The sequence below is a fragment of the Lawsonibacter faecis genome (assembly GCF_014287675.1).
Classification (GTDB): domain Bacteria; phylum Bacillota; class Clostridia; order Oscillospirales; family Oscillospiraceae; genus Pseudoflavonifractor; species Pseudoflavonifractor faecis.
This window is the reverse complement of record NZ_JACOPQ010000005.1, coordinates 115,343-171,272: the sequence shown is the minus strand read 5'-3', so window position 1 is coordinate 171,272 and position 55,930 is coordinate 115,343. Positions and strand designations below refer to the sequence as shown.

The following is a 55,930-nucleotide window of genomic DNA, read 5'->3' as shown; positions in this document are numbered from 1 at the left end:
GATGAGAAGGCCCAGCCAGCGCCATTTTTTCTGCTTATCCGCCCCCGAGCGGCAGGCGGCCACCGCCGACGCGTCCGCGCTGGCCCTGCGCCACGCCTCGTCGGCGGAGAGGCCGGGGAAGAGGGGATCCACTGCGTCGGCCCGGGCCTTGTCGGCTTTGGCCCGGGCCTCCTCCACCTGGCCCTCGGCCAGCTTCAGGTTGGCGTTCACAGTCTTCAGGTAGGCCAGGTCCTCCTGGGCCTGGCGCAGGGTCTCCCGGTCGGGGGGCGCGCCGTGCTTGGTGAGGTCGGCGGTAATGGCGTCCACCGCGGCCTGGGCGGCCTCCAAATCAGCCTGGGCGGCCTCGTACTGCCGGATACGCGCCTGGTTGGCCTGGCTGCGCCAGGCGCTCAGGGCGGCGGCCAGGGCGTCCCGCCGGGCGGTGAGGGCGGCGATTTCCCGCTGGGCGTCCTCAGCTTGATTCCTGGCCTGGGCCTGCCGGGCCAGGGTGTCGTTCAGAACGGCAAGCTCATTTTCCAGCTTGGGGATGAGGCCGCTCTTGTTGTGCCTGCGGCGGCGCAGCCACTCCCGGAGACGGGCGTCCACCTCGCTGTAAGATACATCCTCCTCTCCGGAGGAGACCAGTGCGGCGATGCGCCGCTCCAGCTCGGCGCTCTCGCCGATGGACGCGCCCCCCTGGCCCACAAAGGCGGAGCGCTCGAAGACCTCACGGGAGACCCCCAGAAGCGTCTCACCGCAGTTCTCGGCGGTGAGGCCGGCCACGGCCTCGCCGGTGTCGGTATAGACGGCGGAAAAGCTGCCGAAAGGGGTGCTCCCCTTGGGCCCCCGGCGCAGGGTGATATGCTTCCCCTGCCAGCTCAGCTCCATGGCGCCCTCCATGGCTCCGCCGGACCAGGGCTGGTAACGGTTTTTTTCGGCGATGCTGGTTTTGGTGTCCCGCTCACGGGTGGGGATGCCGTAGAGCATGGCACGGATAAAGGCGCACCAGGTGGACTTGCCCCCCTCGTTGGGGGCCTCAATGAGGTTGAGGCCGGGGGAGAGCTCCAGCGCGGCATTTTGCAGACGCCCGAAGCTGGCGGTCATTCGGATGATTCTCATGGGCAGCAGTCCTCCCCGTTTTCCAGCGCGGCCAGACCGAAGCGGACGGCCTTCTCTACCAGGGCGCGGTCCCCGCCGTTCTCCGGAGCGTCCAGGTTAGCGCGCATCCGGCGGAGAAAGAGGCCGGTAAGCGTATCCTCGTCGGCCCGGCTCCACAGGTCACGGCGGACCCTGGTCTGGTCCCGGAGGGTCACGCTGTAAAAGCGGGGGGCGGCCACTGCCTCCAGCGCGTCCAGGTCCAGGCCGTCAATGCCGCTCTCGCCGGTGAGGAGGATGCGGTAGATATCACGGCGGGCGTCCCCGGGGAGGGCGGCCTCCAGCGCGGCCTGGGGGGTGGCCCCCCGGGATACGTCCACAGTCAGAATTTCATAGCGGCGGGAGCACAGGGGCACAAAGTCCATCAGGGCCGCGCCCGGCTCCACGCCGCCGGACAGCACGCCCTTGTCCCCCAGCTCGTCAAAGCCCCGGCCCTCGGGACAGCCGGGGTAGGCCCAGTAGGTATCTCCGGCCTTCTGGAGGCCTGAGCAGGTGTGGATATGGCCCAGGGCCAGGTAGCTAAGGCCGCTCGCGGCGATGTCGGAGGAGGTGATGGAGCCGTACCTCCCGTTTCCGTCCACGTCCCCATGGAGAACCATCAGGTGGACGGCGCCGTCGTCGGGGGCGCGGAAACCCCTGAGGGGGGGCTGGTCGCAGTAGGGCGCAGTGAAGGCCGCACCGTGGACCACACAGCCCAGGCCGGGCAACTCCACCGACTCAATTTCAGCGCTTGAAAAGATATGTACGTTCTCCGGCCAGGCCAGGGAGGCCCAGGCTGAGCGGGGAGAATAGAAGTCGTGGTTGCCGGGGGCGATGAAGACGCGGGCCTTCATGGCGCCCAGCGTCCGGGCCAGGGCCTGGGTGGTCTCGTAATAGGGGCGGTCGCTGTCGAAGAGGTCGCCGGAGAGGAGCACGAGGTCGGCCTGGGTCCGCTCACACAGGTCGGCCAGCCGCTCCAGCAGGGACCGCTGCTCCTCCCGCCGCTCCGAACCGCGCTCCGTGGAGAGGGCGGCAAAGGGGGCGTCCAGGTGGAGGTCGGCGGCGTGGATGAGTCGTATCATAAGTGCCTCCGAGAAAGTAGAGTAAAGGAAAACATAAAGGCAAGCCGGCGGCTGTCTTGAGCTCCGCTGCTGGCGGACTGCCCGGGAAGCGCGGAGAAAATGGAGAGGAGCAGCTTAAATGCGTGCTCCCACGGACCTCTGTCTATCCGTTTTCATTGATATCAAGCCGTTCTGCGGCCACGCATTTCTTCGCTGCCGTGTCGATGGAGAAGAGGACGCTCTCCAGCTTTCGGGGACCTTTGGCGGCGTCGTACCGGGCGGGCAGGCCGCCCAGGAAGCGGTTGATGGACTGCTGCGGCGGGATGCCCAGCACCCCCTGGGCCGGGCCGGTCATACCCAGGTCCGTGACGAAGCCGGTGCCCTTGGGGAGAATCTGTACGTCGGCGGTGGGGACGTGGGTGTGGGTGCCCCACACGGCCTGGACCCTGCCGTCCAGATAGTAACCCATGGCTCCCTTTTCGCTGGTGGCCTCGGCGTGGAAGTCCACCAGGACGATATCCGCGTCGGACCCGGCCAAAATGCCGTCGGCCACGGTAAAGGGGTTGTCGAAATTGGGGTCCATCTCGCACCGGCCGATGAGATTCAGCACGCCGATGCGCATTCCCCGGGGGCCGTCGTACACCCCCCAGCCCTTGCCAGGCACCCGGGAGGTATAGTTGGCGGGGCGGAGGATATAAGGGCATTCGTCCAGGTAGGGGGCGATTTGGATACGGTTCCAGGTGTGGTTGCCCAGGGTGATAACGTCGGCCCCGGCGGCAAAGATATCCTCCGCCTGGCGGGGCAGAATACCCACCCCTGAGGCGTTTTCTCCGTTGACCACCGTAAAGTGGACGTCCTTAAGCTTTTTCAGGGCCCGGAGATGGCCGGTCAGAAAGTCGAGCCCCGCGTCGGCCACCACATCGCCCACGGCCAGAATGTTTATAATCATGGCGTATCCTCCAGAATGACCAGCTCGTCATAGCCGGTATCCTCGTCATATTCCGCATCAAAGCGGACGCCGTCAAGCTCCAGCAGCACGATTTCCGCCGTGGTGTTCACAATGCATCCCTCCCTGAGGTGGCCGCCCACGGTGGAGAGGTCCTCCCTGGAGAAGGAGATGTGCAGATGGGTCCGCGCTTCGGAGAGGGTGCCCATGAGGGAGACGATCTCCAGCGGCTCACATAGTGCGCGGATATTCACGCCCGAGGCGTCCCGCACCACGGCGGCGCTGACGCAGCCCACCGCGCAGACCACGGACGCGGCCTTCAGATGCTGGGTTTTGGAATAATCCTCCAGGCTGGTGAGCAGGTCGGCCCCCCGGCGAAGGCGAAAGCAGTGGGTTTTCACAAGGCATGTCCCCCTTTTTTTCACAGGACTTATTATATGTGATTTCACGCAAAAGGGCAAAGAAATTTTCTGGACGGAGAGGCGGCGCTTCAGCCTGTCGAAGAACCCTCCGCAGAGCAAGCCCCGCAGGGCTGCGTCGTCCGCAGACGACGGAATAAAGTTTAAATCCGTCATTTCCGGGGACACGGGCCTCAGAAATGACACCGCTCATGACGGAGCGGGCGACTATTTCTCAAGAAATCGAGTCCTATCCGTCATGCAGCCTTCTGTCAAAAAAGACCCGAGGGGCATCTTTGACAAGCTGAAGAGCCGCCGGCGCCCGGCGGGCGCTGGCGGCTCTTTTTAGACCTTACTTCGCGTACTCGATGACCTTGGTCTCACGGAGCATATTGATTTTAATCTGTCCGGGGTACTCCAGCTCGTCCTCGATCTTCTTTGCGATCTCCCGGGCGAGGAGAACCATCTGGTCCTCGCTGACCTTGTCGGGGGCGACCATGATGCGGACCTCGCGGCCGGCCTGGATGGCAAAGGACTTCTCCACGCCGGGGAAGGAGGAGGTGACCTCCTCCAGCTTCTCCAGGCGTTTGATATAGTTCTCCAGATTCTCGCGCCTTGCGCCGGGGCGGGCGGCGGAGATGGCGTCGGCCGCCTGGACGAGGCAGGCCACGATGGTGCGGGGCTCCACGTCGTTGTGATGGGCCTCGATGGCGTGGACGATCTCCTCGTTCTCCTTGTACTTCCGGGCCAGCTCCACGCCGATCTGGACGTGGGAACCCTCGACCTCGTGGTCGATGGACTTGCCCAGGTCATGGAGCAGGCCGGCACGCTTGGCCTGGGTCACGTCGGCGCCGATCTCGGCGGCCAGCAGGCCCGCCAGGTGAGAGACCTCGATGGAGTGGTTGAGGACATTCTGCCCGTAGCTGGTGCGGTATTTCATGCGGCCCAGGAGCTTGATAAGCTCGGGGTGCAGGCCGTGGACATTGGTCTCAAAGACGGCGCGCTCGCCCTCGGCCTTAATGGTGGCGTCCACCTCGCGCTTGGCCTTCTCCACCATCTCCTCAATGCGGGCGGGGTGGATGCGGCCGTCCTGAATCAGCTTCTCCAGGGCGATGCGGGCGATCTCCCGGCGGACGGGGTCGAAGCAGGAGACCGTGATGGCCTCCGGGGTGTCGTCAATAATGAGATCCACGCCCGTCATGGTCTCCAGGGTGCGGATGTTGCGGCCCTCGCGGCCGATGATGCGGCCCTTCATCTCGTCATTGGGCAGGGGAACCACAGAGACGGTGGCTTCGGCCACATGGTCGGCGGCGCAGCGCTGGATGGCGAGAGAGAGGATCTCCTTGGCCTTGGTGTCCGCCTCGTCCTTAAACTGGGCCTCGATCTCGCGGATCTTCATTGCGGACTCGTGGGTGACCTCCACCTCAAGCTGATTGATGAGATAGGCCTTGGCCTCCTCGGCGGTAAAGCCGGAGATCCGCTCCAGAACCTCCATCTGGGTCTTCTTCACCGTGGAGACCTCCTCGCGGGCCTCCTCCAGCTCATTGAGCTTCCTCTGGAGATTCTCTTCCTTCTTCTCGATGTTCTCGGTCTTTTTGTCCAGGTTCTCTTCCTTTTGCTGGAGCCGGCGCTCCTGCTTCTGCAGGTCGGAGCGATGCTCCTTCATCTCGCGTTCGAAATCGTTGCGGGCTTTGAGAATCTCTTCCTTCGCCTCCACCAGGGCCTCGCGCTTCTTGCTCTCGGCGCTCTTGATGGACTCGTTGATGATACGCTTGGCTTCCTCTTCTGCGCTGGTAATCTCTTTTTCGGCGGTCTGCTTGCGGACCTGAATGCCTACTGGTATACCAATCAGCAGGATGCCCACCAACAGGCAGATGATGCCTGTAAGAATATACGGTAGCATGAGCTCTGAACACACCTCCATCTTTCTTAGATTTTCAAGTTTCATATTAGTCGGTACGCACAAAAATGAAAAGCAACCCCTCTTGCTTTTCAAAAACTATACCTAATCTATTTTAAGTCTACGGCGCTTTTCTGTCAAGAACATTCGCATTCGATAGAAAACGAGGCGGGGAGTACTCCCCGCCTCGCGGCCCAATGCATTAAAGAATATGCGCGTCCGCCTCCCGGAGCGCGGCTGCGGCACTGGGGTGCCGGGCGCTGTCGAAAACCGCCCAGCCTGTCGTCAGGCCGATGCCCAGCTCCTGAAAACGCTGGGGCAGCGCGTCGGAAAAGTCCGCCTCCAGCTTGCGGGCCAGAGCGGGAAGAGATTTGGCCCCGCCGTCGGCGGACAGCAGAACAAAGCGGGCCCCGGAGGCGCGGAAGGCCGAATCCGCAGGGAGAAGGGCGGCTGTCAGGGCCAGCAGCTCGTCCCCTGCCCGATAGCCCAGGGTGCCGTTAACCTGATTCAGCCCCGCGACGCGGACCAGCAGGACCCCCGCGCCCGGCGCCAGCGACGCCAGCGCGGCCTGCAGGGTCTCCCGGTTGCCCAGGCCGGTCAACCAGTCCCGCCCTGCCGCAGTTTGCTGCTCCATCCCGTCACCCCCCTCTTATCAAATCCTGATGGTGTTAATTATAGTTTCATTTTGTCTCCTAGTCAATAATTTATTGTAGTTGAGGATACAATAAAGAGACGTTTTGAAACGTACACTGTTTATTGAACGGGCCACCCGTTATAATTTCAGCAAAGGCAAGGGGGTGGAGAGTTTGCTCTGTCATCGGCTGAAGGAACTGAGAATTTCTCATGGGAAGACCCAGCAGGACGTGGCTGCAGTGCTGAATATCTCGCGCTCAGCCTACGCGCTCTATGAGACGGGCAAGCGGGAGCTCAACTACGGCTCTCTGGCCGCCCTGGCCGAATTCTATGGCGTCAGCCTGGACTACCTCTTCTGCCGGAGCGAGGTGCCCGAGCCGCTGGGCAGCTTCAGCCCCGAGGAGCGGCTGCTGCTGGAGCGCTACAGGGAGATGGACCCCCGGGGCAGACGGCTTCTCTCGGCCATGGCCGATCTGGAGTGCGAGCTGGAGTCGGACCGGCACTGAGCGGTGATTGAAACATTAAAAAAGCCCCCTAGGGGGCTTTTTTGACAGAGAGCTGCATGACGGATATTCATTTGAGCGCGTCGCCTGCGGACGGCGGAACTCTTTGAGGCTTCCCCTGCGAGGGCTTGCGTCTCAGGCCTGTTCGGGCGCCGGCGGGTCGGCGGGGAGGGAGTCGTCGTCCCGAATCCAGTCCTCCACGTGGACCACGGAGAACTCGCTCTTGCTGTTGCGGATGACCACCCGGGCGATGCCCGCGTTGATGATGAGCCTGCGGCACATGGCGCAGGAGGTGGAGCCGGGGATCAGCGCGCCGGTGGAGGGGTCCACGCAGGCCATGTAGAGGGTGGAGCCGATGGTCTCGCTACGGGCGGCGGAGATGATGGCGTTGGCCTCCGCGTGGACGCTGCGACAAAGCTCATACCGCTGGCCGGAAGGAATTTTCAGTGCCGCCCGGGTGCAGTGGTTCAGGTCCACACAGTTTTTCCGGCCGCGGGGCGCGCCGTTGTAGCCGGTGGCGATGATCTCGTCGTTACGGACGATGATGGCCCCGTAGCAGCGGCGCAGGCAGGTGGCCCGTTCCGCCACGGTCTCCGCAATGTCGAGATAGTAGTTTTCCTTGTCGATTCGATTCATAATGGGGCACCTCCGGCGTTTTTTCACAGTATAACGGCTTTTTGGCCCCAACGCAAGGCAAAAATGTCCGTACACCGGGGATTATTCACATATTGTTTACGACTGGTCCCTTGACGGAAAACCTTCAAAACGCTATCATAAGCAGTAGTTAAGAAAATATTAAGTTCCTACCGTGCGGGCCCGTTCAGGGCCCGGCGATTTTTTCAGCAGAAGGAGACGCGACCTTTGATGAATTGGCTAAGAAAGGTTATGTACGGCCGATACGGAGTCGATCAGTTCTCCCTGTTCTTGATGGGCCTTTACCTGGTCCTCTATTTGGCCGCCAATATCTCCCGGCTCGGGGTGCTGGGCTGGCTGGCCATGCTGCCCGCCATTTTTGCCATCTTCCGCATGTTTTCCAGGAATCTGGCCAAGCGGCGGGCGGAAAACGCCAAATTTATGGAGCTGGCCGGCCCCCTCATCCGCTGGGTGCGGATGCGCCGGACCATCCATCGGGACAAGGACCACTGCTACTTCAAGTGCCCCAACTGCGGACAGCACCTGCGGGTGCCCAAGGGGAAGGGGAAAATTACCGTCACCTGCCGCAACTGCGGCGTGAGCTTTGAGGAAAAAAGCTGAGACAAAAGTGCCTGGACTGCAAAGTCCAGGCACTTTCATATTGTTGGGCGGGCCATAAATACTTTGCGTCATGCGGCGTTGCCTGGACAGAACCCTGTCCAGGCAACGTCTCTTTTTGCCGTCCGCTTACTTGCCGTAGTAGGCGCGCAGGTACAGCTCCTTGATCTCGCTCATCAGGGGATAGCGGGGATTGGCGGCGGTACACTGGTCGTCGAAGGCCTGCTCCACCATGGCGTCCAGGGTGTCCAGGAATTGCTTCTCGTCCACGCCATAGTCCGCGATGGTCTTCTTGATGCCCACGGCGGCTTTCAGGTCCTCGATCTTGGCAATCAGCTTCTGGACGGCCTCGGCGTCGTCCCCGGCCTGGATGCCGCAGAACCGGGCGCACTCGGCGTACCGGGCCATGGTGTGGGGGTACTGGTACTGGGGGAAGGTGCCCATCTTGGGAGGACACTCGGCGGAGTTATAGTCCACCACCAGGCTGATAAGCAGCGCGTTTGCCACGCCGTGGGGCAGGTGGTGGAAGGCGCCCAGCTTGTGGGCCATGGAGTGGCAGACGCCCAGGAAGGCGTTGGCGAAGGCCATGCCCGCCATACAGGATGCGTCGGCCATCTTGCTGCGGGCCTCCGCATTGGTGCCGTCGGCGTAGGCCGCGGGGAGGTAGTCGAAGACATTCTTCATGGCCTTGAGGGCCAGGCCGTCGGTGTAGTCGGTGGCCATCAGCGAGGCGTAGGCCTCCAGCGCGTGGGTCAGCACATCCACGCCGGAGGCGCTGGTGAGGCCCTTGGGCTGGCTCATCATATTGTCCGTGTCGATGATGGCCATGTTGGGCATGAGCTGGTAGTCGGCCAGGGGGTACTTCACGCCGGTGTCCTGATCGGTGATAACAGCGAAGGGGGTCACCTCGCTGCCGGTACCGGAGGAGGTGGGGACGGCCACGAAGTAGGCTTTCTCCCCCATCTTGGGAAAGGTGTAAACCCGCTTGCGGATGTCCATGAAGCGCATGGCCAGGTCCTGGAAGTCCACCTCCGGGTGCTCGTACATGACCCACATGATTTTGCCCGCGTCCATGGCGGAGCCGCCGCCCAGTGCGATGATGCAGTCGGGCTGGAAGGCCGTCATGGCCGCCGCGCCCTCCTGAGCGTTTTTCAGGGTGGGGTCGGGCTGGACGTTGGAGAAGACGGTGTAGACGATGCCCATCTCATTGAGCTTGTCGGTGATGGGTTTGGTGTAGCCGTTCTGATAGAGGAAGGAATCGGTGACGAGGAAGGCCCGCTTCTTGTCCATCACGTGGCGCAGCTCATCCAGGGCCACGCTCAGGCAGCCCTTCTTGAAGTAGACCTTTTCCGGTGCCCGGAACCAGAGCATATTCTCACGCCTCTCCGCCACAGTCTTAATATTGAGCAAGTGCTTCACCCCCACGTTTTCCGATACCGAGTTGCCGCCCCAGGAGCCGCACCCCAGGGTCAGGGAGGGGGTCATTTTGAAGTTGTAGAGGTCGCCGATGCCGCCCTGGGAGGCGGGGGTGTTGACCAGGATGCGGCAGGTCTTCATCACGTCGGCGTGGCGGGCCATCTTCTCCTTCTCCCTGAGGTCGATGTAGAGGGAGGAGGTGTGGCCGTATCCGCCGTCAGCCACCAGCCGCTCCGCCTTTCGGAGGGCCTCGTCGAAATCGGCGGCCTTGTACATGGACAGGACCGTGGAGAGCTTCTCGTGGGCGAAGGGCTCGGAGGGGTCGGTGCTCTCGATCTCGCCGATAAGCACCTTGGCCTCCACGGGGACCTCCACGCCGGCCAGGGCGGCGATGGTATGGGCGCTCTGACCCACAATCTTGGCGTTCAGCGCGCCGTTTAAGAGAATAATGCCCCGCACTTTGTCCAGCTCGTCGCCCTTGAGGAAATAGGCCCCTCTGGCCGCAAACTCCTCCTTTACCGCGTCGTAGATGGGGGCGAGGACGGTGACGGACTGCTCGCTGGCACAGATCATGCCGTTGTCAAAGGTCTTAGAGTGGAGGATGGAGCTGACCGCCATTTTGATGTCGGCGGAGGTGTCGATGATGACGGGGGTGTTGCCGGGGCCGACGCCCAGGGCGGGCTTGCCGGAGGAGTAGGCCGCCTTGACCATTCCGGGGCCGCCGGTGGCCAGAATCAGATCGGCATTCTGCATGACGGCGTTGGTCAGCTCCAGGCTGGGGGCGTCAATCCACCCGATGATCCCCTCCGGCGCACCGGCAGCCACGGCGGCGTCCAGGACGATTTTCGCCGCCGCGACGGTACAGCCCTTGGCCCGGGGGTGGGGGGAGATTATAATGGCGTTGCGGGTCTTCAGGGCCAGCAGGGTCTTGAAGATGGCGGTGGAGGTGGGGTTGGTGGTGGGGATGACGGCGGCGATAAGGCCCACCGGCTCGGCAATCCTCTTGATGCCGAAGGCCGTGTCCTCCTCAATGACGCCGCAGGTCCTGGTGTACTTATAGGCGTTGTAGATGTACTCGGCGGCATAGTGATTTTTGATGACCTTGTCCTCCACCACGCCCATGCCGGTCTCCTGGACCGCCATTTTCGCCAGGGGGATTCGGGCCTGGTTGGCGGCGGTGGCTGCCGCCAGGAAGATGGCGTCCACCTGCTCCTGGGTGTAGGCGGCAAATATCTTCTGGGCCTTTCGCATCGCTTCCATTTTCGCGAGCAGGGCCTCGGATGTATCAATGTATTCGGCGGTCTGTGTCTTCTTGGCCATTTGGATAACCTCCTAAATAGATAAGCATCGTCAAGATGGGAACTGTAATTGATAAAGTTTTAACAATGTGCATTATAATTATTTGTTAAAAGATTGTCAATGTATAATTTGCACCATCTTTTTTGCTTAAGCAGGAAAAAAGGAGTTTGTCCCAGAAGGACAGTCAAGATTGATCACAATTTTAACGTAAATTTTCAATATCGTTAAAAGTTTATCAAACTGAGGCGACAATTTTTCATTTGTCTTTTTGACGAATGGGGAGGGGGGAACGGAGTCCGGCGCCGCCGCATAGAAGCGGCAGCCCCCGGAGAGACCGGCGCCCGTATCGGGCCGGTGCATGGAAAGGCGGAGCAGTATCCGCTGACCCGCCTCGGTCATTCGTCATCGGGATTCCGGATGCAGATATCAAAATGAAAACACCGTACACGCCTCTATGGGCGCGTACGGTGTTTTGAATCAAGCATTATTTCCCCACGCAAAACCGCTCAAAGATGCGGCTGGTCACATCCTCACAGACGGAGCGGCCGGTAAGCTCGCCCAGAGCCGCCATGGCGGCCTCCACGTCGGAGAGCACTGCGTCGGCGGGCATACCGCCCAGCAGGGCGGCACAGGCGGCCTCCACGGCCTCCAGCGCCCGGCCCGCCGCCTCGGCCTGGCGGGCGTTTGTAAGCATATCGGTCTCCTCGGCCCCCTGGGGAAAGAGTTTGGACACGGCGTCGGCCAGCGCGTCCAGCCCCTGGCCGGTCTTGGCGCTGACGGACACCAGGGGCGGGGGATTCTCGCCGTGGAGAGCCACGGCAGCGCCGCCCCCCCCGGCCAAATCGGCCTTGGTGAGCACCAGGATGACGCGGCCCGCCTTCTCCTCGGCCTCCCGCAGGATATAGGCGTCCTCCTCGTCGGCCCCGGCCCGGGGGTCCACCAGCACCAGGGCCAGCTCAGCCTCCTCCAGGGCGGCGCGGCTGCGCGCCACGCCCAGCCGCTCCACTGTATCGTCGGTCTCCCGCAGGCCCGCCGTGTCGATGAGCCGCAGGAGCACGCCGCCCAGCTCCACCTTCTCCTCAATGGTGTCCCGGGTGGTGCCGGGGATCTCGGTGACGATGGCCCGCTCGTACCCCAGCAGGGCGTTCAGCAGGGAGGATTTGCCCGCGTTGGGCCGCCCCACGATGGCGCAGGGCACGCCCCGCACCAGCCCGCGGCCCCGCCGGTAGGTATCCAGCAGGGCGCGGAGAGCGGAGCGGGCCTCATCCAGGGTGCGCTCCATGGTCTCCGCACGGAAAGGGTCCAGGTCCTCGTCCGGGTAGTCCAGTACGGCGCAGAAGTGGGCTGTCAGGTCGGCCAGAAGGGAATAGACCGCCTCCACCCGGCGGGAGAGGGCCCCGGAGAGCTGGAGCGCCGCCACCCGGGCGGCTGCGGGAGTCTCCGCGTCGATGAGGTCGGCCACCGCTTCGGCCTGGGTCAGGTCCAGCTTTCCGTTGAGAAAAGCTCTGCGGGTGAACTCTCCCGGCCCGGCCTGCCGCGCGCCCTGGGCGAAGAGGGCCTCCAGCCCCAGGGCCAGCACCGCCGGGGAGCCGTGGCACTGGAGCTCCGCCGTGTCCTCGCCGGTATAGCTGTCCGGCGCGCGGGAGAAGGTGGCGAGAGCCTGGTCGATGGGCCTGCCGGCCGCGTCGAAGAGGGTGCCGTATACCAGGCGGTGAGGGCCGCAGCCCGCGAGGGGCCTGCCGTTTTTGGGCTGAAACACCGCCGAGACGGCCTCCACCGCCCCCGGCCCGGACAGCCGCAGAATGCCGATGGCGCTGCGGGCCATGGGGGTGGCGGCGGCGGCGATGGTGTCGTTTAAAAAGCCGCTCATATCAGGCCAGCTCTTTGTACATGGCCGGGGCGTCGTTTTTCCTGACCTGCTCGGAGACCGAGAGGACCTCCACCCGGACGGCCCTTTCGCCGAAGCGGATTTCCAGCACGTCGCCCTCCTTCACTTCGTAGGAGGCCTTGACTGCCCGTCCGTTGGCGGTCACGCGGGCGTTGTCGCAGGCCTCGTTGGCCACCGTCCGGCGCTTGATGAGCCGGGAGACCTTGAGCCATTTGTCTAAGCGCATATTGTTACTGTCCTTTCATGGGTGATGTGTGCGGCAAGACGGCGGGCGGAGAAATGCAGGGCGCGCCGTTCGCAGGCCACGCGGCGCCGGCGCCTGGGGGGAAAGGCGAGGCCGCCGAATCAAAAGGCGGCCCCGGTTGCCCCGGAGCCGCCTTTCAGCGCAAACTTACTTCGCCACCGCGTCCTTCAGGGCCTTGCCGGGCTTAAAGACGGGCACCTTGGAGGCGGGGATTTCGATGCTCTCCTTCGTCTTGGGGTTGCGGCCGATGCGGGCGGCGCGGCTCTTGACCTCGAAAGCGCCGAAGCCCACCAGCTGGACCTTGTCGCCGTCGGCGAGGCACTCGGAGATGGCCTCCAAGGCGGCGTTGAGGACGCTCTCGGTGTCCTTCTTGGAGAGACCGGCCTTCTCGGCGGCGGCATTGACGAGCTCTGCTTTATTCATTTTAGTACTCCTCCTGCATTCTTCATTTGTTTCGGCGGCGGTTGTCCTTCCGCGCGTCTATCACTTAAAGCAGCGGCCTGCTTTTAAGTTCTCTTTGCCTCGTCCCAGAGCTTGTCCAGCGCGGGAAGGTCCATCCCGGTCATGTCCAGGCCCTTCTCGGCGGCCAGGGCCTCCACCTTGCGGAAGCGGGCGATAAACTTGTCGGTGGCCTTCTGGAGGGCCTCCTCCGGGTCCGCCTTCACAAAGCGGGCGGCGTTGACGGCGGAGAAAAGCAGATCGCCCAGCTCCTCCTCCACGTTGGTGCCCTCCCGGACGGCGGCCTGGAATTCGTCCAGCTCTTCGTGGAGCTTGTCCAACGCGCCGGAGATATCCGGCCAGTCGAACCCCGCTTTTTTTGCCTTTTTCTGGACCTTTTCAGCCCGCCAGAGGGCGGGGAGGGAGCGGGCCACGGCGCTGAGCGCGTCGGTGTGGGTGGCCTGGTGCTTCTCCTCACGCTTGAGGTCCTCCCAGTTGGAGAGGACCTCGCCCGTGCCGGACACCTTCACGTCCCCAAAGACGTGGGGGTGGCGGAAAATGAGCTTCTTACAGATGCCGTCTGCCACGCCGTCCAGATCGAAGGAGCCGTTTTCCTCCTCCATCCGGGCGTGGAGGCACACCTGGAGGAGCACGTCGCCCAGTTCCTCTTTCAGGTGGTCCGGGCTTTTCTCGTCGATGGCCTCCACAGCCTCGTAGGCCTCCTCCAGGAAGTTGCGGCGGATGCTTTCGTGGGTCTGCTCCGCGTCCCAGGGACAGCCGCCGGGCGCCCGGAGGATACGGACGATCTCCTCCAGATCCTGTACGCCATAAAATTCCTTATACTCAAAATCTATCATAATCTCAGGCCCCTCGCAAGCGCTTTTTATCAGGTAATTATCGAATATGCAGGATTTTCGCAATTTTGTCCCCCTTGGGCATGAGGGCGAGATCCTCCTTGGAGATGACCCGCAGAGCCAGCACCAGGACGACGTAGACCACGCCGCCCACGCAGATGGCGCCGATGGTGGCCAGGGTGTTGCCCAGGTGCAGGAAGTTGGTCAGCAGACCGTAGGCCCCCCAGGCCGCGCCGCCCATGAGTGCAGAGGCGATCAGGGGCTTGAGGAAGACCTTGGAGTAGCTGGGAGGCGCGGGGATCACGCGGTAAATGATGATAAGGTCCATTACGGCCACAATGGCGAAACAGCAGAGGGTACCGACGGGAGCGCCGAAAATCATGATGTCGGTGTTGCCCACCAGCGTCCAGTTGACAATCAGCTTTACAATCCCGCCCACCACAACTGTGAGGATGGGCAGGTTCACCATGCCGTGGGCTTGGAGAATGGAGTTGCAGATCAGCATGACGCAGACGAAAATGGCGGCCAGACCCAGCGTGGAGAGGAGAGGCCCGGCGATAGAGGCGTCCAAATCGCGGAACAGGAGCTTGACGATGGGAGTGCCCAGAGAGAAGAGACCGACGCCCATGGGCAGGCAGAGCAGCGTACCCACCCGCAGCGCAGACTCGGAGATGCGGCTGGCGCCCAGCCGGTCATGCCGCGCCCGGCAGCCGGAAACCGCCGGAATGACGCTGGCGGTGATGGGTACCATCAAGGCGGAGGGCAGATTGTAGACCGTCATGGTGGAGCTGTAAGTGCCGTACAGGTTCCGCGCCGCGTTTTCAATCACGTCGATAACGGCGGTGGGGTCCTTCAGCAGAGTCTCCTGGGCGGTCTGCTGGGCCGCGTGGAAGATGTCCACAGACTGGGCCAGAATCCCGCTGCCGCCGACGGCGGTCAGCGTGCCCGCGTCAATCTGGCTGAAGATGTTCTTGAGCTGGGACATGACCAGATTGGTATCGATCAGCGTGACGATGGAGACGGCGGCTGATCCGAGGGTAATGGGGATGCCCAGCTTCAGCAGCCGGATCAGGATATCTCTGGTATCGTCCGGCTCGTCTGCGGTGCGGTGTATTTTACCGCGCCGCGCGCGGATGTACTGAAAGATGAGGTAGAGAAGGGCGACGATGGTGCCGACCGAGACGCCTGCCGCGGCGCCCGCGGCGGCGATGTTCCGGGGCAGAACCAGATAGACCAGCAGAGTGGCCAGCCCCAGGCCCACGACCAGCTTGAGGAAGGACTCGATGATCTGGGAGACGGTGGTGGGCACCATGTTGGAGTGGCCCTGGGCATATCCCCGGAAAGCCGACATAACGCACACGCAGAAAACTGCTGGGGAGAGGGCCATCACACAATAGACCGCGCTGGAGTTGTTGATGATGATGTTGGACATGGGGCCCGCCAGCACGGACATACACAGGAAACTGACCGTGCCCAGGACCAGGAAGGTAATCAGAGCCACGCGCAGAATCTTCTGCACTTGATTCCGGCGGTCCAGGGCGCTGGCCTCAGAGATCATCTTGGAGAGGGCCACCGGCAGCCCCGCGGTGGAGATGGTCAGAAAGAAATTGTATACATTATAGGCGGCGTTGAAGTCGCCGTAGGCGGACTCACCCAGAATGTTGACCAGCGGAATTTTGTAGAGGGCGCCGATAATCTTGACCAAAATCGTGCCGACCGTCAAAATGGCCACGCCGCCAAAGAAGGTGTTCTTTTTCTTTGCACTAGACAAAAGCTACAGTCCTTTCAGGATGGGGCCGCCGGAGCGGACGGCCAAACGGTGTTGATCGGAGGGGCCGGAGCGCCCCGGCCGGTCAGCCGAACAGCAGGGGCAGGGCGTAGTCGGCGACCTCCCGCTTCACCCGCTCAATGTCGATGGTGAGGAAGTCCCCATTCCTGTATATGACCTTGCCGCGGCACATATTCATTACCACGTCGCAGCCGTGGGCCGCGTAGACCAGATTGGACACCACGTCGTGACAGGGGATCAGGTTCAGCCGGCCGAAATCCACCAGAATGAGGTCGGCGTCGCACCCGGGGGCAATCCGCCCTGTGTTCCGGCCCAGGGCCCTGGCGCCGTTCACCGTGGCCATGCGCAGGGCGTCCATGGGCAGGAGGGCCAAGGGGTCCTGCTGTGCGCCGTTTTGGAGCATGGCGGCAATCTTCATGTCCTCAAAGAGGTCGGTGGTGTTGTTGGAGGACACGCCGTCGGTCCCCAATGCCACGTTGACCCCGGCCTTGCGCAGGCCGATGACGGGGGCGATGCCGCTGCCCAGCTTCAGGTTGGAGCAGGGATTGTGGACGGCGGAGACGCCGTGCTCGGCCAGGATGGCCCAGTCGTCGGGAGTGGTCCAGACGCAGTGGGCGGCGATGGCCCGCACGTCCCACACGCCGTGCTTCTCCAGCACCTGCACAGGGGTCATGCCCCAGCGGCCGACGCAGTCCTCGTGCTCCGAGCGGGTCTCGGAGATATGGACGTGCATCCCCAGGCCCTTCTCCCTGGCGTATTCGGCCAGGCCGTCCCACACGGCGGGGGAGGCGAAGGAGGTATACTCGCCGTGGAGGCAGGCGTCGATTTTGATCTGCCCGCCGTTGTGGCCGTGCCAGCGGTCCGCCAGCGCCCGGGTCTCCACGCAGGAGGGGTGGGTGTCGAAGGAGACGCCCTCGGCAAAGGCGGTGACGCCCCGGGCGATGTTGGCGTTGATGCCCGCCGCGGCCACCTCCTGGCAGATCTCGTCGCAGAACATATACATGTCGGCAAGGCAGGTGGTGCCGGAGGCGATCATCTCGCACAGGCCCAGAGCCGCGGCGGCCCGGATGGCCCGGGCGTCCCACTTGTCCTCCACGGGGAAGATGAAGTTCTGGAGCCAGTCGTGGAGGTCGTGGCCGTCCCCGTAGCCCCGCATCATGGTCATGGGCACGTGGGTGTGGGCGTTCACCAGGCCGGGCATCAGGACCTTGCCCGCGCCGTCGACCACCTCGTCAAAGGCGCCCTCCGGGCGCTGCGCGCCGACGGAGAGAATCTTGTCCCCCTCCACGGCGACAAAGGCGCCCTTGAGAACGGTGCCCGCGTCGTCCATGAGGACGGCGGTGACATTTTGAAAAAGTATAGCCATAAACGACTCCTTTTATTTTGCGTCCGCATCAGGCGGCGGGCGCGTGTTCATCAGATGAATACCTCTCGGCGGGTAAGGGGGCAGGGTTGCTTGGGAACCCAAACGCGCCTTGCCCGCTGAGGACAGCATGGAACGGACATGGCAGGGCCCCGCTCCCGCCCGGCGGGCGGGGGCGCGGCCTGTCATGTCCGTCATCGGCGCTTACAGCTTATTCAGACACTTGAGGACCAGCCTGGAAAACTTGTCCTTGCAGGCCTCGGCGGCGTCCAGCACCTCCTGCTCGCTGAGGGGCTGATCCAGAATGCCGGCGGCCATATTGGTGCACAGGGTAAAGCCCAGCACCTGCATCCCGCAGTGGCCGGCCACGATGGCCTCCGGCGCGGTGGACATACCCACCGCGTCGCCGCCCAGGATGCGGGCGGCCCGCACCTCGGCGGGGGTCTCGTACTGGGGGCCGTAGCAGTAGAAATAGACGCCCTCCCGCAGAGTGATGCCCAGCTCGCCTGCGGCGGCGCGGGCCACATCCCGCAGGGCGGGAGTGTAGACGGTGGAGGCGTCAGGGAAGCGGACCCCGAACTCCGGGAGATTCTCGCCCCGGAGGGGGGACTCGGAGAACATCTTGATGTGGTCGGTGATGAGCATCAGGTCGCCGGCCTTCCAGTCGGTGCGCACGCAGCCGGCGGCGTTGGTGACGATGAGGGTGTCCGCGCCCAGGAGATGCAGCACCCGGACGGCATAGGAGACCTCCTCGTAGGAGTAGCCCTCATAGTGGTGCATCCGCCCCTGCATGACAGCCACCTTCTGGCCGCCCAGAGTGCCGAAGACCAGCTGGCCCTTGTGACCGGGCGCCGTGGAGACCTTAAAGTGGGGGATGTCCCGGTAGGACACGGCGACGGCTTCCTCCACAGCGTCGCCCATAAAGCCCAGGCCGGAGCCCAGCACCATGGCCACCTTGGGGGAGAAGGTACCGATCTTGGAACGGATAAAGTCCGCGCTCTCCTGATACTGGGCAAAGGTATAATTCATAATAGCTTGTCCTCCATTTTCTATATTCGCGCGGGGGATGACCGGACAAAGCGGCCGTGTCCCGCCGCAGGCCGTACGCCTGGGCAGGGACGCGGCTGTTTTGCCCGCTTGTCAATCAATACCGATTCGCCGGATTTTTTTAAAACGCCCTGCCGCAGGACTTGCAGAATTTGTCGTCCCGCCCGCAGGCAGCGCCGCAGTCGGGGCAGTCCTTGCAGCTTTTGAGAGCGGCCACCCGCTCCTTCAGCTCGTCGACGGCCTTATGCTTGCCGTCAATCTGGGCCAGGAGGCCATCCACGTCGGGGGCGCCCTCGGCGCCCAGATGGGTATTGTAGACCACCTGGCCGATCTCCCGGAGGAGGGCGTTGATGTCGGTTTTGAGGTCGAATATCTTCATGTTCAGCTTGGCGATGTCCACGGTCTGCCCGGCGTATTTGGCGGCGTAGCGGGCGGTGGTGCCTGCGGCCTCGCCCACGGTGACCGCGGTATCCCGCACCCGGTCGAGCAGTTCTCTCACGCGTTCGTCCATCTCGAAAAGACCTCCCCTTTATCAGATATTCCATAGTATGCAGCAAGTTAGAGGTATTTTACACCAGGGAAGGGAAAAAAGCAACGGACACACGGCCTATCCGGGGAAAAAGAGCATGGAAACGCCCCTCCTCCGGGGGTGGAGGAGGGGCGGAAGGAATCAGTCGGACCGGCCCCAGTGCTCGTGCAGGCGCCGGTACTGCGCCGCGCTGATGTGGACCTTGCCCCGCAGGATGGAGAGGCACTCCTGATCCTGAAGCTGTTGGAGGCAGCGGTCCACCGTCTTGGCGGACATGATGAGTTCGCTGGACATGGTCTGCCTGGTCTTAGTGACCACGGTGTCCCGTCCGGCGGCCGGGGGCGTTGAGGAGCAGTACCGCAGCAGATAGATGGCCACCTTGTCAAGGCTTGAGCGGAAGGCGGACTTGCCGCGGTAGTAAGAGGTGTCGTAGGTGTTGCGGTTGCAGAAGGCGGAAACCGTACGCAGGAAGGGGAGATCCCTGTCCAGCCATTCGGAGACCAGCGCCGCGTCGCACCGAAGCAGGGTGCAGTTGGTGTTGGCCATCACGTTGGAGGCGTAGGTGGGCACCTTGGCCAGCAGCTCCAGATCGGAGAGCATACTGGGCGCGTCCATGGTGATAAAGCTGGACTTCTTCCCCTCCTCGGTCTCGCTGAAGGTGACCAGCTCACCGGAGAGGAGGAACCAGGCGTACCGGACGCTCTCCTCCTGGCGCACCATCACATGGCCCGCCGGGGCGGTGATGAGCTGCCCGGCCTCCCGCAGGGCGGGGGGAATTTTCTCCAAAAACTCATTGACAGTGCTGTCGGTGCACACAAAACCCTTTAGCTCCATTTGCTTCGCCTCCTGGTGGGGAAAATGGTATCTTATATTCTACAGGAAAGGTCGGCAAAATGCAACGTGGTTTTGGACATTTGGGGGGATGGCGGAACGGAGCGGGGATTAAATCAGGCTGTCCCATGCGTCGGAAAGGGCCCTGTACTGCTCGGCATTGATGGAGACCTTCCCCTTCACGATGCTGATGTACCCCTCCTCCTGGAGCTGGTTGAGGCAGCGGTCCACCGTCTTCTGGCTGAGAATAATCTCCCCCGCCATGGCCGAGCGGGTCTTATGTACCACGGTGGGAAACTGCTCCTTCGGAGGACACTGGGCGCAGTACTGCAGGAGATAGAGCATGGTCTTCTCCTGGCTGGAGCGGAAGGCCGCGTGGCCCCGGCCATAGGACAGGTCGAAATTTTTATGGGCCAGCATGGTGGAGATGGTCCAGAGGAAGTCGATATCCGCACGGAGAAGGGACACGAAATCCGCAATGGGACAGCAGAGCAGCGTGCATTTGGTGACGGCGGAGACGTTGGCGATATAGGTCTCCTGGCCGGACAGAACCTCAATATCGGAGATGGACGTGGGCGCGCGCATGGTCATCCAGTAGGAGGCCTTGCCGTCTGGTGTCTCGTTAAAGACGTACATCTCCCCCTCCAGGAGGAGGTACCCGTACTCCACCGGGGCGCCCCGGAGCAGGAACACCTGCCCGGTGCCCGCCGTGATCAGCCGGGATGCGGCGAGCAGACGGGGGGGAAGAGAGTCCAGCAGCGCGCGGACCGCCGGGTTGCGCTCCGCCAGTTGTTCAAAATCCATAAATCGGTCACCACCTGTGCGTTACTATTTGGCCTGATAATAGGATTATATACAGTTTTCATGCAAATAGCAACCAAAAGGACAGGTGGCCTTTTTGAAAAGTATGCTGGGGAAAACCGAGTCGGCTGGCGCCCAGGTAGAGCGTGCGGACCTAAAAAGCCCGTGAGGGAATGCGAAACGCATTCCCTCACGGGCGTCTGGGCGCCGCTTACTCGGTGCGGTATCTCTGCTGTGGGATGTAGTGGGTGTGCAGAATCTCATGGGCCTTGTGGCCGCCGGGCTCGCCCAGGTACTCCCTGTATACCTGCTGGAGGATGGGATTCTCGTGGCTCTTGCGGAGGGTCATCCCCTCGTCCTGGGTGTAGAGGGCCTTGGCGCGCAGGGCCTTCAGATCCACCCAGTTGCGCACGTCGGCGTGCTGGATGGGCTGTCCTCCGCCGTTGACGCAGCCGCCGGGGCAGGCCATGATCTCGATGAAATCATAGTGCAGCTCACCGGCCTTCACACCGTCCAGCACCTTCTTGGCGTTAGAGAGCCCGGAGCAGACGCAGACCCGGACGGTCCTGCCGGGAAGCTCGTAGCTTGCCTCCTTGATGCCCTCGGTGCCCCGCACCTCGGTGAACTCCAGGGGCTTCATCTCGCCGTTGGTCACGACCTCCACCACGGTGCGCAGCGCCGCCTCCATCACGCCGCCGGTGGCGCCGAAGATGACGGAAGCGCCGGTGGAGAGGCCCAGCATCTCGTCGAACTCGCCGTCGGGCAGGTGGTCGAAGAGAAGGCCGGCACGGGTGATCATTCTGCCCAGCTCGCGGGTGGTGAGGGACACGTCCACGGGCAGCCAGCCGTGCTGGCGCATCTCCTCCCGGGCCACCTCATACTTCTTGGCGGTGCAGGGCATGATGGACACCACGAAGATGTCCTTGGGATCGATGCCCATCTTCTCGGCGTAGTAGGTCTTCACCAGGCTTCCGAACATCTGCTGGGGGGATTTGCAGGTGGAGAGATTGTCCAGCATATCGGGGTGGTGCTGCTCACAGTAGCGGATCCAGCCGGGGGAGCAGGAGGTGATCATGGGCAGGGCGCCGCCGTTTTGGAGGCGGCTGAGGAACTCGGTGCCCTCCTCCATGATGGTGAAGTCGGCGGCGTTGTCCACGTCGAAGACCTTGTCAAAGCCCAGCCGCTTGAGGGCGGTGACCATTTTGCCCTCCACATTGGTGCCCACCGGCATTCCAAAACACTCGCCCAGGGTGACGCGGACGGAGGGGGCGGGACCGACGACCACATGCTTGGCGGGGTCGGCCAGCGCGGCCCAGACCTTGTCGGTGTCGTCCTTCTCCTGGAGGGCGCCGGTGGGACAGGCCACGATGCACTGGCCGCAGGAAACGCAGTCCACCTCGGCCAGGTCCCGGTCGAAGGCGCAGCCAATGTGGGTGTCAAAGCCGCGGTCGTTGCAGCCGATGACGCCCACCTCCTGGGCCTTGCGGCACACGGCGGTGCAGCGGCGGCACAGGACGCACTTGGAGTTATCCCGCACCAGATGGGCGGCGGAGTCCTCGATCTGGGGAGGGAGGCTGTCGGCGGCGAAGCGGACAGCGTCAATGCCCAGCTCGGCGGCGAGCTGCTGGAGCTCGCACTTGCCGCTGCGGGCGCAGGTGAGGCAGTCCATACGGTGGTTTGAGAGAATCAGCTCCAGGGTGAGCTGGCGGGACTTGCGGACTTTCTCCGTATTGGTGAAGACCTCCATGCCCTCGCTCACGGGGTACACGCAGGAGGCCACCAGGCTCTTGGCCCCCTTGACCTCCACCACGCAGATCCGGCAGGCGCCGATCTCGTTGGCGTCCTTGAGGAAGCAGAGGGAGGGAATTTTGATTCCGGCGGACCGGGCGGCCTCCAGCACGGTGGTGCCGGCGCTCACGGAGACCGGGAGGCCGTTGATGGTGAGATTGACCATTTTCTGTTCCATTTTATCCTAACCTCCCTTAACCCTTGGAAATGGCGCCAAAGCGGCAGTTGTCCATACAGACGCCGCACTTGATGCACTTGCCCTGGTCGATGACGTGGGGCGCGCGGACGGCGCCGGTGATGGCGCCCGCCGGGCAGTTCTTGGCGCAGAGGGTGCAGCCCTTGCACTTCTCGGCGTCCACGGTGTACCGCAGCAGGTTCTTGCAGACGCCCGCCGGGCAGCGCTTCTCCACCACGTGGGCCACGTACTCGTCCCTGAAGTGCTTCAGGGTGGAGAGCACGGGGTTGGGGGCGGTCTGGCCCAGGCCGCAAAGGGCGCTGGACTTCAGGTGGTAGCACAGCTCCTCAATGGTGTCCAGATCCTCCAGGGTGCCGTCGCCCTCGGTAATTTTGGTGAGGAGGTCCAGAAGCCGCCGGGTGCCGATGCGGCAGGGTGTGCATTTGCCGCAGGACTCGTCCACGATGAACTCCATGAAGAACTTGGCGATGTCCACCATGCAGTTGTCCTCGTCCATGACGATGAGTCCGCCGGAGCCCATCATGGAGCCGATGGCGGCCAGGGACTCGTAGTCGATGGGGGTGTCGATGAGGCTGGCGGGAATGCAGCCGCCGGAGGGACCGCCGGTCTGGGCGGCCTTGAACTTCTTGCCGCCGGGGCAGCCGCCGCCGATGTCCTCCACGATGGTCCGCAGGGTGGTGCCCATGGGCACCTCGACGAGGCCCGTGTTGGTAATCTTGCCGCCCAGGGCGAAGACCTTGGTGCCCGTGCTCTTGGGGGTGCCGATGGCGGCGTACGCCTCGCTTCCGTGGGTGAAGATCCAGGGGATGTTGGCATAGGTCTCCACGTTGTTGAGGAGGGTGGGCCGCTGGAAGAGGCCCTTGTTGGCCGGGAAGGGAGGCCGGGGCCGGGGCTCGCCCCGCTTGCCCTCGATGCTGGTCATGAGGGCGGTCTCCTCGCCGCATACGAAGGCGCCCGCGCCCAGGCGGAGCTCCAGGTCGAAGTCGAAGCCGGAGCCGAAGATGTCCCTGCCCAGCAGGCCGTATTCACGGGCCTGGGCGATGGCGATTTTCAGCCGGTCCACGGCGATGGGGTACTCGGCCCGGACGTAGATATAGCCCTGGTGGGCGCCGATGGCGTAGCCCGCGATGGTCATGGCCTCAATGAGGCTGTGGGGGTCGCCCTCCAGCACGGAGCGGTCCATGAACGCGCCGGGATCGCCCTCGTCGGCGTTGCAGCAGACGTATTTCACCCCGTCGGGACTCACCGCGTCGTGGGTGAACTGCCACTTCATGCCGGTGGAGAAGCCCGCGCCGCCGCGGCCCCGCAGGCCGGAGGCCTTCAAATCGTCAATGACCTTCTGGGGCGGGATCTGCTCGGTCAGAATCTTGCCCAGGGCGGCGTAGCCGTCCAGGCCGATGTACTCGTCGATATTCTCGGGGTTGATTACGCCGCAGTTGCGCAGGGCGATGCGGAGCTGGTGCTTATAGAAGGTGGTGTCGGAGAGGCTGGTGGCGGTGCCGCCCTCGTCGCTCTCCATATGTAAAAGCCGCTGTACGATGCGGCCCTTTACGATGTGCTCGGAGACGATCTCGGGCACGTCGTCGGGGGTGACCTTCGTATAGCAGGCGCCCTCGGGGTAGATCATCACGATGGGGCCCATGGCGCACAGGCCGAAGCAACCGGTCTTGACGACCTGGGCCTCCCGCTCCATGCCCTGCTCCGTGAGCTCCCGCTCAAAGGCGTCGATGATTTTAAGGCTGTTGGAGGAGGTGCAGCCGGTGCCGGTGCACACCAGAATGTGGGAACGGACTAAATTCATCTCACTTGCCCTCCCTTATTCGGCCGCGCCGATGGTGTACTCGGTCACCACCTGCTGGTTCACGAGATGGTCAGCCACGATTTTGGGCACCATCTCGGCGTTGAGCTTTACATAGGTCACCTTTTCCTGGCCGGGGACATAGACCTCGGCAATGGGCTCCAGGCGGCACACGCCGATGCAGCCCGTCTGACTTACGGTGACGTTCTTGAGGCCGCGCTTGTCGACCTCCTGCAAAAAGGCCTCCAGCACGGGCCGGGCGCCGGCGGCGATGCCGCAGGTCGCCATGCCCACCACGACGCGGATATTGTCGTCGCTCTCCTCGCGCAGGCCGACCTGCTTTTGCATCTTCTCCCGGATGGCTTTCAGTTCTTCCAGGCTTTTCACGAGTTCATCCCCCAATTCATTTAAATCTTATTTAACCCCCCTTATGTCGAGAGGGGTGCCCCGGAGGGGCAGGGGTTCCCAGCTCAGGAACCCTCAGTCGGCTGCGGCCTCCCATGCAAAGGGGGCCGTATCTGCCTTTGCGGTCAAACGGTCTCTTCCTGTTCGCCGATATACTCCCGCATCCACTGGAACACCTCCGGCTCGGCCAGGGACACGTCCGGGCCGAGCACGGCGCGGATTTCCCGGGTGTCGAAGGTAAAGGCCCCCCGCCCGGTGGAGTGGGTGTAGACCGTCTCGATGCCGGGCGCGCCCTGGACCAGCGCAGCAACCGTCCCCGCCATGTCGCCCAGGGGCGGGCAGTCGATGTGATCCGCGCGGAAGCGCGCCGTCACCGTGGTTCCGACGCCCACCGTGCTGCCGATGGAGAGGTCTCCGCCGGTCTGCTCCGCCGCCAGGCGCAGCAAGGGCAGGCCCAGCCCGATTTTCCGGGTGGTGCGGGTGGTGGTGAAAGGGTCTGTGACCGCCGCCAAAAAGTCCGGGCTCATCCCGCGCCCGTCGTCTGCAATGACCAGGGTCAGAAGACCCTCCCTCTCGGTCAGCGACAGCTCCAGCAGCGAACAGCCCGCGGCGATGGAATTCTGGGCAATGTCCAGAATATGCAGGGATAGCTCCTTCATAGACAAACCACCTTGAAAAAAGAAGCGTGAAAAAAGGCGTTGATAAATGGCAAACGCGTCAAACGCGGCCGCCCCATTTCCGTTTCTCTTTTATTCGTACTTGTCCAGAATCGGCCCGACCTGGTCGGGGGTGAGTCTGCCGTAGACGTCGGAACCCACCATCATGACGGGGGCGAGGCCGCAGGCGCCCACACAGCGGCAGGCATCCAGGGAAAACTTGCCGTCCTTGGTGATGGAACCGGTTTTAATGCCCAGCTTCTGCTCCACGGCGGAGAGGATGTCCGCCGCGCCCTTGACATAGCAGGCGGTGCCCAGGCAGACGGAGATTCGGTGCTGGCCCTTGGGGTTCATGGAGAACTGCGCGTAGAAGGAGGCCACGCCGTAGACCTCGGACAGGGGAATCTCCAGTCCTTCCGCTACGATGATCTGCACTTCTTCGGGCAGATAGCCAAAAATTTCCTGGGCTGCCTGCAGTACTGGCATGGTTGCGCCCGGCTGCCCCTTGTGCTCCGCGATGATTTCCCGCAGCCGCAGTTCCTGTTCCGGGGTCCCGTTGTACGGTACAACGGTCTTGCAGTTTGGCATTTGCGTGTCCTCCTTTATCGATTGGGTTTCGGCCTATATTGTATACGAATTGGACGAGAAGGTAAATAGTTTTTTTTCTAACACATAAATAATTTTAATTATAGCTAAAAAATTTTTAGCAGACAAATGTCTTGTTTTAAAACCTGGAATAAAGCCGAAAATCGGGGCAGCGCAGCCAGGCGAGCAGGGCGGCGGCGCTCCGGGACGGCAGGTCCACGCTCTGACAGGGGTCCATAATCTGGTCCAGGTAGTGAGCGTCCGAGGCGGTGACGGTATGCAGCCCTCTCAGATCGTCCCGGTTCAGGAAATCCGCCGGGCAGGCCCGGGAGACCTCCGCGAAGCCGAACCCCAGCCCCGGGTCCCAGAGTCCCAGGTTGGACAGCAGGGAGAAGGACGGCCGGTCGATGTGGGCGGGCCAGCAGACCCCACCGTACCGCTCCACCAGGGCCTTCACCTCGTAGACGCCGATATTGGCGGCCCCGGCCAGCATCCTGGGCTCCTCGCCCAGCACCCGGTCCCCAGCGTCCATCAGCACCTGGGGACCGAAGATATGTACGTCGTTGGGAAAGGGGGGCAGGCGGGCATAGACCTCGTCGCCAAAGACCGCCGCCGCGTCCAGGTCGGGCAGGAGGCACACCACATGGACCTCCTCCAGTGTGGTCAGCTCCATGCCCGGCAGGGCGACAAGCCCGTTGTCCCCCGCCGCCTCGCAGAAGGCGGCACAGTTGCCCACGGCATTGTGATCGGTGAGGGCCACCGCGTCCAGCCCGGCAAGCGCGCACATCGCCGCCAGGTTGGCAGGGGTGTTGTCCTCGCCCCCGCAGGGCGACAGGCAGGAGTGGAGGTGGAGATCAAAGTTCAACTTCAAAAAAACACCCCCGCGTTTCGTAAAGACGGAAATACGCTAAAAGAGAAAAGACCGGAACCAGCCACGGAGCATCCGCCGAAAACGCCGGGACGGCGTCGGCCCGCGCGCTATTCCTGCCTCTTCATTTTTTCACCCACGTCGTGGGCCAGCTCGAACGTCCCCTTCCCGCTGCCCAGCAGATTGATGCCCTGCTGACGGGCCTTGGTCAGGAGAGCCTCGTCGGGCTTGACCCCTTCGGAGAGGAGAATGCAGGCCACATCGGCCATCACCGCCACTGCGGCCACATTCTGGTTGGACATGATGGTAATCCAGCAGTCTCCCGCCCTGGCCCGGCCCATCACCCAGCTCAGCAGATCCCCGGCGTAGCCGCCGGTCACCTCCGCTTCGGGTGCGGGCAGGGAGAATTCCGTGAGGGACAGGGCGGCGGAGAGCTCTTTGACGGTCATAAAAACACCTCATTGTCGTAAAGAATAAAGGGCTGAGCGTGAACATATGCGGCAGATTTGCCCCTCTTTTTCACTTCTCCTTTTTCCCCTTCTCCGCCTGGTGCCGGAAGGGGGCGGGGAGGTACTCGTTGGCGTCGGGCGAGCCGGTTATGTACTGCATCCGCTCCCGCATCTTGAAAATACAGTCCTCCACGCTGGCCCTGCCCAGCACCACATCCTCGGCAAAGGCCCGGCAGGAGGGGGCCCCGCAGGAACCGCAGTGGAGGCCGGGGAGCTGGGCCTCCAGCTCCTCAATGCGCATCAGCTTCTCCATGGCAGCGCCCCGATCCTCGTCCAGGACAAAAACCGGCACGTACTGGAGCTCCTGATCGAATTTGACAATGTCCCGGTCGGGCCCGGTGAAGGTAAAGCGGTTGCGGGAGACGGGCAGGCCCTTCATCAGCTTCTTCACCCGCATCCGGGCGGCGTAGGGGTTCTCCACCGTCAGGCAGCCGCCCACACAGCCCTGCACGCAGGCGTTGAGCTCGATGAAATCGGCCTCGGGCAGGCGGCCGTCCTCAATCTCCTCCAGCATCCGAATCACGTTCTCAATGCCGTCCACCGCCACGTACCGCTCGCCCATCCGGGCGGCGGACTCGCCGCCGCAGTAGGCCCAGCCCACCCCCATGATCCCAGCGGAGGAGAGGGGCCTGAGGGTGGCGCCCCGCAGTTTTTTCATGGGGGAGAGGAGCTTCAGGTAGACGTCCCGGATGGCGAAGGCCCCGTCCAGCACCGGCCGCTCCAGGGCGTCGGGCGTGTGAGCGGCGGTGACCTTGGAGGAGCAGGGGACGATGGCGTATACGCCGATCTCCTCAGGCTTCAGTCCGGTCTTGTCCACCGCCTCCCGCCGGGCCAGAATGGCGGCCAGTTCCATGGGGGTGATGACCGGGGAGATGTTGGGGATGAGCTTGGGAAAGCGCATGCGGATGAGGCGCATGACCGTGGGACAGGCGGAGCTTATCTGGGGCATGACCCGCTCCACTCCGCCGGTAATCACCTGGCGCTGGTAATCTGCCAGCAGCTCGGCGGCCCGGGCCACCTCGAACACGTCCTGAAAGCCCAGGGCCAGCAGGCCGTTTAAAATGTAATCGATGTCGTCCATGTTCTGGAACTGCCCGTAGAGGGCGGGCTCGGGCAGGGCGACGTTATATTGGAAGCGGGTCAGCTGGGCGGCCGGGGTGTCGCTGATAGACTTGATTGCCTTATGGGGGCAGACCTGGATGCACTTGCCGCAGTCGATACACCGGGCGTTTAAAATGGTGGCCTTGCCGTTGCGCACCCGGATGGCCTCGGTGGGGCAGTTCTTGATGCAGGTGGTACAGCCCCGGCAGCGCTTGTACTCCAGGACAACGGAGTGCTTCATAACTTCACCTCACAGTAAAAAGCGATGGGCATGGAAAGGCGTCAGCCGTCCTGCAAAAGCGCGATGACGGCGGAGGGGGAACCGTTTTTTAGAAGGGAATGCCGGAGCCGCGTGCGCCGGCCAAGACAGACGGCCCTGTCAAATATTGATTTTCATGGTCACCGTGGTGCCCATGCCGACGGTGGTCTGGATGTCCATCTCGTCGGAGTAGCGCCTCATGTTGGGCAGGCCCATACCCGCGCCGAAGCCCAGATCCCGGGCGATCTCCCCGGCGGTGGAGAAGCCCTCCTCCATGGCCTGGGCCACGTCGGGGATACCGGGGCCGGTGTCGATCATACGGATGATGATATGGTCCATGGCGATCTCCACCTCCGCCCGGCCGCCGTTGGCGTGGATGACCATGTTGATCTCGCCCTCGTACATGCAGATGGACGCCCGGCGGATGGTCTCCGGGGGCAGATCCAGCTTCTTGAGAGCCATCTTCATCTTGCTGGAGGCCTCGCCCGCGCCGATCAGGTCGCCGCCCTCCACGGGGTAGTTGAGCTTAATGGTCTCCATGGGGTCACTCACCCCGCAATCCGTTGAGATACAGTGCCCCGCAGGCGCAGTACATCCGCAGGGGGGAGGACATGACCACGATCTCCCGCTCCCTCGCCAGGTCCAGTATGGACGCGTCGGGCACCTTGCCCCGGACGAAAACCACACATTTCATATCCACCATGTCCGCCGTGCGGATGACCTGTGGATTCACAAGGCCGGTGAGCAGCAGGGCCTGATTCTTCACATAGGCCAGCACGTCGCTCATAAAGTCGCTGCCGCAGGCGTCGAACACCTCCAGGTCCAGGCTCTCCTCGCCGCACAGCACGGTCGCTTCCAGGATGTCTTTGATTTCCCGCAGTTTCATAGGGCAATCCTCCTGATTCAAGGTGGATTCATTGTATCACATTTGTGCAAGTAGCAAAAGAGCTGTTGAAAAATTCACAAAGGACGGGTCCCGAAGCTGGGGGAATTTGGACTTTTGTCTCATTGACGGGGACAAATGTCTTCGCTATAATGATACCTATACTTTATCAAAGCAAAGTAAGGACCCCTGTTTACAGATAAGCAATGCCGGCGGGGCGGAAGCTCAGCCGCCCGGACGGCGCTGCGCTTTGTGGATAGAGGTTCTCAGCGACGGCCACGGAGTGCCGTGGCCCGGGGTGGGCCGCGATATTCTGCGGCCGTTTTTCCGTTCCGGGGCGCCGGGCGGCCGAAGTTCCGTGTCGGGCGGGGCCCGTCCCCACCGCGGTTATCCCGCAGCCGCTTAAGGCGGGCGCGATATTGTCTGCGCCGTTTGAGGGCCGCACAGCGCCCTTGAATGAATATAAGGAGGGTGTCCATCATGTCAGACCGTGTGTACAATTTTTCCGCGGGTCCATCCATGCTGCCGTTGGAGGTGCTCCAGCGCGCCGGGTCAGAAATCACCAACTATCAGGGCTCAGGCATGTCAGTGATGGAGATGAGTCACCGCTCAAAGGTCTTTATGAAAATATTTGAGGACACCCAGGAGCGCTTCCGCACACTCTTCCGGGTGCCCGACAACTACAGAATTCTCTTTCTCCAGGGGGGCGCGTCCAGCCAGTTCTCCATGGTTCCCCTGAACCTTATCGGTAAGACGGGCCGGGCGGACTACGCCGTCACCGGCAACTTTGCCAACGTGGCTTACAAAGAGGCCAAGAAGTACGGCGAGATCTCCGTCGCGGCCTCCTCAGCCGACCAGAACCACACCTATATCCCCGCCCAGGACCAGCTTGTGCTGGACCCCGCGGCGTCCTACTTCTACTACTGCGCCAACAACACCATCTACGGCACCGAGTGGCAGTACGTCCCCGATACGGGGGACGTGCCCCTGGTGTGCGATATGTCCTCGGACATTCTCTCCCGGCCCGTGGACGTGAGCAAGTACGGCATTATCTTTGCGGGCGCCCAGAAAAATATGGCCCCCGCAGGCCTCACGGTGGTCGTCATCCGGGAGGATCTGGCGGGCGCAGAGCTTCCGTACACGCCGCTGATGATGAACTACAAGACCATGATCGACAAGGACTCCATGTACAACACGCCCCCCTGCTGGTGTATCTACGTGCTGGGGCTGGTGCTGGAGTGGCTGGAGGTTCAGGGCGGCGTGAGCGGCATGGAGGCCGTCAAGCACGGCAAGGCGCAGATGCTCTACGACGTGCTGGACGGCTCCCGCCTCTTCACCTGCGCGGCGCAGAAGGGCTCCCGGTCCGATATGAACGTGACCTTCCGTTCCGCCACCGAGGCGCTGGACGCCAAGTTTGTGGCCGAGGCCGCCGCCGCCGGGTTTACCAACCTGAAGGGCCACCGCAACGTGGGCGGCATGAGAGCCAGCATCTACAACGCCATGCCCACCGAGGGCGTGGAGAGGCTCTGCGAGTTCATCAGGGCGTTCGACAAAAAGAATTAAAAGTGAAACATGAGAAGCCGGGCAACCGGTTGTCAGCGTGGGGCCGGACATGCGAGAAACGGATGCGGTTGGCGGCCCTGAGTTAAAATGGTGTCTCCGCTTTTCATTTTAGGAGGAATGGTCATGTTCAGAATTAAAACCCTCAACAAGATTTCCCCCGCGGGGCTTTCCGTGCTGGAGCAGAGCCGCTTTGCGGTCTCCAGCGATTTGTGCGACGAGGACGGCGTTCTGGTCCGCTCCGCCGATATGCACGCCTATGCTTTCCCCGACAGCCTGCGGGCCATCGCCCGGGCGGGGGCGGGCACCAACAATATTCCTGTCGACCGCTGCAGCGAGGCGGGCATCGTGGTCTTCAACACTCCCGGCGCCAACGCCAACGCCGTGAAGGAGCTGGCGGTCTGCGGGCTCCTTCTGGCCTCCCGCAAGGTGGTGGACGGCGCGGCCTGGGTCCGCACCCAGGCGGGCATGGGGGCCGATGTGGAGCAGGCGGTGGAGAAGGGCAAAAGCCAGTTCGTCGGCCCCGAGCTCATGGGCAAGACCCTGGGCGTGGTGGGCCTGGGGGCCATCGGCGTCCAGGTTGCCAACATCGCCACCAAGCTGGGTATGACGGTCTACGGGTACGACCCCTTCCTCTCCGTGGACGCCGCCCTCTCCCTCTCCCGGCTGGTCCACCGTGCGCTGGATTTGGAGACCATCTATAAAAACTGCGACTACATCACCGTCCACGTCCCCCTCACTCCAGATACCCGGGGCATGATCTGCACCGACTCCATCCAGATGATGAAGGGCGGCGTGCGCATCCTCAACCTGGCCCGGGGCGGCCTGGTGAACGACGACGATATGCTCCTCGCTCTGGAGAGCGGCAAGGTGGCGGCCTATGTCACCGACTTCCCCAATAACAAGATTGTCCAGGGCAAGAACGTCATTCCCATCCCCCATCTGGGCGCCTCCAGCCCCGAGAGCGAGGAGAACTGCGCCGTCATGGCGGCGCAGCAGCTCCGGGAGTATCTGGAGAACGGAAACATCAAAAACAGCGTCAACCTCCCCACTCTGGAGCAGGAGTGGAGCGGCATCGCCCGGCTGTGCATCATCCACCGCAATATCCCGGGCACCATCGCAGGCATCACCAAGGTGCTCTCCGAGGAGAACGTCAATGTGGAGAACATGACTAACAAGTCCAAAAAGGACTATGCCTATACCGTGGTGGACATCAACGCCAAAATCAAGGACCTCGTAGTGGACGAAATCCGCGCCATCGACGGCGTGCTCCGGGTGAGATTCCTCAGCCATTGATAGATAACCGAAAACCGCGGGCCGTGCAAAAGCACGGCCCGCGGTTTTTAGGTGCGGCAGCCGAGTGAAGGGTAATAAAGATGAAACACGAGTAAGAGAAGAGACGGAGCGCTCGATGGGGGCGAGGGAAAGTGCGTCCACCGCCACGGCCCTCGGCTAAGGGGCAAGGTATGCGCGAATCTCGGCCCCCGGCAGGTCGGGCCGACCGGAAATTCTCTCCTCCCTGCAGACGTTCAATGCGTACCCACTTGACAACGGCGGGGCGCTGTGTATAATGGAGGTATAACAAGTTATACTTTTCATACTTAAAGGAGGAGTCGGAATGATAAACCCACCGGGGAAATTTGCCGCAATGGTTAAGATTGGAGAAAAGGGTCAAATTGTAATTCCGAAGGAGGCGCGAGAGCTTTTGGGCGTCGGGCCGGGGGATACGGTCCTTGTCCTGTGCGACCGGGAACAGGGGCTGGCAATCCCAAGTCCGGAGCGCACTGCCGCCATCTATGAGGCCATATTCGGCGCCGGCCGCGGAGAAGAGGAGTAATTTATGTCTGAGGTGCTCTCGGTTCAGGGCCTGTGCAAGTACTATGAGAAATTCCGCCTGGAAAACATCGCCTTTGACCTGCGGCCCGGGGCCATCACCGGCTTCATCGGACGCAACGGCGCGGGGAAGACCACCACCCTCAAGTCCCTCCTGAACTTCGTCCACCCGGACGCGGGGGAGATACGCTTCTTTGGCAAGACCTTCGGCGGGAACGAGACTGAGATCAAAAGCCGCATCGGCTTTGTCTCCGGCGGCGTGCACTACTATACGATGAAGAAGCTCAAGGCCATCACCGCCGTCACCGCGCGGTTCTATCCAGCCTGGGACGAGGGCGCCTACCGGAACTACCTGGAGCGCTTCTCCCTGGACGAGAACAAGACGCCCGGGGAGCTGTCCGAGGGCATGAAGGTGAAATACGCCCTGACCCTGGCCCTCTCCCACGGGGCGGAACTGCTCCTCCTGGACGAGCCCACCAGCGGCCTGGACCCGGTGAGCCGGGACGAGCTGTTGGAGATTTTCCTGGACTTGGCGGAGCGGGGGACCACCATCCTCTTCTCCACCCACATCACCTCCGACCTGGAGAAATCCGCCGACGACATCATCTACATTAAGGGCGGCCGGGTGGTGGAGCGGGGGGCCGTTGGGGACTTCCTCGCCAGGTACCGGGTGGCCCGCTGGACAGGGGAGGCCCCGGCGGGCGCACTCATGGGCGTCAAGCGGGATAAGACCGGCTCCAGCGCCCTGGTGGCCGCGGATTTCGCCGCCGGGGAGGGTGTGATACTGGAGGATGCGGATTTGGAGACCGTCATGGTTCACATGGAGCGGGAGGGAGCACAGTGAAGAATTTACTGTATAAGGAGGTTCGCCTGGCCCTCCATCCCACCAATTTTATCTTTCTCACCTTCTTCCTCATGGTTTTCATCCCCGGCTACCCCTACTATGTGGCCCCCTTCTGGACCATCCTGGGGGTCAACTTCCTCTGCATGAACGGCCGGGAGAACCACGACGTCGACTACTCACTCCTCCTGCCCGTGCGCAAGCGGGACATTGTAAAAGCCCGCATCACCGTGGTATGCGCACTGGAGCTGCTTCAGCTTCTGCTGGCTGTTCCGGCGTTTATCATCAAGGACGCGGTCATGCCCATGGACAATCCACTGGGCATGGAGGCAAATCTCGCCTTCGTGGGCATCTCCCTGGTGCTGCTGGGCGTGTTCAACCTGCTGTTCTTTACCCGCTATTATAAGAACACCAACAAGGTGGGCGCGCCTTTCGTGGTGGCCATGGCGGTCTACTGGGTGCTGCTGATTCTCGCCGAGGCCATGACCTACTTCGTCCCCTTCTTCCAATATGAGCTGGATACCCGGGGCACGCAGTTCCTGGGCGCCAAGCTGGCCGTCCTGGCGGTGGGCGCGGCGGCGTTCGCCGCGCTGACCTTCCTGGCCTACCGCAGCTCGGCCAAGTCCTTTGAGAAGCTGGACCTGTAAAAAGAACGGAGAGACAGACGTGGAGACGGCGGGCGGCCCGAATGGCCGCCCGCCGTCTCCGCGCCGCCCGGAACGGGCGGGGGCGCCGGCCGCTGAAAAACCCGGGATACCTGTTGCGGGGAGGGCGCCGATATGCTAGGATGAATTAACGGTAAAATAAGGGTGTGCCTGTAGCGGGCGGAAGAAACAAGGAAAATTTGAAGCCAGGAAAATCTGAAGCCAGGAAGGAGAACGCCTCCATGAGAGCTGTGAAAGGCCGGACCGATAAGCGCTTGTTCTGCATTTTTCTGCTGTCCCTGGCAATTTATATCGTCATCTTCGCGACCTGTTTCGTGGAGCTGCCGGTCAACCGCCCTCCCTGGCACATTGCCCTGCTTTTCTATTTTCACAGCATCCCCATGTTCTGCCTCCAGCTGCTGCTGTGCAGGCTGGCGAAGCTGCGCTGGCGGCTGCTGGTTCCGCTTGCTCCGATTGCAGCGACCGGGGTCGTCTTCCTGAGCGTTGTCCAGTGGGATCTGCTGGGGTGCGTACTCTATCTGGTCTGGTGCGCCGCCCCGGTTTTGGGGTGCGTACTTGCCTGGGCGGTCTGGGCGGTCGAACGGCTTGTCAAACGCAGGAGGAGGGACACGCGCCAAACGCCGGGCTGAGATGATTGGGCTGCCCGGCGGGCCGGCTGCGGGCGTGCGTGCAAAAATTGACCTAAAAACCAAAGAACCGCCGGAAGAAACAGGGTCAACGGCTTGACTTTTTCCACCCGCTGTGATAATCTGCTACAAAGTTAAAGTAAATAGTCGGATAGAGGCGCGGAGTTCATGCGTACCTCGGGGCAAGGCCAGGCAGCCGTCCCGGGGGAGAGGGGATTCCGCCGAAGGAGCGCCGGGCGCCTGACCCGGAATTCCTGGGCCGCGGGAGAAGATCCCGCGGACTGTCACAGTTGTGGAGCGCTATCCAAACGGCCCCCGGCCCGGACCGGGGACGTTGGGTTTTGTCATGCGCGCCATTGGGCCGCATGACTTTTTTTATTGTATTCCGGCGCTTAGAAATGGGCTTTTGTGTGGGCCCGAAAACTGTCTGGAGGGAACTATATGAGAAAGAGAAAAACCTGGCTCGCCAGGGCGGCGCTGCTTCTGCTGCTGCTCTTCGCCCTGACGACCACCGTCTTCGCCGCGGGTGATCCCACGGAGGAGCAGGGCACCAAGATGATCAAGTGCACCGAGTGCGGCGGCGTGGGCGGCTGCACCGTATGCCTGGGGACCGACCCCGCCTGCGAGAACTGCGGCGGCACCTACATCTGTCCCGCCTGCGAGGGCACGGGGTACATCCGGTCTTCCAGCAATTTCTTCAACACCCCCTGGGCGCTGCTGCCCCCGGTCATCGCCATCGCCCTGGCCCTCATCACCAAGGAGGTCTACTCCTCCCTCTTCATCGGCATTCTGGTGGGCGGCCTCCTCTACTCCAACTTCTCCTTCGAGGGCACCATCAACCACGTCTTCAGCGGCGGCGTCGTCGCCTCCCTGTCCGACGGCTACAATGTGGGCATCCTGGTCTTTCTGGTCATACTGGGCATCATGGTGTGCCTGATGAACAAGGCCGGCGGCTCCGCCGCCTTCGGCCGGTGGGCCAAGACCCACATCAAGAGCCGGGTAGGTGCGCAGCTTGCCTCCATTGTCCTGGGCATTCTCATCTTTATCGACGACTACTTCAACTGCCTCACGGTAGGAAGCGTCATGCGGCCCATCACGGACAAGCACAACGTCTCCCGGGCCAAGCTGGCCTATCTTATCGACGCCACCGCCGCCCCGATCTGCATCATCGCCCCCATCTCCTCCTGGGCCGCCGCAGTGGCGGGTTTTGCCGAGGACGGCCAGGGCCTGAACCTCTTTATCCGGGCAATTCCCTATAACTTCTACGCGCTGCTGACCATCGTCATGATGATCGGCTTGGTGGTCATGAAGGTGGATTTCGGCCCCATGGCCAAGCACGAGCAGAACGCCATCTACAAAAACGACCTCTTCTCCGGCTCCAACCCCTACGCCATGCTTGACGAGGAGACGGACGAGAATAAGGGCAGGGTCATCGATCTGGTGGTGCCCATCGTTATTCTGGTGTTCTGCTGCATCATCGGCATGATCTACTCCGGCGGCTTCTTCTCCGGCGCGGGCTTTGTGGAGGCGTTCTCCAACTCCGACGCGTCCATCGGCCTCATGCTGGGCTCCGCCTTCGGCCTGGTGTTCGCCTTTATCTATTACCTTATCCGCCGCTCCATGTCCTTTAAGGAGATGATGGCCTGCATTCCCGAGGGCTTCAAGGCCATGGTCCCCGCCATTCTCATCCTCACCTTCGCCTGGACCCTAAAGGGCATGACCGACTCCCTGGGCGCCAAGTTTTTCGTCCGCGACTTCGTGCGCACCTCCGCCACCGGAATCCAGATGCTGCTGCCCGTTATTGTCTTCGTCATCGGCTGCCTGCTGGCTTTCGCCACCGGCACCAGCTGGGGCACCTTCGGTATTCTCATCCCCATCGTGCAGAACGTGTTCTCCATGGACAACCCCCTGGCCATCATCTGCATCTCTGCCTGCATGGCCGGCGCCGTCTGCGGCGACCACTGCTCCCCCATCTCCGACACCACCATCATGGCCTCCGCCGGCGCCCAATGCGACCACGTCAGTCACGTATCGACGCAATTGCCATATGCCATATCGTGCGCGGTCATTGCCGGAATCTGCTACGTGGTGGCTGGTCTGCTGGCAAGCGTCGGCGCGCCGGGCATTATCGCCCTGCCTGTAGGCATTGTCATGATGCTGGGATTCCTGTTCTTTATGAAGAGTCGCCAGGCAAAAGCCGCCTGATGAGTGAAAGAACAGAGGGGCCGCACCTTATAGGTGCGGCCCCTCTGTTCTTTGGCGCGGCGGCTCAGGACTCCCTGGACGCCCGGTCCTCTTTTTCCAGGATGGCCTCAATGGCGTAGTCGATGGCGGGGATAGAGGTGGCGTTGCAGTAATTGCGGACCTTTTGCAGCTCGCGGATAGCCTCTTGCGCGGTCATGGACATCACCCTCCTCACTCTTTTCTGCTTCCATATTAACATAAGAGCGAGGCACGATTCAAGGGTGCAGCCCAATTTTGGCCCATACTCAGCGGCCAAAGGAACGGCGGAGCTTTTCCAGCTGTTCGGGATTCTCCACCCAGTTCTCCACATAGCCGCAGGAGAGGCAGACATATCGGATGACAGGGATCTTGCCCGACAGCGTCAGGGAGGAGGTATAGATATTGTTTCCGGAGGTATAGCGCCCGGGATTGTCCGGAATCCGCTGGATATCCCGGGCGCCGCACTTTGGGCAGATACGGGTGTGCAGCACGGCGCTCAGAGCTCCTTTTTACCGTAGATGCCCAGCGAGATGAAATAGGAGATGACGAATCCGCCGACAGACACCAGGGCCAGTACCACGGGCAGGGCGGCGGCAAGCCAGGCCGGGAAGGCGACCCCGCCGCCCGGGCCCAGATTCTTGGCCAGCTGGGTGATCAGCATGGCCCCGCCGAAGACGGTTACGAAGATGATGATGCTGATGATGCGGCTCTTCTCCGCGCCGAACTTGATGAGAATGGGCAGTATCACCGCGTCGAAGACCAGCGCCACGCACAGACAGGCCAGTACGGCGGCAATGGATTCCACCGGAGGCGAGTCGATGAGACCGGTCAGGCCCAGGACCAGCATCAGGACCAGAATCAGCGCGGACCCGGCCACCAGGACAATGAGGGCGGAGAGGTACCTGGCGGCCACCATCCCCGCCCGACCGGCGGGTGTGGCGGCGGCGTACTTGTCCCAACGGGCCTGATCGTCGTACCCCACGGAGGACATGGGCAGCATCATCCCCACCAGCACCACGATGCCGGGCAGGATAAAGGGCGTGAATACCCCGGCCACGGTAAGCCCGGCGTAGAGCACCACGAAGATGAGATAGTAGCTCAGCTGCTTGCGCATGACTAGAAAATCCTTATAGACAAGACCCATCATGACTGCACATCCCCCTTCACGGTAAAGACCATAATCTCCTCCAGCGTCACCGGGTCCACGGTGAGGCCGGGGTAGAGCCTGCGGAATTTTTCCTTGTTTTGAATCAGCGCCTCGCAGCCGAACTGGCTGGTGCGCCGGCCCACCACAAAGGCGTCGTCCACCGCCGCCATGTCGGCGCGGGAGCAGACCAGGCGGCCGTACTGCTCTAACAGCTCGTCCTTGGCGCCCTGGATGGCCACCTGCCCCCGGTGGAGGTAGACCACGTAATCGGCCACCTTCTCCAGGTCGGAGGTGATGTGGCTGGAGATGAGGATGGCGTGGTCCTCATCCTGGATGAAGTTTAGAAACTCGTCCAGAATCTCGTCCCGCACCACTGGGTCCAGCCCGCCGGTGGCCTCGTCCAGTATGAGGAGCTTGGGCCTGCTGGAGAGGGCCGCGGCGATGGAGAGCTTCATCTTCATGCCCCGGGAGAACTCCTTGATGTACTTGTCCGCGGGCAGGCTGAACTTGCGCAGATAGTCCTGAAAGAGGCCGCTGTCCCAATGCTTATAGACCCGGCGTAGGATTTTCCCCACATCGGGGGCCTTCAGCGTGTCGTGGAAGGTGGACTCGTCCAGCACCACCCCGATGTCCTCCTTCACCAGCCGCTCGTCCTTGATGTTATCCCGGCCCAGGAGAAGAATCTCCCCGGCGTCCCGGCGGATGAGGTTTAAAATGCACTTGATGGTGGTGGATTTGCCCGCGCCGTTCTCGCCGATGAGGCCCACGATGGACCCGCCGGGCACGCAGAAGGACACGTCGCTGAGCTTGAAGGACCCGTAGTCCTTGGTAAGATGTCTGATTTCAATGGCGTTTTCCATATCAGTCGTCTCCATATAAGATGTTGAGGGTGTCGCTCAGCTCCGCCAGGGAGACGCCGCCCACCTTGGCGATGTCCACGGCCTGGGAGAGATGCTCCTCCACCCTGCGGAGCGTCTCCTCCCGCGCCAGCTCCGGATTCTGCGGGGCCACAAAACAGCCCTTGCCCGGCACGGTGGTGATGAACCCCTCTCGTTCCAATTCCTCGTATGCGCGCTTGGTGGTGATGACGGAAATGCGCAGCTCCTTGGCCAGCAGCCGCATGGAGGGCAGGGCCTCGCCCTCCTCCAGCTCCCCACGCAGAATGAGGCCCTTCATCTGCCGGGTAATCTGGTCGTAGATGGGCACGCCGCCCGCGTTGCTGATGATAATGTCCATTGGTGCACCTCAATGTCATACTGTATATATTCAGCATATACAGTTAAGCACAGTTATACACGGTTGTCAAGAGGAAAAAATAAGAATGCCGCCCGTGTGCAAAAATTTTCTGATAAAACGGCAAGAATGATAAAAACTCCCGCCGCTCTCATCTGGTATACTGGACCAAGCAAAAGGAGGGATCATAGGTGCCGGACAACAACGTCAAGAAGATTACTGCCGCGATTGACTATATCGAAGGCCGCCTGACCCAGCGCCTGGATCTGGACGTGGTGGCGGAGGCGGTGCACTACTCCAAATATTATCTGCACCGCACGTTTTCAAAACTGGTGGGGATGACCATTCACGACTATATCCAGCGCCGGCGGCTGACCGAGGCCGCCAAGCTGCTGGTCTTCTCCGCCCAGCCCATACTGGAGGTCGCGCTCCTGGCGGGGTATGAGAGCCAACAGGCGTTCACAAGTGTGTTTACCGCCATGTACAAGCTGCCGCCCAACCAGTTTCGTGAGAACGAGCGCTTTTATCCGCTGCAATTAAAATTTGAGTTTGGGGGCAGCTACCATATGCTGAGAAGCCGGGAGCCATTGGAGTGGGAGGTCTCCTTTGCCGGGGAGGCGGATATACCCTGCTGGATGGAGCTGGTCCGCCTGGTGGTCGACGGCTTTCCGCATCTGGAGGAGGAGTCCTATGTCCGCACGCTCAGGGAGCGTATCGCCACCGGCCAGGCGCTCATTCTCAAGGACGGCGCGGCCGCCGTGGGGATTTTGCTCTTCTCCCGGGAGAGCGGGAGCATCGACTTCATGGGCACCCACCCGCTCTACCGGGGGAAGGGGATTCCGAGGGCTCTCCTGGACAAGGTGATGGGTGGGCTGCTCCGGGAGCAGGAGATCAGCATCACCACCTTCCGGGCGGGGGACAGGGCCGACACCGGGCACCGCAGGGAGATTGTGGAGCTGGGGTTTGCCGAGGCGGAGCTTCTGGTGGAGTTCGGGTACCCCACCCAGCGCTTCGTCCTGCCCCGGGAGGACGGGCATGTGTGAGGGGCGCAGCCCCGCCGTTCCCTTTCCGGAGGAGCTGCACCGCCTGGAGGAGGTGGAGCGCAGCCTGGAGCAGGCCCTGGACGAGGCGGAGGCGGCGGTGGAGAGAATAGACCGGGAGTACCGGGAGGAGAAGCGCTACATGTCCCAGTACCGGGGGGAGATCGACCCTCACGAGATGTTCCAGAACGAGCTGGCCCTGCGACAAATCGACGGCTCCGGGGCCTTCGCCGTCAAGGAGCGCAATCGGCTGGCCCGGCTGAAGGAGGCCCCCTATTTTGCCCGGGTGGACTTCCGGGCGGATGGAGAGGAAGTGGCGGCGCACTATATCGGCCCCTTCGCCTTCCGCCATGAGAACGAGCTGCTGATCTGCGACTGGCGCTCCCCGGTGGCGGGCCTGTTTTACGACTGTGAGGTCGGCCCCGCGGGCTATGACGCGCCCGTGGGCCGGGTGGAGGGCGCCCTCACCCGGAAGCGGCAGTTTAAAATCCGGGGCGGAGAGATGGAATATGCCCTGGAGACGTCGGACAATATCCGGGACGATGTGCTCCAGCGGGAGCTGAGCCGCACCTCGGACGAGAAGATGAAGTCCATCATCGCCACCATACAAAGGGAACAGAACCGGATCATCCGCAGCGAGCGGACGGGCACCATGATCATCCAGGGGGTGGCCGGGTCCGGCAAGACCTCCATCGCGCTCCACCGCCTGGCCTTTCTCCTCTACCGGCATAAGGACACGCTGTCCGCCGGCAACGTGGCCATTCTCTCGCCCAACAAGGTCTTCGGCGACTATATCTCCAACGTCCTGCCCGAACTGGGGGAGGAGCCCATCTGCGACCTTAGCTTTCAGGACATCGCCCGGATACAGCTTGAGGGGGTGATCGGCTTCGAACCCGACAGGGACCCCCTGGAGACGGACGACCGGGCCTGGGCCGAGCGGGCACGGTTCAAGTCCACGCTGGAGTTCGTGGGCCTGCTGGACCGCTATCTGGAGGGACTGACCGGCCGGGTGCTCCGGGACGCGGACTGCGTCCTCGGGAGCTTCACCGCGGGGGCGGAGCTGCTCAAGAGCCGGTTTGAGGCATACGGAAAGTTCCCGGTGAAGCGGCGGCTGCAGATGATCGCCGACGACCTCCACAGCCGGTTTTCCTCAGACCGGGAGCTGGGAGACGAGGCGCCGGGCGCTCGGACCGTTTTAAAGGGCCTGAGCGGACTGCTGAGCGTCAAGAACACCCTGGCCCTCTACAGGGACTTCTACCGGTGGCTGGGCCGGCCAGAGCTGCTGGACCTGCCGGACAGGAAAACGCTGGAGTGGGCCGATGTGTACCCTTTCCTGTATCTCCACGACGCCTTTGAGGGGCTCAAGTCCGGCAGCGCCGTCCGACATCTGGTGGTGGATGAGATGCAGGACTATACCCCGGTACAGTACGCGGTCCTGAACCGGCTGTTCCGGTGCGACAAGACCATCCTGGGGGACTTCGGCCAGTCCATTAACCCTAACCGCCTGAGCACCCTGGAGGATTTGCGGCAGATCTATTGCGGGGCCCGGTATATTTCGCTGAACAAAAGCTACCGATCCACTTATGAGATAATCCGTTTCTCCGCCCGGCTCCAGGGCGTCCACGCCCTGGAGCCGGTGGCGCGGCACGGGGACGAGCCGCAGGTGTTCCGCTGCTGCGGCCGCAGGGCGGAGGCGGCGCGGATAGGCGCGCTGATCCACCGCTTTGAGGGGAGCGGCTACGCCTCCCTGGGCGTTATCGCCAAGACCAACCGGGACGCCCGGGCTCTCTACGAGCTGCTGGGCAGGCGGCCCGGGGTCCGCCTGCTCACGCCCGAGAGCGGAAGCTTTTCAAACGGCGTGATGGTGACGTCTGTGCAGATGTCCAAGGGGCTGGAGTTCGACGAGGTCATCGTCGCGGGCGCCGACCGGGCCGCCTACGCCACGGAGTACGACAGGGGGCTGCTGTACGTGGCCTGTACCCGGGCGATGCACCGCCTCTCGCTGACCTGCCGGGGGGAACCGTCCGCGCTGCTCCGCCCCGGCGTCCCGCCCACCGCCGGCTGAAAAAATGATAAAAATCAGAGATGCCCCGGACGCAGACGTCCGGGGCATCTCTCAGCTTGTCAAAGAAGCCCATTGGGGCTTCTTTGACAGAAGTCTGCATGGCGGATGGGGCTTGATTTCTTGAGAAAAGTCGCCCCATCTGTAATGAGAAGTGCCATTTCTGAAGCGCATGCTCCCAGAAATGACGAATTTTCACTTAATTCCGTCATCTTCGGACGACGGAACTCTGCGAGGCTTGCTCTGCGGAGGTTTTTTGGCATCTCTGATTAGCGGTATAATGATGCGGGATGGGCGGTGTTCCTATAGGGCGTACTCTCTGGGGGAAAAGAACCGTCCCATGCCTACCATGGCATTACTTGCGCTGCTTGTCTCTGAGACAGATATGCTTTACATGGGGTGCGCTGGTCTGCCGGGCGTCCGCCCCAACGGGCCCAGGGCCCGCCGGGGACCCCGTATTTTTTTCAAATCACCCGGAGTGAATCCGGATGATTTCAAGGCTTCGCCCTTGCGGGAGCCGGGCGAAACGCTTGACGCGCCGCCCGGCGCGGAGTGGCCGCCCGGCGGGGGCCTGCGGCATTACTTGCGCTGCTTGTCTCTGAGATAGATATGCTTTACATGGGAGGCACTGGTCTGCCGGGCGTCCGCCCCAGCGGGCCGGGCCCGCCGGGGACCCCGTATTTTTTTCAAATCACCCGGGGTGAATCCGGATGATTTCAAGGTTTCGCCCTTGCGGGAGCCGGGCGAAACGCTTGACGTGCCGCCCGGCGCGGAGTGGCCGCCCGGCAGGGGCCTGCGGCATTACTTGCGCTGCTTGTCTCTGAGATAGATATGCTTTACATGGGGGGCACTGGTCTGCCGGGCGTCCACTTCAAAGCGGTCCAGGCTCTTCACCAGATTGGTGAGCTTGGAGAAGCCGAAGTTTCGCGGGTCGAAGTCGGGCTGCTTTTTGACCAGGAGGTTCCCAAGCTCGCCCATAAAGGCGTACCCGTCCTCGTCGGCAATGCTCTCCAGGGAGTCGGCAATGAGGTCCACCACCGCCTTGGGCACCTTGGGGCTCTCCTCGGGCGGCTCGGCGGGTTTGACCTCCGGCTCGGGGGCGGGCTCGGCCCCGGAGGCCTTCTTTTTCGGGGCGGGCGTCTTCCTGGCGGGCTTCTTCACGGCCTCCGGCTCCGGCTGGGAGGCCCTGGCGGCCTCGGCCCGGGCCTTCTCCCCGGCGGCGCGGATGACCTCGATGTACACAAATTTGTCGCAGGCGACGATAAAGGGCGCGGGGGTCTTCTTCTCGCCCATGCCGTAGACCTTCATCCCCGCCTCCCGGAGCCGGGTTGCGAGACGGGTGAAGTCGCTGTCGCTGGAGACCAGCACAAAGCCGTCCACCCGGTTGGAGTAGAGAACGTCCATGGCGTCGATGATCATGGCTGAGTCGGTGGCGTTTTTCCCGGTGGTGTAGCTGTACTGCTGAATCGGGGTGATGGCATACTCCAGCAGCAGGGACTTCCAGGTGCCCATGTTGGGCGTGGTCCAGTCCCCGTAGATGCGCTTGATGGTGGGATTGCCGTAGACCGCCACCTCGGCCATAATATCCCGCAAGGCGGTGCGGGGGGCGTTATCCGCGTCGATGAGCACCGCAAGGCGCAGGTCTTGTCTGTCCATAGCGTCTCCTTTTGTAGTTGCAGCAGTATAATTTCCTGTTAATGCCAGTTTACCACAGCAAAAAAGATTTTGCAACCATTGCAGCATTTCCGCGTCTAAAAGCGTATATAGGGTGAAAGGGGGCAACACGATGGACCCCAACCGGTTGGAATTCGCAGTCAAGCAGCATGAAAATACCCTCTACCGCGCCGCGCTGGCCATCCTGGCCGACGTCCAAGAGGCGGAGGACGCGGTGCAGGACGCCTTCATCGCCTACCTGGAGAAGGCCCCGGACTTCGACGGCCCGGAGCACGAGAAGGCCTGGCTCATCCGGGTGACGGTAAACGGCTGCAAGAGCCGCCTTCGGGCCCCCTGGCGGCGGAGGACCGCGCCCCTGCTGGAGACCTACCCAGCCGCCACGCGCGAGGAGGGAGAGACCCTGGAGGCGGTGCTGGCCCTGCCGCCCAGGGAGCGCGCCGCCGTCCACCTCTTTTATTACGAGGGGTACAGGACCGCTGAGATAGCGGCTATGACCGGCGAGGCGGAGGGCACCGTCCGCGCCCGCCTTTCCCGGGCCAGGAAGAAGCTGAAGCATCTGCTGGAAGACGAAACCCCATAGGGACACGGCTTGTCGTGTCCGCGTTTTCCGGATAGAAAGGAGCATATTTTGAAACATTACCGCGCCTATATGGACCGTGCCGCCCTCAGCGGCGAAGCGCATGAGCGGCTGATGGACCGCCTTCAGGAGGCGGAGGACCCCACGCCGCGGCGTATGAAGCGGCAGCTTTCCCGCTGGGCGGCGGCCGCCGCCTGCTGCGCCCTGGTCTGCCTGACCCTCTTCGGCGTCTGGCGGGGGATCGGCGGCGCCGGGACTGCCGCGCCCCAGCTCTCCAACGACGCGCCTCCCGGCGTCAAGGACACCTACGGCCCCGGCGAGGTGGCGCCGGACGGTCAGGTCATGCCCGTGGAGACCACCGACCCAGCCCAGGCGGACGGCGACCCCTATGTCCTCCGGCCCGAGGGGCCCTTCCAGGAGGGGGAGGTCCACTCCAACTTCGCCTTGATCTCCGTGGAGTATGACAGCCTCCCGGAGATAGCCGCCTCCATTGCCATGCCGAAGGGCTGGTTTGAGGAAGCCCTCACCCGGGAGCAGATGGCGGCCATGCTCGCCGGCGCGGACGGGTCGGCCGTCCCCTGGACCCTCTCCTGGGACGGCTACGACGTGACCGGACGGGCCGTCTACGACGGGATGGGAAACCTCTGGCGGGTGGAGCTGAGCGGCGTGAGCCGGGAGGACGGGCGCAATTCCTTCTCCCTCACCGCCAAGCCCGGCGGCGTGCCGGAGGACTGCGCGGTGGATGTGAATCAGAAGAGCACCGAAATAAACGGTATTCAGGTCTTCGGCAGCAACAGCGGCCGGTACGGCTGGGACGACAGCGGCGCGCTGGGCTATGTCTATAAAACCGTGCTGCTGGCCGGCGGCGTGGGCGTCCGCTTTCAAGCCAGCAATGTGGACGAGGAGCAGGCGGCAATGCTGGCCGACGCCGCTGCCAACACCTTTGCCAGGGCGGACGGGGCCCTCTGCCTGGACGGGCTGCTGACCTGGGGCGGGGACATCCCGGAGTGGCGCAGCGAGAACCTGACCCTGGACGAGGCCCGGGCGGAGCCGGAGCTGGGCCTCCATGTCCCGTCGGATATCCCCGACGGCTTCACCTTCGGCGGCGCAAGCCGGGAGCTGGGGCAGAACCGGGACTACCTATCCCTCTGGTGGGAGGGGTACTACACGCACATCAGCATCACCGTCCAGCGGCCCTTTGAGGAGGCGGCGGTGATGGACACGGACGATAAGAAGTACTACGATCAGAGGCTCTACACCATCCCGTACTGCGACAGCGTGCCCGACGAGGTGATGTTCGGCGGCTTTCAGGACCCGGTCTTCCGCTACGAGGACCTGACCCTGGACGTCATTGAGGCCCGGCTTACCTATGCGGACAGCGATGCGGGGGACATCTCGGGCTACCGCGGCAATTTCACCGTACTCTACCCCGACGGGCTGGTGGCCCACTACAGCGTCAAGGGCGTCACCCCCGCAGAGATGGCCCAGATGCTGGGCCTGGGGCTGGAGATGTGCGAGGGGCTGCCCGTACCCACGCCGTAAAAGGCCTATAGACCATAAAACCCCCGGGGCCGTCCACTGGACGGCCCCGGGGGTTAAATTTGCTTACTGCTCGTCGGCAATCAGGCCGTAACCGCCGTCGTTGCGCCTGTAGACCACGGCGAACGCGCCGTCGGCGTCGGCGTCCCGGAAGGCAAAGAAGGTGTGGTCCACCAGATTCATCTGGAGAATGGCCTCCTCCACGCTCATGGGGCGGATGGGGAACTTCTTGGTGCGGACCACCTTGAACTCCTCCTCGGGCTCGTCGGGGACGAAGGAGGACTGCTCATCCACCGTGCGCTCAAAGGCGTTCTCCCGCAGGCGCTTCTCCAGGCGGGCCTTGTTCTTGCGAATCTGGCGCTCGATGGAGGAGACGGCGGCGTCGATGGAGGCGAACATATCAGAGGTGCTCTCGCTCACGCGGTAGACGGTGCCGCCGCTGCGGACGGTGACCTCCACCTGGTTGCGGTCCTTCTCCACACTGAAGACGATGGCGGCCTCCGCGTCCGCCTTAAAATAACGGTCTAATTTGCCCACCTTTTTCTCAGCGTAGGCATGGACCTTGTTAGGCAGGTTGACCTTCTTGTCTGTGAACACGAACTTCATAAGCGCTTCGCTCCTTTCGTCCTCCGGGGAGGACTGTCGTGGTAGGGGGACGGTAAAACGTCCTCCTTGTCTCAATTATACCACACTATACAGGAAAAGCCACAGTATTTTGTGAATTTTTCCTACAAAAGAGCGGAGGCGTGCCGGGTCACATGGCAGCCCAGGTTGACGCAGCAGGGCAGGCCCGCGATGTGGGTGGGGGCGGGCAGGATGCATACCGACAGCGCGGTGGTGGACCCGCCCAGCCCCTGGGGGCCGATGCCCAAGGCGTTGATGCGCTCCAGGGCCTCGGCCTCCAGGGCGGCGTAGAAGGGGTCGCCGCTGCGCCCGCCCACCGGGCGCAGCAGGGCGGTCTTTGCCAGCAGGGCAGCGTGCTCCGACGTGCCGCCCAGGCCCACCCCCACCACCACCGGCGGGCAGGGGTTGGACCCCGCCCGGGAGACGGCGTCCACGATGAAGTCCAAGATGTCCTCCCGCCCCGCCGAGGGGTTGAGCATCTTGAGGGCGGTCATGTTCTCGCTGCCGAAGCCCTTGGGGGCCACGGTGAGGCGCAGCTTGTCCCCCGCCGCCAGCTGCAGATGGAGGACTGCGGGGGTGTTGTCCCCAGTGTTCTCCCGCCGCAGGGGGTCTCCCACCACCGAGCAGCGGAGGCGGCCCACCGCATAGCCCCTGGCCACCCCCTCGTTCACCGCGTCCTCCAGCAGTCCGCCGGTGATGTGGACCTCCTGGCCCAGCTGCGCAAAGACCACCGCCATGCCCGTGTCCTGGCAGATGGGGAGGCCTTTTTCGGCGGCAAAGGTATAGTTCTCCACCAGGTCGCCCAGAATGGCGCGGCCCACGGGGGACGCCTCTGCCGCCCGTGCGCCCTCGATGGCGCAGCGCAGGTCCGCCGGGAGAATGGTGTTGGCCTCAATGCACAGCCCGCACACCGCGTCCGCAATTTCAGAATAGGCAATCTCACGCATCAGGACGTCCCTCCACAAAGGTAAAAGTGAGCGGACAAAGGGGAAACAGCCGGGCGGTACTGACAGCAGAGCGCTGCAGGCGGCTTTTCGATGCCCTTTGAAGCCCATATTGCCCGGCCCCCGGCGGCGGCGTAGGCGCTGCCCGCCTGAGGGCCTGCCGTGTGACTATTTTACCTGCTTTCCCCCGATGAACACGGCCTCCACCCGGCTCTTCCAGTCCAGGGGGTGGCGGCTGGTGACCACCACGTCGGCGTCCTTACCCACGGCCAGGGAGCCCACGCGCTTTTCCAGACCCGCAATCACGGCGGGGTTGATGGTGATGGCGGCCAGGGCCTCCTCCTCGTCCATCCCGGCCCGGACCGCGATGGCGGCGCAGAGGGGGAGGTACTGGATGGGGGTCTCCGGGTGGTCGGTACAGATGGCCACCTTCACCCCCGCTCTGGACAGGAGGGCCGGGTTCTCTATGGTCTGGTTCATGAGCTCCGGTTTGCAGCGGTCGGTGAGGCAGGGCCCTGTGATGACCGGTATATTTTCCCGGGCCAGCAGCTCGGAGATGAGGTGCCCCTCGGTTCCGTGGACCACCACCAGGCGCAGGCCGAACTCCCGGCAGATGCGCACGGCGGTGGCGATGTCGTCCGCCCGGTGGGCATGGCAGTGGACGGGAAGCTCCCCACGCAGTACGCCCACCAGCGCCTCCAGCTTGGCGTCGAAGTCGGGCATATCCATGTCCGGGTCGTTCTCCGCCTTGGACTGCTTATCCATGTACTCCAGCGCCTTGGAGAGATTCTCCCGGATGATGGCGGCGGTGGCCATGCGGGTGACTGGGGCCTCCTTCCGCTCGTTGTAGACGCTCTTGGGGTTCTCACCCAGGGCGAACTTCATGGAGACCGGGGCGCGCAGGATCATCTCGTCCACCCAGCGGCCGTCGGTCTTGAGGGCGGCGAACTGCCCGGCGATGGGGTTGGCGCTGCCGGGACCGGTGAGAACGGTGGTCACGCCCCCCTCCCGGGCCTCCTGAAAGTATCGGTCCAGGGGGTTCACCGCGTCGATGGCCCGCAGGTGCGGGGTGCAGGGGTCGGTGGACTCGTTGCCGTCGTCGGCCTCAAAGCCCAGGCCGTTGCCAAACATACCCAGGTGGCAGTGCGCGTCCACAAAACCAGGGACAATGTGGCCCCCGGCCGCGTCAATCACCGGACCGTCCGCCCCCACGGGCAGGGCGGACATGGGGCCGACGGCAGTGATTTTGCCGTCCCGGGCGGCCACAAAGCCGTTTTCAATGACAAAGCCCTCCATGGTGTGGACGACGCCGTTTTGGATTAACATAGAAGATCGCACCTTTCGACAAAAGTTCTATTTGACAAATACAGGAAAATATAGTATATTATGCTTGCAGCTCATCCAATATGCGCAGTTCCATTTCTTCCCGCGCTTGTCCGGCGTCCTCGCCGGGCAGGGTTCATTCCATTCTCCCGCGCACACTACCTTGGGCGCCCCGAAGAGGGGCGCTCTTTTTTTACGCCCGGCAGGGGACGAGCCGTGCGCCGCCTCTGCGGTGTGAGGCTGCGTGCGCGGCGCACCGGGGACGCCGGTTAGCCTCCGCATAAAACGATTGCGCGGCCCTGAGGCCGCGCAATCCGGAATGAACCTTATTTCCGCCCGCCGCCGCGGCGGTTGCCGCCCCGGCGCTCAGACTGGCGCAGCTCGGACTGCTTGGAGTCCGAGGACTGCATAAACATCTTGAGACGATCCTCAAAGGTGGCGGGCTCCTTGGGAGCCGCCGGACCGCGGCTGAAGCCGCCGCCGGGTCTGCCGCCGCCGGACCGCTGGCCGCCCATGGGGGGACGTCCCTGACCCGCCGGGCGGGGGGGAGGATCCATGGCCTTCTTGATGGAGAGGTTAATCCGTCCGTTCTCGTCGATGCCGATGACCTTGACCTTGACCTCCTGTCCCACGCTGAGATGCTCCGCGACGTCATTCACATAGGAATAGGCGATCTCGGAAATGTGTACAAGGCCGGACTTGTTCTCCGGCAGCGAGACGAACGCGCCGAACTTTGTAATGCCTGTGACTTTTCCCTCCAGGATAGAACCAACACCAAACTCCATCTGACCGAAAAATCCTCCTTCAAAATTCACCACACGGGGGGAGAACGGGTTTACTCGGTGATCTTGAGAATCTTCTCACCGGGGACCACCAGGCCCAGATCGGTCCGTCCGATGTCCATCTGCCGTGCGGGATCGTCGCTGTTGTCCACGGCGTCGGACAGGTCGGCGTTCACCTGGGTCTGGGCGTTCACCTGAGCCGTCAGGGCGTCCTTCTGGCTCTGCGCGTCCTGAAGCTGGCTGCGCAGATCCAGCAGGGTGATGGACAGGCCGATGAGCAGCGCGAGCACCACGATTTTGGTCAGCAGCCCCGCCTTTTTGATCTTCACGCCCGGTCCCCCCTCGCTTCCCAGTCTCCATCTCCTTGGGTATCTGCCTTATTCTATACCATTTCCGGACGTAATGAAAGTGATTTTTCGCAATTTTTTTTATTTTTTTACAGATTGCCAAAAGGCCTGTGACCGGAAGGGTGAGCAGCCGCCACAAAAAGCCCAAAAGGTCGGCGAAAAGATAGCCCAGCTTGAGGGCCCAGCGGCTGAGAAGCAGAAAGTAGGCCACGGCTCCGCCCAGGATGGCGGCCACCAGAAAAAAGCGCACCCGCCCGTCCCCCACGGCCACGGTGTAGACGAAGAGGGCCGCCGTCACCAGCAGCCAGAACACCAGGTCCAGGAAGCCGCCCATAACCCGCCAGGGGATGCGCACCCGCAGAATGCGAAACAGGTCGTACAGCAGGCCCACCGCCACCCCCAGCGCCAGGGCGCCCGCCAGCGAGACGGCCTGGGCCGCGACTGAAATTTCCAAGGGGCGGCCCCCTTAGCGGAAGAGCCGGGAGAAGAGCCCGCCCTTCTCCCGGGGGCCGTCCTCGTAGGTGAGGGCATCGATGTCCCCCTCCACCTTCAGGTCGCCCCCGTCCAGGCTCAGCTTCTCAATGTGCAGGTTTTCACCCCGGACCACCAGGGTCCCCTTGGTGGTGTACATCACGATTTGATTCTCGTCAAAGCTCTCCACTTCCTCCACGCCGGAGACCGAGAGCTGCTCCCTGCCCTCCAGGATGAGGTGGTGGGGGCCGTCGGGACGGCTATTCTTTTCGTCATACGGCATACGGACATCCCTGCCTTTTCCATAGTTTACCCTATGTATATGGGACAGGGGCCGCCCTTATGCTTACCGGGGCCGGTAGCGCCCCAGCGAGCGTACCAGGGGCGGGGCGGATACCGCGACGGCCAGCAGCTTGATAAGGTCCCCCGGCAGGTAGACCGCCATCCCCGTCCATACCACGGCGGAGAAGGGCAGGGCTTTGCCCAGATAGAGATTCATTATCAGATACATATAGGGCAGGCCCACCAGGTAGAGCACCCCCAGGCCTGCTGCACAGGCGCTGAAGACCCGCCGGAACCGGCCCTCCCGGCCCGCCAGGACGCCCACAACCCATGCCGCGGGGATGAGTCCCAGAAGAAAGCCGAAGCTGGGCTGGAGGACGTAACCCGGCCCGCCGCCCATGGTAAAGACAGGCAGTCCCACCAGCCCAATCACCACGTAGGCAAGCTGGGAGAACGCCCCCCAGCGCGGCCCCAGCAGCACCCCAGCCAGGGCGGTGAAGAGAAATTGCAGCGTCACCGCCATGGCCCCCAGGGGAAAGCGGAGAAAGGCCCCGATGGCGGTGAGGGCCGCAAAGAGGGCTGCGAGAACCAGGTTTCGGGTCTGAGTATGCATGAATACGCCTCCTATTGTAAACTGATATTTAATAATAGTTTACAATAGAATAGCAGAGCAACGCTCAATTGTAAACAATAAAATCAATTTGGTTGACAAACTTGCGCCGGGGCGATACACTGAGAAAAAAGATTTGGGAGGGGGATAAGACCATGCTGAAGGACGAGGTGCTGGCCCTGCTGAAGGAGTCGGCAGGGGAGGTCTCCGGTCAGGCCATGAGCGAGCGGCTGGGGGTGTCCCGGGCGGCGGTTTGGAAGGCCATGGAGGCACTGCGGGGGGAGGGGTACACGATCTCCTCCGCGCCCAGCCGGGGGTACCGGCTGGAGGACTCGCCGGACCGCCTCTCCCCCGGGGAGCTGGCCGGGGCGCTGAGGGGGCGGACCCTGGGCCGGGAGATCGTCTGCCTGGACAGCGTGGACTCCACCAACGACGAGTGCGCCCGCCGCGCCCTGGCCGGGGCGGGGGAGGGGCTGGTGGTCCTGGCCGATACTCAGACCGGGGGCAAGGGACGCCGGGGGCGCTCCTTCGAGTCCCCTGCGGGGGAGGGGCTCTACCTCTCGGTGCTCCTGCGACCCAAATGCTCCCTGCGGGAGCTGATGTGGTTCACGGCGTGGACGGCGGTGGCGGTGTGCGACGGCGTGGAGGCGGCCTGCGGCGTCCGGCCGGGCATCAAGTGGACCAACGATCTGGTGCTGAAGGGGCGGAAGCTCTGCGGCATCCTCACGGAGCTGGGAATGGAGGGGGAGAGCGGCGCGCTGCAGTACGCGGTGGCGGGCATCGGCATCAACGTGGGGCAGAAGGAGTTCGGCTCCCTGGCCGGGCCGGTGGCCGTCTCCCTACGGCAGGCGCTGGGCAGGGCCCCCCGCCGCTCCGAGGTAGCGGCGGCGGTGCTGGCCGCGCTGGACGATATGTACCGCTCCTTCCCCCGGGAGAAGGAGCGGTATCTGGAGCGCTACCGGCGGGATTGCCTCACCCTGGGCCGGCGGGTGAGGGTCCTGGGTCCCGACGGGGAGGAGGAGGGCTTCGCCGAGGGGATCGACGAGGAGTTCGGCCTGATTGTCCGCTATGACGATGGGCGGATTCGCAGCGTCACCTCGGGGGAGGTCTCCGTCCGGGGGCTGTTTGGGTACGCGGAATAGTCTGAAAACGGGAGGGCGTTCCATTCGGAACGCCCTCCCGTTTTGGTTTAAGACGGGGAGCCGGGTTATCAAGGCTGGGCCGCCGGGCGGGTGTATGCCGCCTCAATCCTCCGGCAGGACACGGACGCGGCGGCGGGCCTTGAGGCGGACCTTCACAGCGTCGCGGGTGCGGGAGTAGATGCCCATGATGCGCAGTATGGTCTTCTGACATGGGACGGCCAGCAGCAGCAGGACGGTGAAGACCAGCCCGGTCTGGAAGGTGAGGGGGACCATGGAGAAGAAGCCGCCGAACCAGCCGATGGCCCCCACCATGCCCAGCGTCATGGCGCACCAGAGGATGCGGCGCTTCCAGTCGAAGGGCTTGCAGACCTGGTATAGGACGAAGATGCCGTTGAAGGACATGAGCATGGCGGCGACGGTGGACAGCTCCGCCGCGGAGAAGCCGAAGGCGGCCACAAAGAGCTCGGCTCCCAGCACGAGGAAGAGGTTGGTCATGCCGCCGGGGCAGGCCCGCTTGAGCACGTTGTGGAGGAAGCGGCCCTGGACGATGGCCTTGTTGGGCTCCAGCGCCAGGAAGAAGGAGGGCACGCCGATGGTGAGGGCGCTGACCAGGGAGAGCTGGAGAGGGACCAGGGGGTAGGGCATGTTGGTGGCGAAGATGGTGATGATGGCCAGCAGGAAGGAGAAGATGTTCTTCACCAGGAAGAGGGAGGCGGCCCGCTGGATGTTGTTGATGACCCGGCGGCCCTCCAGCACCACCTCGGGCATGGAGGCGAAGTTGGAGTCCAGCAGGACCAGGTGGGCGGCCTGACAGGCAGCGTCCGCGCCGGAGGCCATGGCGATGCCGCAGTCAGCGTCCTTGAGGGCCAGCACGTCGTTCACGCCGTCGCCGGTCATGGCGACGGTGTGGCCCGCCTTTTTGAGGGCCTGGACGAATTTCCGCTTCTGGTTGGGGGTGACCCGGCCGAAGACGGTGTACTGCTCCACGGCCCGGGCGATGTCCCCGTCGCTCTCCAGGGTGCTGGCGTCGATGTACCGCTCAGCGCCCTCGATGCCCGCCCGGAGGGCCACCTGGGAGACGGTGAGGGCGTTATCCCCCGAGATGACCTTGACGGCCACGCCCTGCTCCGCGAAGTAGCGGAAGGTCTCCGGGGCCTCGGGGCGGATCTTGTTGACAATGCGCACCAGGGCCATGGGGGCGAGGGCACCGGTGAGGGCCTTGCCGTCCAGACGGCCGTCGTACTTGGCCAGCAGGAGCACGCGCTCACCCTGGGCGGAGTACTCCTCGGCAATGTCCTTCAGGTCCGCGTAGCGCTGCCCCATGACGAACTCGGGCGCGCCCACCACGTAGGACCCGTGGCCCACGAAGGACACCGCGCTCCACTTGGTGGCGGAGGTGAAGGGGACCACCTTGTCCGCCTTCCAGACCGACTTCTCCCTGAAGCGGGCGGCCATGGCCCTGGCGGTGTCGTTGTCCGCGTCGGCGGCGGCATAGAACGCGGAGAGGACGGTCTCCAGCGAGCGGGCGGAGAACTTCTCCTCGTCCAGGGGCACCAGGCCCGTAACCTGCATCCCCGGCTCGGTGATGGTGCCGGTCTTGTCCACGCAGAGCACGTCCACCCGGGCCAGAGTCTCAATGGAGCTCATGTCGTGGACCAGGGTCTTCTTCCGGGCCAGCCGGATGACGGAAACCGCCAAGGCCACGCTGGTGAGGAGATAGAGCCCCTCGGGGATCATGCCGATTAGGGCGGCCACAGTGGAGGTGATGGCGTGGGAGAGGGTGGACTCCAGAAAAAAGTACTGCTTGACAAAGAGGGCGATGCCCATGGGGACCAGGGCGATGCCGATGACCCGGATGAGCTTGTCCAGGGAGTTCATCATCTCGGACTGGCCGGGGCCGGCGTCCTTCTTGGCCTCCAGCGTGAGGCGGGAGGCGTAGGACTCGGCGCCCACCTTGGTGAGCTGGGCCCGGCCGCTGCCCGCCACCACGAAGCTGCCGGAGAGGAGGGCGTCGCCGGGACGCTTGACGATGGCATCCGGCTCCCCGGTGAGGAGAGACTCGTTGACCTGAATCTCCCCGGTGAGAACCACCGCGTCCGCGGGGATCTGGTTGCCCGCGGCGAAGAGCACCACGTCGTCCCGTACCAGCTTGTCGGTGGGGAGCGTTCCCACCTGGCCGTCCCGCACCACTGTGGCGCGGGGGGCGCTGAGGAGGGTCAGCTTGTCGATGGTGCGCTTGGAGCGGATTTCCTGGACGATGCCGATGAGCGTATTGGCCACGGCGATGACCAGAAAGAGCATATCCCGAAAATCGCCCACAAAGAGCAGGCAGACCGCCAGGACCACAAAGATCAGGTTAAAGAAGGTAAAGACGTTGTCACGGACGATTTGAAGCTCGGTCTTGGTCGGGGCCTCCACCGGGAGGTTGGCGTACCCCGCGGCCGCCCGCTCCGCCGCCTGGCCTGCGGTGAGGCCCTGCTCCGGGTCTGTGGCGGCCGCCGCAATCTGCCGTCTCGGGGCCTCGGCCTCCGCCGCTGCCGTCCCCGCGTGTTGATGTCTCATGAATTTTCCACACCTCTCAGAGGAGCTTTTACGTTAACTCCTATTTTAAGCGGAATGGATAAGGAAATCCATATACAAATCTTTAAGGAATGATAAAATTTGCCGGGTTTCCACAAAAACGGCGGAAGCGGCAATGATACACGACCAAAAAGGGAGGCCTCCGGCGTTGAAAGTCCCGGAAAAGAATACACTGAGAGGGGGACGGCAATGCCGTCCCCCTCTCTAAAACCGTTATGTACGCTCACTGGTCCAGCTCGTAGCGCTCCATCAGAGTGATCTCCAGGTCCAGATATCCCTCCCCGCGGAAAACCCGGAAGGTGAGGGTGTCCCCGGCCTTGAAGTCCGCTTTGACGGCGTTGATATCCTCCACGGAGGAGACCGCCTGTCCGTTGCACTCGGTTATGACGTCCCCGGGGAACATTCCGCCCTTCTGCGCGCCGGAGTTGGGGTCCACGGTGGAGACATACACAC

57 protein-coding genes, 1 pseudogene and 1 riboswitch (2 of these 59 cut by a window edge) are annotated in these 55,930 nt (G+C 63.0%); of the genes and pseudogenes, 14 read left to right on the top strand and 44 right to left on the bottom strand.

Translation table 11 applies throughout. The features are described from left to right. The 6 genes from H8S62_RS08160 to H8S62_RS08135 all read right to left on the bottom strand — a co-directional run. Window positions 1-1,098: the beginning of an ATP-binding protein gene (locus H8S62_RS08160; protein ID WP_186918978.1), read on the bottom strand. 1,188 nt of this gene lie to the left of the window's left edge; only the first 1,098 of its 2,286 coding nucleotides appear in the window; its start codon is at window positions 1,096-1,098; its stop codon lies beyond the left edge, outside the window. Next, a complete protein-coding gene (locus H8S62_RS08155; protein ID WP_186918977.1) occupies window positions 1,095-2,195 on the bottom strand; it encodes a metallophosphoesterase family protein in 1,101 nt (366 codons plus the stop codon). The genes H8S62_RS08160 and H8S62_RS08155 overlap by 4 nt, the downstream gene beginning before the upstream one ends. A 142-nt stretch (window positions 2,196-2,337) precedes the next feature. After that, window positions 2,338-3,123 carry a TIGR00282 family metallophosphoesterase gene (locus tag H8S62_RS08150; RefSeq protein ID WP_155147574.1) on the bottom strand — a complete coding sequence of 262 codons (786 nt, stop codon included), beginning with the start codon at window positions 3,121-3,123 and terminating at the stop codon, window positions 2,338-2,340. Continuing rightward, entirely contained in the window at window positions 3,120-3,521 is a 402-nt protein-coding gene (locus H8S62_RS08145) for a PPC domain-containing DNA-binding protein (protein WP_341481031.1), read from the bottom strand. The genes H8S62_RS08150 and H8S62_RS08145 overlap by 4 nt, the downstream gene beginning before the upstream one ends. Window positions 3,522-3,870: 349 nt before the next feature. Continuing rightward, window positions 3,871-5,421: a ribonuclease Y gene (rny, locus tag H8S62_RS08140; RefSeq protein WP_155147578.1), complete on the bottom strand. Its 1,551-nt coding sequence runs from the start codon at window positions 5,419-5,421 to the stop codon at window positions 3,871-3,873. A gap of 199 nt (window positions 5,422-5,620) precedes the next feature. Next, window positions 5,621-6,052 carry a diguanylate cyclase domain-containing protein gene (locus tag H8S62_RS08135; RefSeq protein ID WP_186918975.1) on the bottom strand — a complete coding sequence of 144 codons (432 nt, stop codon included), beginning with the start codon at window positions 6,050-6,052 and terminating at the stop codon, window positions 5,621-5,623. 172 nt (window positions 6,053-6,224) lie between these two features. Here H8S62_RS08135 and H8S62_RS08130 point away from each other — a divergent pair, with 172 nt between their 5' ends. Then, window positions 6,225-6,557 (top strand): helix-turn-helix domain-containing protein, encoded by a 333-nt coding sequence (locus H8S62_RS08130; RefSeq protein WP_186918974.1) that lies wholly within the window; start codon window positions 6,225-6,227, stop codon window positions 6,555-6,557. A gap of 132 nt (window positions 6,558-6,689) precedes the next feature. Here H8S62_RS08130 and H8S62_RS08125 read toward each other — a convergent pair whose 3' ends face one another. Continuing rightward, window positions 6,690-7,190 carry a deoxycytidylate deaminase gene (locus H8S62_RS08125; protein WP_155147584.1) on the bottom strand — a complete coding sequence of 167 codons (501 nt, stop codon included), beginning with the start codon at window positions 7,188-7,190 and terminating at the stop codon, window positions 6,690-6,692. A gap of 228 nt (window positions 7,191-7,418) precedes the next feature. Here H8S62_RS08125 and H8S62_RS08120 point away from each other — a divergent pair, with 228 nt between their 5' ends. Then, window positions 7,419-7,808 (top strand): hypothetical protein, encoded by a 390-nt coding sequence (locus H8S62_RS08120; RefSeq protein WP_155147587.1) that lies wholly within the window; start codon window positions 7,419-7,421, stop codon window positions 7,806-7,808. A gap of 126 nt (window positions 7,809-7,934) precedes the next feature. Here the strand turns inward: H8S62_RS08120 and adhE are convergent, their stop codons facing one another. The 21 genes from adhE to H8S62_RS08015 all read right to left on the bottom strand — a co-directional run bounded on the left by adhE (window position 7,935) and on the right by H8S62_RS08015 (window position 29,355). After that, entirely contained in the window at window positions 7,935-10,541 is a 2,607-nt protein-coding gene (gene adhE, locus H8S62_RS08115; RefSeq protein WP_186918973.1) for a bifunctional acetaldehyde-CoA/alcohol dehydrogenase, read from the bottom strand. Between the two features lie 463 nt (window positions 10,542-11,004). Continuing rightward, window positions 11,005-12,390: a tRNA uridine-5-carboxymethylaminomethyl(34) synthesis GTPase MnmE gene (gene mnmE, locus H8S62_RS08110; protein ID WP_186918972.1), complete on the bottom strand. Its 1,386-nt coding sequence runs from the start codon at window positions 12,388-12,390 to the stop codon at window positions 11,005-11,007. A gap of 1 nt (window position 12,391) precedes the next feature. Beyond that, window positions 12,392-12,634, bottom strand: a complete 243-nt coding sequence (locus tag H8S62_RS08105; RefSeq protein WP_186918971.1) for an RNA-binding S4 domain-containing protein — start codon at window positions 12,632-12,634, stop codon at window positions 12,392-12,394. A 165-nt stretch (window positions 12,635-12,799) separates the two neighbouring features. Next, entirely contained in the window at window positions 12,800-13,075 is a 276-nt protein-coding gene (locus H8S62_RS08100; RefSeq protein WP_155147596.1) for an HU family DNA-binding protein, read from the bottom strand. 83 nt (window positions 13,076-13,158) lie between these two features. Beyond that, entirely contained in the window at window positions 13,159-13,947 is a 789-nt protein-coding gene (gene mazG / locus H8S62_RS08095; RefSeq protein WP_155147598.1) for a nucleoside triphosphate pyrophosphohydrolase, read from the bottom strand. Between the two features lie 37 nt (window positions 13,948-13,984). Beyond that, entirely contained in the window at window positions 13,985-15,715 is a 1,731-nt protein-coding gene (locus H8S62_RS08090; RefSeq protein WP_186918970.1) for a putative polysaccharide biosynthesis protein, read from the bottom strand. Window positions 15,716-15,797: 82 nt separating this feature from the next. Continuing rightward, complete coding sequence (locus H8S62_RS08085) at window positions 15,798-17,099, bottom strand: amidohydrolase family protein (protein ID WP_155147601.1); 1,302 nt, start codon at window positions 17,097-17,099, stop codon at window positions 15,798-15,800. A 201-nt stretch (window positions 17,100-17,300) separates the two neighbouring features. Next, window positions 17,301-18,125 (bottom strand): purine-nucleoside phosphorylase, encoded by an 825-nt coding sequence (locus H8S62_RS08080; protein ID WP_155147603.1) that lies wholly within the window; start codon window positions 18,123-18,125, stop codon window positions 17,301-17,303. A 139-nt stretch (window positions 18,126-18,264) separates the two neighbouring features. Beyond that, entirely contained in the window at window positions 18,265-18,654 is a 390-nt protein-coding gene (locus tag H8S62_RS08075; protein WP_155147605.1) for a zinc ribbon domain-containing protein, read from the bottom strand. A gap of 159 nt (window positions 18,655-18,813) precedes the next feature. Continuing rightward, entirely contained in the window at window positions 18,814-19,506 is a 693-nt protein-coding gene (locus H8S62_RS08070; protein ID WP_155147608.1) for a Crp/Fnr family transcriptional regulator, read from the bottom strand. 108 nt (window positions 19,507-19,614) lie between these two features. Then, a complete protein-coding gene (locus H8S62_RS08065) occupies window positions 19,615-20,307 on the bottom strand; it encodes a Crp/Fnr family transcriptional regulator (RefSeq protein ID WP_186918969.1) in 693 nt (230 codons plus the stop codon). A 208-nt stretch (window positions 20,308-20,515) separates the two neighbouring features. Next, window positions 20,516-22,270 (bottom strand): NADH-dependent [FeFe] hydrogenase, group A6, encoded by a 1,755-nt coding sequence (locus H8S62_RS08060; RefSeq protein WP_155147612.1) that lies wholly within the window; start codon window positions 22,268-22,270, stop codon window positions 20,516-20,518. Between the two features lie 16 nt (window positions 22,271-22,286). After that, window positions 22,287-24,089 (bottom strand): NADH-quinone oxidoreductase subunit NuoF, encoded by a 1,803-nt coding sequence (locus H8S62_RS08055; protein WP_155147615.1) that lies wholly within the window; start codon window positions 24,087-24,089, stop codon window positions 22,287-22,289. 15 nt (window positions 24,090-24,104) lie between these two features. Further along, on the bottom strand, window positions 24,105-24,473 hold the full coding sequence (locus tag H8S62_RS08050; protein WP_173023829.1) for a (2Fe-2S) ferredoxin domain-containing protein: 369 nt from the start codon (window positions 24,471-24,473) through the stop codon (window positions 24,105-24,107). A gap of 143 nt (window positions 24,474-24,616) precedes the next feature. Beyond that, on the bottom strand, window positions 24,617-25,150 hold the full coding sequence (locus tag H8S62_RS08045; protein WP_155147617.1) for an ATP-binding protein: 534 nt from the start codon (window positions 25,148-25,150) through the stop codon (window positions 24,617-24,619). A gap of 90 nt (window positions 25,151-25,240) precedes the next feature. Beyond that, complete coding sequence (nuoE, locus tag H8S62_RS08040) at window positions 25,241-25,735, bottom strand: NADH-quinone oxidoreductase subunit NuoE (protein ID WP_155147619.1); 495 nt, start codon at window positions 25,733-25,735, stop codon at window positions 25,241-25,243. A gap of 136 nt (window positions 25,736-25,871) precedes the next feature. Beyond that, window positions 25,872-26,603, bottom strand: a complete 732-nt coding sequence (locus H8S62_RS08035) for a PHP domain-containing protein (RefSeq protein ID WP_186918968.1) — start codon at window positions 26,601-26,603, stop codon at window positions 25,872-25,874. 107 nt (window positions 26,604-26,710) lie between these two features. Next, window positions 26,711-27,049, bottom strand: a complete 339-nt coding sequence (locus H8S62_RS08030; RefSeq protein ID WP_186918967.1) for a DRTGG domain-containing protein — start codon at window positions 27,047-27,049, stop codon at window positions 26,711-26,713. Between the two features lie 70 nt (window positions 27,050-27,119). Then, entirely contained in the window at window positions 27,120-28,451 is a 1,332-nt protein-coding gene (locus tag H8S62_RS08025; protein ID WP_155147626.1) for a [Fe-Fe] hydrogenase large subunit C-terminal domain-containing protein, read from the bottom strand. Between the two features lie 138 nt (window positions 28,452-28,589). Then, the gene (locus H8S62_RS08020; protein ID WP_155147629.1) at window positions 28,590-29,009 is read right to left on the bottom strand and encodes an ATP-binding protein; all 420 of its coding nucleotides are present in this window, start codon (window positions 29,007-29,009) and stop codon (window positions 28,590-28,592) included. 4 nt (window positions 29,010-29,013) lie between these two features. After that, window positions 29,014-29,355, bottom strand: coding sequence for a DRTGG domain-containing protein (locus H8S62_RS08015; RefSeq protein ID WP_155147632.1), 342 nt, complete (start codon window positions 29,353-29,355; stop codon window positions 29,014-29,016). Window positions 29,356-29,832: 477 nt separating this feature from the next. Between H8S62_RS08015 and serC the strand changes: the two genes are divergently transcribed. The 7 genes from serC (at window position 29,833) to H8S62_RS07980 (ending at window position 37,082) form a co-directional block, all read left to right on the top strand. Then, window positions 29,833-30,915 carry a 3-phosphoserine/phosphohydroxythreonine transaminase gene (gene serC, locus H8S62_RS08010; RefSeq protein WP_207723482.1) on the top strand — a complete coding sequence of 361 codons (1,083 nt, stop codon included), beginning with the start codon at window positions 29,833-29,835 and terminating at the stop codon, window positions 30,913-30,915. A gap of 123 nt (window positions 30,916-31,038) precedes the next feature. After that, window positions 31,039-32,208, top strand: coding sequence for a phosphoglycerate dehydrogenase (locus H8S62_RS08005; protein WP_155147636.1), 1,170 nt, complete (start codon window positions 31,039-31,041; stop codon window positions 32,206-32,208). A gap of 322 nt (window positions 32,209-32,530) precedes the next feature. Then, on the top strand, window positions 32,531-32,749 hold the full coding sequence (locus H8S62_RS08000; protein WP_155147637.1) for an AbrB/MazE/SpoVT family DNA-binding domain-containing protein: 219 nt from the start codon (window positions 32,531-32,533) through the stop codon (window positions 32,747-32,749). 3 nt (window positions 32,750-32,752) lie between these two features. Beyond that, window positions 32,753-33,589: an ABC transporter ATP-binding protein gene (locus tag H8S62_RS07995; RefSeq protein WP_155147639.1), complete on the top strand. Its 837-nt coding sequence runs from the start codon at window positions 32,753-32,755 to the stop codon at window positions 33,587-33,589. Beyond that, window positions 33,586-34,233, top strand: coding sequence for an ABC-2 transporter permease (locus tag H8S62_RS07990; protein WP_155147641.1), 648 nt, complete (start codon window positions 33,586-33,588; stop codon window positions 34,231-34,233). The genes H8S62_RS07995 and H8S62_RS07990 overlap by 4 nt, the downstream gene beginning before the upstream one ends. Window positions 34,234-34,472: 239 nt before the next feature. Beyond that, complete coding sequence (locus H8S62_RS07985) at window positions 34,473-34,880, top strand: hypothetical protein (RefSeq protein WP_155147643.1); 408 nt, start codon at window positions 34,473-34,475, stop codon at window positions 34,878-34,880. Window positions 34,881-35,021: 141 nt separating this feature from the next. Further along, a riboswitch (Lysine riboswitch) is annotated at window positions 35,022-35,188 on the top strand. A 130-nt stretch (window positions 35,189-35,318) separates the two neighbouring features. Beyond that, window positions 35,319-37,082 (top strand): Na+/H+ antiporter NhaC family protein, encoded by a 1,764-nt coding sequence (locus H8S62_RS07980; protein WP_186918966.1) that lies wholly within the window; start codon window positions 35,319-35,321, stop codon window positions 37,080-37,082. Between the two features lie 64 nt (window positions 37,083-37,146). Here H8S62_RS07980 and H8S62_RS18345 read toward each other — a convergent pair whose 3' ends face one another. From H8S62_RS18345 to H8S62_RS07960, 5 genes are all read right to left on the bottom strand, one after another. Further along, on the bottom strand, window positions 37,147-37,278 hold the full coding sequence (locus H8S62_RS18345) for a hypothetical protein (protein ID WP_256284897.1): 132 nt from the start codon (window positions 37,276-37,278) through the stop codon (window positions 37,147-37,149). Window positions 37,279-37,366: 88 nt separating this feature from the next. Continuing rightward, entirely contained in the window at window positions 37,367-37,591 is a 225-nt protein-coding gene (locus H8S62_RS07975) for a hypothetical protein (protein ID WP_173023830.1), read from the bottom strand. Between the two features lie 5 nt (window positions 37,592-37,596). Then, entirely contained in the window at window positions 37,597-38,244 is a 648-nt protein-coding gene (locus H8S62_RS07970; RefSeq protein ID WP_279233745.1) for an ABC-2 transporter permease, read from the bottom strand. Beyond that, window positions 38,244-39,107 (bottom strand): ABC transporter ATP-binding protein, encoded by an 864-nt coding sequence (locus H8S62_RS07965; protein WP_155147651.1) that lies wholly within the window; start codon window positions 39,105-39,107, stop codon window positions 38,244-38,246. Before H8S62_RS07965 ends, H8S62_RS07970 begins: the two co-directional genes overlap by 1 nt. A gap of 1 nt (window position 39,108) precedes the next feature. Next, the gene (locus tag H8S62_RS07960; RefSeq protein ID WP_155147654.1) at window positions 39,109-39,483 is read right to left on the bottom strand and encodes a GntR family transcriptional regulator; all 375 of its coding nucleotides are present in this window, start codon (window positions 39,481-39,483) and stop codon (window positions 39,109-39,111) included. 188 nt (window positions 39,484-39,671) lie between these two features. On the opposite strand from H8S62_RS07960, the gene H8S62_RS07955 reads away from it, so the two are divergent. Together H8S62_RS07955 and H8S62_RS07950 are read left to right on the top strand one after the other, a co-directional pair. Next, window positions 39,672-40,523 carry a helix-turn-helix domain-containing protein gene (locus H8S62_RS07955; RefSeq protein WP_186918965.1) on the top strand — a complete coding sequence of 284 codons (852 nt, stop codon included), beginning with the start codon at window positions 39,672-39,674 and terminating at the stop codon, window positions 40,521-40,523. Continuing rightward, entirely contained in the window at window positions 40,516-42,585 is a 2,070-nt protein-coding gene (locus H8S62_RS07950) for a HelD family protein (RefSeq protein WP_186918964.1), read from the top strand. Before H8S62_RS07955 ends, H8S62_RS07950 begins: the two co-directional genes overlap by 8 nt. 798 nt (window positions 42,586-43,383) lie before the next feature. On the opposite strand, the gene H8S62_RS07945 is transcribed toward H8S62_RS07950, so the two are convergent. Then, entirely contained in the window at window positions 43,384-44,238 is an 855-nt protein-coding gene (locus H8S62_RS07945; protein WP_186918963.1) for an NYN domain-containing protein, read from the bottom strand. Window positions 44,239-44,368: 130 nt separating this feature from the next. Between H8S62_RS07945 and H8S62_RS07940 the strand changes: the two genes are divergently transcribed. Both H8S62_RS07940 and H8S62_RS07935 read left to right on the top strand, forming a co-directional pair. Beyond that, complete coding sequence (locus H8S62_RS07940; protein ID WP_155147660.1) at window positions 44,369-44,836, top strand: RNA polymerase sigma factor; 468 nt, start codon at window positions 44,369-44,371, stop codon at window positions 44,834-44,836. Between the two features lie 48 nt (window positions 44,837-44,884). Continuing rightward, window positions 44,885-46,375, top strand: a complete 1,491-nt coding sequence (locus H8S62_RS07935) for a hypothetical protein (RefSeq protein ID WP_186918962.1) — start codon at window positions 44,885-44,887, stop codon at window positions 46,373-46,375. Between the two features lie 63 nt (window positions 46,376-46,438). Here the strand turns inward: H8S62_RS07935 and hpf are convergent, their stop codons facing one another. The 8 genes and pseudogenes from hpf to H8S62_RS07895 all read right to left on the bottom strand — a co-directional run bounded on the left by hpf (window position 46,439) and on the right by H8S62_RS07895 (window position 51,758). Continuing rightward, a complete protein-coding gene (gene hpf / locus H8S62_RS07930; RefSeq protein WP_155147664.1) occupies window positions 46,439-46,978 on the bottom strand; it encodes a ribosome hibernation-promoting factor, HPF/YfiA family in 540 nt (179 codons plus the stop codon). Window positions 46,979-47,100: 122 nt separating this feature from the next. After that, on the bottom strand, window positions 47,101-47,943 hold the full coding sequence (locus H8S62_RS07925; protein WP_155147666.1) for a fumarate hydratase: 843 nt from the start codon (window positions 47,941-47,943) through the stop codon (window positions 47,101-47,103). 165 nt (window positions 47,944-48,108) lie between these two features. Further along, window positions 48,109-49,266 (bottom strand): amidohydrolase, encoded by a 1,158-nt coding sequence (locus tag H8S62_RS07920; protein WP_155147668.1) that lies wholly within the window; start codon window positions 49,264-49,266, stop codon window positions 48,109-48,111. Between the two features lie 323 nt (window positions 49,267-49,589). After that, the gene (locus H8S62_RS07915) at window positions 49,590-50,048 is read right to left on the bottom strand and encodes a S1 RNA-binding domain-containing protein (protein WP_155147670.1); all 459 of its coding nucleotides are present in this window, start codon (window positions 50,046-50,048) and stop codon (window positions 49,590-49,592) included. A 50-nt stretch (window positions 50,049-50,098) separates the two neighbouring features. Continuing rightward, a complete protein-coding gene (locus H8S62_RS07910; RefSeq protein ID WP_173023832.1) occupies window positions 50,099-50,374 on the bottom strand; it encodes a septum formation initiator family protein in 276 nt (91 codons plus the stop codon). A 259-nt stretch (window positions 50,375-50,633) separates the two neighbouring features. Next, window positions 50,634-50,783: pseudogene (gene yabQ / locus H8S62_RS18695) on the bottom strand (spore cortex biosynthesis protein YabQ); the annotation flags it as partial. A gap of 75 nt (window positions 50,784-50,858) precedes the next feature. Beyond that, window positions 50,859-51,146 carry a sporulation protein YabP gene (gene yabP, locus H8S62_RS07900; RefSeq protein WP_155147674.1) on the bottom strand — a complete coding sequence of 96 codons (288 nt, stop codon included), beginning with the start codon at window positions 51,144-51,146 and terminating at the stop codon, window positions 50,859-50,861. Between the two features lie 63 nt (window positions 51,147-51,209). Beyond that, a complete protein-coding gene (locus H8S62_RS07895) occupies window positions 51,210-51,758 on the bottom strand; it encodes a biotin transporter BioY (RefSeq protein ID WP_186918961.1) in 549 nt (182 codons plus the stop codon). Window positions 51,759-51,910: 152 nt separating this feature from the next. Here H8S62_RS07895 and H8S62_RS07890 point away from each other — a divergent pair, with 152 nt between their 5' ends. Next, entirely contained in the window at window positions 51,911-52,897 is a 987-nt protein-coding gene (locus H8S62_RS07890) for a biotin--[acetyl-CoA-carboxylase] ligase (RefSeq protein WP_155147679.1), read from the top strand. A gap of 102 nt (window positions 52,898-52,999) precedes the next feature. Here the strand turns inward: H8S62_RS07890 and H8S62_RS07885 are convergent, their stop codons facing one another. Both H8S62_RS07885 and H8S62_RS07880 read right to left on the bottom strand, forming a co-directional pair. Next, a complete protein-coding gene (locus H8S62_RS07885) occupies window positions 53,000-55,459 on the bottom strand; it encodes a cation-translocating P-type ATPase (RefSeq protein ID WP_186918960.1) in 2,460 nt (819 codons plus the stop codon). A 241-nt stretch (window positions 55,460-55,700) separates the two neighbouring features. Beyond that, window positions 55,701-55,930, bottom strand: the final stretch of a protein-coding gene (locus tag H8S62_RS07880; protein ID WP_155147683.1) for a S1C family serine protease. It continues 1,084 nt past the right edge of the window; only the last 230 of its 1,314 coding nucleotides appear in the window; its start codon lies off the right edge, out of view — the gene reads right to left on this strand; its stop codon occupies window positions 55,701-55,703.

Bases quoted from the DNA above. Each gene is read 5' to 3' on its own strand.
- H8S62_RS07985 (WP_155147643.1), top strand. From the start codon at position 34,473: ATGAGAGCTGTGAAAGGCCGGACCGATAAGCGCTTGTTCTGCATTTTT.
- H8S62_RS08055 (WP_155147615.1), bottom strand. From the start codon at position 24,089: ATGAATTTAGTCCGTTCCCACATTCTGGTGTGCACCGGCACCGGCTGC.
- H8S62_RS08000 (WP_155147637.1), top strand. From the start codon at position 32,531: ATGATAAACCCACCGGGGAAATTTGCCGCAATGGTTAAGATTGGAGAA.
- H8S62_RS08065 (WP_186918969.1), bottom strand. From the start codon at position 20,307: ATGGATTTTGAACAACTGGCGGAGCGCAACCCGGCGGTCCGCGCGCTG.
- H8S62_RS07950 (WP_186918964.1), top strand. From the start codon at position 40,516: ATGTGTGAGGGGCGCAGCCCCGCCGTTCCCTTTCCGGAGGAGCTGCAC.
- H8S62_RS07940 (WP_155147660.1), top strand. From the start codon at position 44,369: ATGGACCCCAACCGGTTGGAATTCGCAGTCAAGCAGCATGAAAATACC.
- H8S62_RS07925 (WP_155147666.1), bottom strand. From the start codon at position 47,943: ATGCGTGAGATTGCCTATTCTGAAATTGCGGACGCGGTGTGCGGGCTG.
- H8S62_RS08045 (WP_155147617.1), bottom strand. From the start codon at position 25,150: ATGAAGGAGCTATCCCTGCATATTCTGGACATTGCCCAGAATTCCATC.
- H8S62_RS08120 (WP_155147587.1), top strand. From the start codon at position 7,419: ATGAATTGGCTAAGAAAGGTTATGTACGGCCGATACGGAGTCGATCAG.
- nuoE (WP_155147619.1), bottom strand. From the start codon at position 25,735: ATGCCAAACTGCAAGACCGTTGTACCGTACAACGGGACCCCGGAACAG.
- H8S62_RS08075 (WP_155147605.1), bottom strand. From the start codon at position 18,654: ATGGACGAACGCGTGAGAGAACTGCTCGACCGGGTGCGGGATACCGCG.
- H8S62_RS08085 (WP_155147601.1), bottom strand. From the start codon at position 17,099: ATGGCTATACTTTTTCAAAATGTCACCGCCGTCCTCATGGACGACGCG.
- H8S62_RS08080 (WP_155147603.1), bottom strand. From the start codon at position 18,125: ATGAATTATACCTTTGCCCAGTATCAGGAGAGCGCGGACTTTATCCGT.
- H8S62_RS07965 (WP_155147651.1), bottom strand. From the start codon at position 39,107: ATGGAAAACGCCATTGAAATCAGACATCTTACCAAGGACTACGGGTCC.
- H8S62_RS08070 (WP_155147608.1), bottom strand. From the start codon at position 19,506: ATGGAGCTAAAGGGTTTTGTGTGCACCGACAGCACTGTCAATGAGTTT.
- H8S62_RS08105 (WP_186918971.1), bottom strand. From the start codon at position 12,634: ATGCGCTTAGACAAATGGCTCAAGGTCTCCCGGCTCATCAAGCGCCGG.
- H8S62_RS07895 (WP_186918961.1), bottom strand. From the start codon at position 51,758: ATGCATACTCAGACCCGAAACCTGGTTCTCGCAGCCCTCTTTGCGGCC.
- rny (WP_155147578.1), bottom strand. From the start codon at position 5,421: ATGCTACCGTATATTCTTACAGGCATCATCTGCCTGTTGGTGGGCATC.
- H8S62_RS07960 (WP_155147654.1), bottom strand. From the start codon at position 39,483: ATGGACATTATCATCAGCAACGCGGGCGGCGTGCCCATCTACGACCAG.
- H8S62_RS08135 (WP_186918975.1), bottom strand. From the start codon at position 6,052: ATGGAGCAGCAAACTGCGGCAGGGCGGGACTGGTTGACCGGCCTGGGC.
- hpf (WP_155147664.1), bottom strand. From the start codon at position 46,978: ATGAAGTTCGTGTTCACAGACAAGAAGGTCAACCTGCCTAACAAGGTC.
- H8S62_RS08150 (WP_155147574.1), bottom strand. From the start codon at position 3,123: ATGATTATAAACATTCTGGCCGTGGGCGATGTGGTGGCCGACGCGGGG.
- H8S62_RS08015 (WP_155147632.1), bottom strand. From the start codon at position 29,355: ATGAAACTGCGGGAAATCAAAGACATCCTGGAAGCGACCGTGCTGTGC.
- H8S62_RS07885 (WP_186918960.1), bottom strand. From the start codon at position 55,459: ATGAGACATCAACACGCGGGGACGGCAGCGGCGGAGGCCGAGGCCCCG.
- H8S62_RS18345 (WP_256284897.1), bottom strand. From the start codon at position 37,278: ATGACCGCGCAAGAGGCTATCCGCGAGCTGCAAAAGGTCCGCAATTAC.
- H8S62_RS08020 (WP_155147629.1), bottom strand. From the start codon at position 29,009: ATGGAGACCATTAAGCTCAACTACCCCGTGGAGGGCGGCGACCTGATC.
- yabP (WP_155147674.1), bottom strand. From the start codon at position 51,146: ATGCCGTATGACGAAAAGAATAGCCGTCCCGACGGCCCCCACCACCTC.
- H8S62_RS07970 (WP_279233745.1), bottom strand. From the start codon at position 38,244: ATGGGTCTTGTCTATAAGGATTTTCTAGTCATGCGCAAGCAGCTGAGC.
- H8S62_RS07890 (WP_155147679.1), top strand. From the start codon at position 51,911: ATGCTGAAGGACGAGGTGCTGGCCCTGCTGAAGGAGTCGGCAGGGGAG.
- H8S62_RS08060 (WP_155147612.1), bottom strand. From the start codon at position 22,270: ATGGAACAGAAAATGGTCAATCTCACCATCAACGGCCTCCCGGTCTCC.
- H8S62_RS07915 (WP_155147670.1), bottom strand. From the start codon at position 50,048: ATGGAGTTTGGTGTTGGTTCTATCCTGGAGGGAAAAGTCACAGGCATT.
- H8S62_RS08125 (WP_155147584.1), bottom strand. From the start codon at position 7,190: ATGAATCGAATCGACAAGGAAAACTACTATCTCGACATTGCGGAGACC.
- H8S62_RS08155 (WP_186918977.1), bottom strand. From the start codon at position 2,195: ATGATACGACTCATCCACGCCGCCGACCTCCACCTGGACGCCCCCTTT.
- H8S62_RS08005 (WP_155147636.1), top strand. From the start codon at position 31,039: ATGTTCAGAATTAAAACCCTCAACAAGATTTCCCCCGCGGGGCTTTCC.
- H8S62_RS07920 (WP_155147668.1), bottom strand. From the start codon at position 49,266: ATGTTAATCCAAAACGGCGTCGTCCACACCATGGAGGGCTTTGTCATT.
- H8S62_RS08100 (WP_155147596.1), bottom strand. From the start codon at position 13,075: ATGAATAAAGCAGAGCTCGTCAATGCCGCCGCCGAGAAGGCCGGTCTC.
- H8S62_RS08025 (WP_155147626.1), bottom strand. From the start codon at position 28,451: ATGAAGCACTCCGTTGTCCTGGAGTACAAGCGCTGCCGGGGCTGTACC.
- mnmE (WP_186918972.1), bottom strand. From the start codon at position 12,390: ATGAGCGGCTTTTTAAACGACACCATCGCCGCCGCCGCCACCCCCATG.
- H8S62_RS07980 (WP_186918966.1), top strand. From the start codon at position 35,319: ATGAGAAAGAGAAAAACCTGGCTCGCCAGGGCGGCGCTGCTTCTGCTG.
- mazG (WP_155147598.1), bottom strand. From the start codon at position 13,947: ATGATAGATTTTGAGTATAAGGAATTTTATGGCGTACAGGATCTGGAG.
- adhE (WP_186918973.1), bottom strand. From the start codon at position 10,541: ATGGCCAAGAAGACACAGACCGCCGAATACATTGATACATCCGAGGCC.
- H8S62_RS08030 (WP_186918967.1), bottom strand. From the start codon at position 27,049: ATGACCGTCAAAGAGCTCTCCGCCGCCCTGTCCCTCACGGAATTCTCC.
- H8S62_RS07995 (WP_155147639.1), top strand. From the start codon at position 32,753: ATGTCTGAGGTGCTCTCGGTTCAGGGCCTGTGCAAGTACTATGAGAAA.
- serC (WP_207723482.1), top strand. From the start codon at position 29,833: ATGTCAGACCGTGTGTACAATTTTTCCGCGGGTCCATCCATGCTGCCG.
- H8S62_RS07945 (WP_186918963.1), bottom strand. From the start codon at position 44,238: ATGGACAGACAAGACCTGCGCCTTGCGGTGCTCATCGACGCGGATAAC.